Genomic DNA, 55,533 nt, shown 5'->3' on the forward strand with positions numbered 1-55,533 from the left:
ATCGAGCAGGCCGGCGGCCAGATGATCAGCGTCGCGCAGCTGTTCTGCGAACTGCAGCGCGACTGGGCGCGCAGCGCGACCGTCCCCGCGTTCATCAACCTGTTCATCGAAACCGGCGGCACCGCGGGCATCCAGTTCTCGTACGACAAGAGCTGATTGCCGCACGTCCGCACGCGCCGCGCTTGCGGCCCGAACCCGGCCCGCGTCGCAGCCGCCGGCGCGCGTTGCGCCACATGAACTACCCCGCCCGGGCCGGCCCGGGCGGGCACCCGCGATACCTAAACCACGTGGTAGCTTGCCGGCGGATACGCCGCCTCCAGCGCGGCCCTGAGATCCGCGTCGGACGCCGTGGCCGACGTGAAGACGGCCGTCGTGGTGCTCGCGGTGTAGGCCAGCGTCACGGCCCACGTCGGATGGTCCTCGTTGAGGTTGTCGCACGTGGCTTGCGCGCCGAACGCGCTCGGGCCGCTGTCCGGATTGAACCCGTAGACTGAAATGGTCGGCATGGCATGTCCTTGTCGGTTGGTTGGGGAACGCCGCCGGCACGCACCGGCGACCTGCCCAGCGTAGGCGCCGCGCACGCGGGCCGGAATGTGCCGATGGTCATGGCCGAAGGCCCGTGACGGGCCGTGCGATACCGGTTTTCCCCGCTCCGCCTCGCCCTCATGCACTCTCACGCACCCTCGATGCCGCACCGCGCGCCGCCATCGCCGCGACGCCGCCAGCCGTCTTCGCGGATACGTGATTCAATGTCATTCGAACCGGCGTCGCACGCTGCCGCCACGGCGCGCGTCGCGTCCCCCTCGACCGACCTTCACGAAAATCCCATGACGAACCCTGCAGACATCAAGGCGCTCGTTTTCGACGTGTTCGGAACGATCGTCGACTGGAGAAACGGCGTCGCGCGCGAAGCCGCCACGTTCCTGGCGCGCCACGCGCCGGATCGCGATCCGTTCGAATTCGCCGATACGTGGCGCCGCGAATATGCGCCGTCGATGGAGGAAATCCGCAGCGGGCGCAGGCGCTACGTGCGGCTCGACGTGCTGCACCGCGAGAACCTGGTGCGCACGCTCGACCGCTATGGTATCGACGGCGTGCCCGACTCGGAGATCGACGCGCTCAACCTCGCGTGGCACCGGCTCGATCCGTGGCCCGACTCCGTCTCGGCGCTGCAGCGGCTGAAGCGGCGCTACGTGATCGCGCCGCTGTCGAACGGCAACATCCGGCTGATGGTCGACGTCGCGAAGCACGGCGGCCTGCCGTGGGACGCGATTCTCGGCGCCGAAGTCGCGCACGCGTACAAGCCGTCGCCGAGGGTCTATACCGAAGCGGTCGAGATTCTCGGTCTCGAGCCGGCCGAGCTGTGCCTGGTTGCCGCGCACAACGGCGATCTGGCCGCCGCGCGGCGACTCGGGCTCGCCACCGCGTTCGTGCTGCGGCCGACCGAACACGGGCCGAACCAGACGACCGACCTGAAAGCCGACGACGCGTGGGACTTCGACGTCAAGGACCTGAACGAACTCGCGGATCGGCTCGGTTGTCCGGGTTGAGTGCCGGCTGCTAGACTCCGCACTCCGACCACATTCAGCCCCGGCCTATGTCGTCATCCCTGCGTCTGGTAGCAGGCAAGCTCACCGCGATGCGCTTTCTGGAGCGTCCCGATCGGGAGGACGCTGCGCGCCATCAGATGTCGCCCGTCGATCCCGAAGCCCGGAAGAAATCGCTCGGCTACCGGTTCACGCACTACGTGGTGCCGATTGCCGCGGCGCTCACCGGCAACGGTGCCGCCGCCAATGCGCTGGTGTTTCAGCAAGCCGACGAAGACCTCGCCCTGGCCAGCCTGAACGCCGCGGCCGACAAGGTCGAGCATCCGGCGACATGGTCGTATGCGAATATCCGCGGCAGCAAGACCTTTGCATCGGAAAACGCCTACGTCACCGTCGGGAAAAACGGCAGGATCCTGTTCGCGAAGCTCCCGGTCGAAATCGAAATCGGCGGTGACACGTACCGCGGCTTCCTCGGCGGACAGTGCTTCGACGTCGGCGACGACGTCGTTGCCGTGGTCGATCGCCGAGGCCGCCTGCTTGCGCTGTCGTCTCCGGACCGCCGCCACATGGTCATGGATCACACGTGCGGCGACACCGGGTTGGCCGGGCTGACGCATACGCTCTGGCTTGCGTGGAAATGGATGTTCATCGGCATGACCTGTTTCCTGATCCCGCTCATGCTGCTGGGCATCTGGACCAGCGACAGCGGATTTTCCGATCCGACGCTCGTCGTTCTCACGCTGCTCGGCGGACCGTTCGCATTGGGCGTCATGCTGGCACTGCTCATCGGCGTGCGCCTTGCATGGGCGGACTGGCTGCCCGCGTGGCGCGTGTCGCGCATCCTCACTGCATTGGGCCGACCGGACCTGTGCACGCGCGATTTCGGCGATGCGCTCGACGACGCCGAACGCACCGGGCGATTACGCGACACGGATGTCGGGCGAATCTATTACGCCTAGGCGGCCGGCTTCATCGCGGCGGCTTGCCCGCTCGACGCGCGTCTTGCGGTCGTCAGTGAGCGTCAGCTTGAATTCGTCCTCGAGTAGGCCAACCTAGTCGTGGCGCCAAACCGTTAACGCCACCATCCGGTTGCGCGACCGGCCATTTTCTTCGAGCATGGGAATCCGCTGGCCGATGGTGCCGAGATCGGTCATGCACTACCGCGTATTGCCGCAGGCTGGTGTGCCCTCGAGCGCGCAACAACTGACCGGCTTCGGCACGCCGAAGCGGAACAGCAACGGCCGCGCACCATCCATCCGTGCATGGAGAAAGTTCGACGTCGCATGCTCGGGCCAGAAGTCAAGCGTCTATTTCGAATGAATTGTCAAGGCATTTTCCTAGCGGCCGGCCGCATAGATCTGACCGGACGATAGCCTTTAGCATATCAACCCGAAACTGCTCGCAGCCTAGTCAACGGCGGTCCTCCGTCTATCGATCCGTCACTGCGAAAATCACTCTGATCTTATTGTGCGACGCGGCCACAGACAAATGCCGAAACATAGTTCGGGGTCGGCTTCCCGCCGACTCCGACGCCTCTTTGTGGCAGAAAATTGCCGTCCGGGAATGCGCGCGCAATCTTGATGAGCATCGCCCGCTCCTGAGGATACTCGACGTCGTATCGCATCAGATTTCGATGGACGTTGTACCCGTCATGCTCATTCCGATCGACTGAAAGTGGCTTGACCTGGATTCGCCCAACACCAAATTCATGGGCGCGCGAGCTCAACTCCCCTGCGAGTGATAATGCAAATCGATAGCGAGCCTCCTCTCCCTCGCCTTCGCACCATAGGATATCTAAGCTAACGCCATCATAGACGTTGCGCACGACCTTCTTTTTGCGAACTATCGTTTCTGAAATAGAAGCCACAACCGAGCGTTCTCCCGCCCGCAACGGGGTCTCGTGAAGCGCAGCGAATGCAGGCCCCACGTTCGTCTCCGCGTAACTAGTGCGATTCCCACTGTCATAAGAGCGCCATATCCGAGCTGCGACGCGAGCCATGATGTCTCCAATGTCCCCTCCCTTCGCAAGCTCGTCGCTCAAAGCTTGAGCGTAGCCACTGTTGTCGGGCGCCTGGTCACCTGCCGTCGTCGCATACTGAATCAGCGTATTCGGCCCGGTGTGGATCGATACTGCCTCGTTGTACGCAGCCTCCTCCGTCACCGGCGTATCGCGGCAGTTGTCCAGCACGACAACGAGCGCAACATTCTTATCGTCGGTCAGATTCTGCAGCATCAACGCAACGTCATTCGCATGATGCTCAAAGTAAATAAACTTGGCTTGAGCCGATAGCATGCGGAGGTTCTCCGAATCCATCTGAAACATGACAGGCACGGTAAACAGCCGCCCGTGAAACTGGAATCCGTGCCCAGAAAAATAGACGAACACGATGGAGCCCTTCGGCAAATTCGAAAGCTTCGATGAGAAGTCCCTTGTTGCGCTATCGTAACTCTTCTTCTCAAGATTACAGTAATCCAAAATCTCGAACCCGGCAACATCAAGCTGATGCTTGATGAGTGCCGTGTCATTGCATGGCGTCCTCAAATCTGAAACAAAACCTTGGGATGGCGTCGGATCGAATTTTCCGTTGAGATTGTAATCCCAGTCCCCCACGAGCAATGCGATACGCCGAGGCACGTGACTCTGGGCACTCACAACTCCAGAAATCACAAAAATCAAAAAGAACAAATAAATTCGATATGCATTTTTAGCAATCATGGCCACCCCGTGGATGCAATACACCCAATCTCATGTATTGTTGACCGAAAGCCCTCTTTCGAACAAATCAGCCTCAAGATCCCGGCGCGTCAGCAAACCCTGCATATTCTTCTTTTTATCCCAAAGTCGCTTCATTTTTCGAATCTGATCTGGGATTAGATCGTATTGCTCTGCTTCCATATACCCTCGAATAGCACGCATTTCCTTATATCGGTCTTTTTCAACTCTAAAACTAGCCCCACGGTTATAGACAAGCGAGACCATTGCACCAAGGCTATCGTTCGATAATTTTTCCGCATTCGGCAGCCGCGCCAGCGTTTCGCCAACATATCGAGGAATCAGATTACTCTTGAATTGCGACTGAGCTTGATCCCATGGAATTGAGACTGCCGAAAAATCACTGAGCGACCGCTGTGCCGTACCCCCCCTCAATCCACAGGCGCCTTTAAGCGATTCAATTTGATCAGCAGAGAGATAACTCTCCCAGTCACTCTTCAGCCATTCGTAGGTAACGTAGCCCAAGTCATAGCCAATTCCAACGGTAACGCCCGATTGGCCACCCGGCCACACCGGATTCTGATATTTTCGCTCATACGCAACCCGACCGGTCACTTCAAACAAGATAATTAGTTTTATCGCATCCTCTGAAATCGGCCTACCGGAAGGCTTAACGCGCGGGGCAATTGCTTTTGTTATATGATAATCATACAACTGAGCGAGCCCCTCTCGCTCCGAGCCAGCCCCCTGGAGCATCTCCGGGTGGGCCAATGCTCGATTAAACAGCGCCTCAAACGAATCAGCTGGCGCAGCATATGAAAAAGATTCCCCTAGCATTGCCGACGCACCAGCGATCAATGCAGCAGCATTAAAACGACGTCGCGATAGCATCCCCGCCCCCATGCAGATTATTCATATCGTTTAATGACTTACAACACCGATTTCCAGCAAGAACTTCACCATGAAGCACGAAAAATTAATTTAAACCATCGTACCCAGCACACTTTTGGCTGTTTTACATGAGTGCTTCATTAACCCCTACTCACGCACACACCCGATCATGACGAACCACTATGTGCCAGTCAAGGTCAATATTTCCCTCATGCGCATTGGCAATGCCATACGTCACATACTCTTAATAAAACCACTGTTCGAAAAAACACAGACACCTGCGATCCGACAAGCTGTCACTGTCGCAGCGATACCAAAGGCGAGCCCGCTTGCATAAAACTTCAGCTATTAATCCGAATCGCCGACGAATCGCAGTTCCCTCGACTCCCCCATCAACAACGCCCGGTTCGCGTCCGCCGCCGCGCGCAGGTAATCCCACAGCGCCGTCACGCGCCGCAGCTTGCGCAGATCCTCGCGACACGTCAGCCAGAAGCACCGCGTGACCACCACGTCGTCCGGCAGCACCGGCACCAGCGCCGGCTGCGTGGCCGCCATGAAGCACGGCAGGATCGCGAGCGCGCCGCCCTGCAGCGCCGCGAACACCTGCGCGATCACGCTCGTCGTGCGTAGCCCGGCCGTCGCGCCGGGCACCGCGCGCTCCAGGTACAGCAGTTCGCTGCTGAACGCGAGATCGTCGACGTAACTGATGAACGCATGCCGCGCGAGATCGTCGGTGCAGGCGATCGGCGGATGACTCGCCAGATAGTCGCGCGTCGCATAGAGCCGCAACTGGTAGTCGCACAGCTTCGTGACCACGTAAGGCCCGCGTTCGGGCCGCTCGAGCGTGATCGCGAGGTCGGCCTCGCGCTTCGGCAGGTTGACGAAATGCGGGACCGGCAGCAGGTCGACCGTCACATGCGGGTGCGCGACGCGAAACCGCGCGAGCTGCGGCGCGAGGAAAAAGCAGCCGAACCCTTCGGTCGACCCGATCCGCACGTGGCCCGACAGCGCCTCGCCGGTGTTCGCGACCTGGTCGCACGCGGACTGCACGGTCGTCTCCATCGCGTCCGCATACGCGACGAGCCGCTGCCCCTCGGCGGTCAGCGTGAAGCCGCCCGAGCGCGACTTGTCGAACAAAAGCGTACCCATCGCGGCCTCGAGTGCGCGAATGCGCCGCGCGACGGTCGTGTAGTCGACCCCGAGCCGCTTCGCGGCCCCGCTCGCGCGCTGCGTGCGGGCGACTTCGAGGAAGAAGCGCAGGTCGTCCCAGTTCAGGTTGCCGGAAACCGGCTCGGTGGCGTGTCGCATCGGCGGGGAAAAAAGCAGGTGTCTCGGGGCCCGGTGCCGATATGCATAAATGCACATCCAACCGGCTTTCTTGTCGGTACATCATGGATCCGCGCATAACTATACTCGACCGTGACCTGCGGACCATGAGCCGCGGGCAATAAATACGGAGACACCATGCAGACGCGATCCACCCTCGATGAGCATGCAGCCATCGCGACGCCGGCGCCCGCCCGCACCGCGCGGCACTACCTGCTGGCCGGCTGGGCCAGCATGGCCGGCACCACGATCGAGTGGTACGACTTCTTCCTCTACGGCACGGCCGCCGCGCTCGTGTTCAACCGCATCTTCTTCCCGTCGCTGGACCCCGTCGTCGGCACGCTCGCCGCGTTCGGCACGTTCGCGGTCGGCTTCATCGGCCGGCCGATGGGCGGCATCGTGTTCGGCCACTTCGGCGACCGCATCGGCCGCAAGTCGATGCTGATGATCACGCTGCTGCTGATGGGCGTGCCGAGCATGATCATCGGGCTGATCCCGTCGTACGACCGCATCGGCTACTGGGCCGCCGCGCTGCTGATCGCGATGCGCTTCCTGCAGGGGATGGCGGTCGGCGGCGAATGGGGCGGCGCGGTGCTGATGGCCGTCGAGCACGCGCCGAAGGGCCGCAAGGGGCTGTTCGGCAGCCTGCCGCAGACGGGCGTCGGGCTCGGGCTGATCCTGTCGTCGGTCGCGATGGCCGCGGTGGCCGCGCTGCCGGAAGCCGACATGCTGTCGTGGGGCTGGCGCGTGCCGTTCCTCGCGAGCATCGCGCTGGTCGGCCTCGGCTGGTTCATCCGCGCGAAGGTGCCCGAGTCGCCGGACTTCGAGAAGATGCAGCGCCAGGGCAAGGCCGAGAAGTCGCCGGTGACGGCCGCGCTGCGCCGCCATCCGCGCGAGGTGCTGACGATCGTCGGCGCACGCGCCGCGGAAAACACCTGGTTCTACATGGTCGTCACGTTCGCGCTCGCGTATGCGACGCAGCAGCTGCATCTGCCGAAGGCCGAGATGCTGCACGCGATCACGGCCGGCGCGGCGTTGTCGCTCGTCACGATGCCGCTGTGCGGGCATCTCAGCGACCGCATCGGCCAGCGCCGGATGTTCGCGATCGGCCTCGTGCTGATGTGCCTGTTCGCGGCGCCGTTCTTCCTGATGCTCGGCACGCAGCAGACGTCGACCGCATGGTGGGCGATCGTGCTCGGCCTCGGCATCGTGTTCCCGATCCTGTATGCGCCGGAGTCGCTGCTGTTCGCGCAGCAGTTCCCGGCGGAAATCCGCTACAGCGGCATCTCGCTGTCGGTGCAGCTCGCCGGCGTGATCGGCGGCGGCTTCGCGCCGATGATCGCGACGTCGCTGCTCAAGGCCGGCGGCGGCCAGCCGCACTACGTGATCGCGTACCTCGTCGGCTTCGGCGTGTTCGCGCTCGCGTGTACCGCGTTGATGCGTCCGGCGCGTGCGTAAGCATCGGCCCGCATCGATCCGCATCGCCTCGATTTCAGTTCGACCTGCCGTCCGCCGTGGCCGCACGCGCGACGGACGCAGCCCACGTTTTTTCTTCGCATCACCGTTTCCCGGAGAGTTCCATGAACGCCGCAGTTCCCCAGACCACCCTCGCCCTGCCCACCGCCAAGCTGCTGATCGACGGCGCGTTCGTCGAATCGCAAAGCGCCGAATGGGGCGACATCGTCAACCCCGCGACGCAGGAAGTGATCGGCCGCGTGCCGTACGCGACGCTCGACGAGGTCGATGCCGCGATCGCGTCCGCGCAACGCGCGTTCCAGACCTGGAAGACGACGCCGATCGGCGCGCGGCTGCGCATCATGCTGAAGTTCCAGGACCTCGTGCGCCGCAATCTCGAACGGATCGCGCACACGCTGACGGCCGAGCAGGGCAAGACGCTGCCCGACGCACAGGGCGACATCTTCCGCGGCCTCGAAGTGGTCGAGCATGCGTGCTCGATCGGCACGCTGCAGCAAGGCGAATTCGCGGAGAACGTCGCGGGCGGCGTCGACACCTACACGCTGCGCCAGCCGATCGGCGTGTGCGCGGGCATCACGCCGTTCAACTTCCCCGGCATGATCCCGCTGTGGATGTTCCCGATGGCGATCGTGTGCGGCAACACGTTCGTGCTGAAACCGTCCGAACAGGATCCGCTGTCGACGATGCAGCTCGTCGAACTCGCGATCGAGGCCGGCGTGCCGCAGGGCGTGCTGAACGTCGTGCACGGCGGCAAGACCGCGGTCGACCGTCTGTGCACGCACCCGGACATCAAGGCGATCTCGTTCGTCGGCTCGACGCGCGTCGGCACGCACGTGTACAACCTCGGCAGCCAGCACGGCAAGCGCGTGCAGTCGATGATGGGCGCGAAGAACCACGCGGTCGTGCTGCCCGATGCGCACCGCGAGCAGTCGATCAACGCGCTGGTCGGCGCAGGCTTCGGCGCGGCCGGCCAGCGCTGCATGGCGACGTCGGTCGTCGTGCTGGTCGGCCAGGCGCGCGACTGGCTGCCCGAGCTGGTCGAGAAGGCGAAGGCGCTGAAGGTCAACGCCGGCGCCGAAGCCGGCACGGACGTCGGTCCGGTCGTGTCGAAGGCGGCGAAGGCCCGCATCCTGTCGCTGATCGACGCGGGCGTGAAGGAAGGCGCGACGCTGCTGCTCGACGGCCGCGACGTGAAGGTGCCCGGCTACGAGCAGGGCAACTTCGTCGGCCCGACGATCTTCTCGAACGTGACGACCGACATGTCGATCTATCAGGAAGAAATCTTCGGGCCGGTGGTGGTCGTGCTCGAAGCCGACACGCTCGACGACGCGATCGCGCTGGTCAACCGCAACCCGATGGGCAACGGCGTCGGCCTGTTCACGCAGAGCGGCGCGGCCGCGCGCAAGTTCCAGAGCGAGATCGACATCGGCCAGGTCGGCATCAACATCCCGATCCCGGTGCCGGTCCCCTACTTCAGCTTCACCGGCTCGCGCGGCTCGAAGCTCGGCGATCTCGGCCCGTACGGCAAGCAGGTCGTGCAGTTCTACACGCAGACGAAGACGGTCACCGCGCGCTGGTTCGACGACGACGCGACGGCCGGCGGCGTGAACACGACGATCGCGCTGCGCTGATCAAGGAAGCCTGCACATGGAAATCGCATTCATCGGACTCGGCAACATGGGCGGCCCGATGGCCGCCAACCTGCTCAAGGCCGGCCACGCTCTGACGGTGTTCGACCTCGACGCGAACGCGGTCGACGCGGCGGTGCGCGCGGGCGCGACGGCGGCCGCGTCGCCGCGTGACGCGGCCGCCCGCGCGTCGCTGGTGATCACGATGCTGCCGGCCGCGCAGCACGTGCGCGCGGTCTACCTCGGCGACGACGGCGTGCTGGCCGGCGCGCGTGCCGGCGCGACGTTGGTCGACTGCAGCACGATCGATCCGGGCACCGTGCGCGCGGTGGCCGACGCCGCCGCGCAGCGCGACTTCCCGTTCGCCGACGCGCCGGTGTCGGGCGGCACCAGCGGCGCGCAGGCCGGCACGCTGACCTTCATGGTCGGCGCGCAAGGCGCGCTGTTCGAGCGCATCCGCCCGGTACTGCTCGACATGGGGAAGAACGTCGTGCATTGCGGCGGCACGGGCACCGGGCAGATCGCGAAGATCTGCAACAACCTGCTGCTCGGCATCTCGATGATGGGCGTGGCCGAAGCGATGGCGCTCGGCGCCGCGCTCGGCATCGATCCGGCCGTGCTGGCCGGCATCATCAACACGTCGACCGGCCGCTGCTGGAGTTCGGACAGCTACAACCCGTATCCGGGCGTGAACGACGCGGCACCCGCCGCACGCGGCTACTCGGGCGGTTTCGCCGCGAACCTGATGCTGAAGGATCTCGGGCTGGCGACCGAAGCCGCGCGCAGCGCACGGCAGCCGGTGTGGATGGGCGCGCTCGCGCAGCAGCTCTATCAGTCGATGAGCCAGCACGGGCTCGGCACGCTCGACTTCTCCGCGTGCGTGAAGCTGTACGAGGCGCAGCCCGCGTAACGCGGCCGGCGGACGTGCGACGGCCCGCGCTGCCCGTCAACGGCATCGCGGGTCGGTTCACATCCGGAGCAGCGCGGAGGTTACGGCCGCGCGGGCGGCGCGGCGCTTATCCGCGCGGGTTCGACGCGGTCTCGAAGGTCGGATGGCACTCGAACGCGAGTTCGGAGCGCGCGTCGACGCGGCGGCCGCCGGTCACCGACTCCTGCTTCAGGCTCGCGCGCATGCCGCGCTGCGTGCAGTAGTTGGTCGCTTCGTCGACAGCTTTCGCATGGGCGTCGGCCCACGTCGTCGACACGCCGAGCGTGCGCGTCGTCACGGTGAAGACGTTCGGATTCGACGTCGTGGTCACGTCGGAAGCGGTCGAACATGCGGCGAGCAAGCATGCAACGGCCGCGATGGTCAACCCTCGCAGGGATCGAAAAGATAGAGCAATGGACATGGGGGGCAAGCGCGCGTCGATTCGACGGCATTGAGCAACATAGTCGACAGTATGCCTGCCCGATCGCCGGAGATCATGCCCTTTTCAGTGAACACATTGTTTCGAATGGTTAAACGATGGGGTGCTGCCGGCAAGATTTGCGGCCCGCGTCACGCCCGTCGTTGCGCAGCGTGTCGCTTTTCCCGGCTTCTCGGCCGACGCACGGTTTCTGCCCGGCGACCGGCATCGGCCGGCGCGCCGGTCAGTGCGCACGCGCCTGCCGGATTCTCGCCGAAGCCTCCTCCAGGCTTCGCCACGCCGGTTGGCCGGGCGCATAGCGCGCGCGGATGTATGCGGCGAGCTCGGCCATCTGCCGGTCGTCGAACGCGTCGCGGAAGCCGGGCATGTAGCCGAGCCCGTCGGTGGCCGGATGGTCGATCCCGTCGTGCAGCACGCGCAGCAGGTTGTCGGGCGCAGCCTGGCTGACGCTCGTGTTGAGCCCCATCAGCGGACGCACGCCGAAATGCCCGACCCCGCCCGTCTCCGCGTGACAGACCGCGCACGCGGCATCGAACGCGCGCCGGCCGCTCTCGAGGCCGAGCGTCGCGACCGCTTCCGCACCGCGTGCATGGCGGGTCGCCGCGTCGACGGCCACCGCGGCATCGACGGGCGGCGACAGCGACGCCAGATAATGCGCGATCGCCCGGACGTCCGATTCGGGCAGCGCCGCGAGCCCCGCGACGACCGGCGCCATCGGCCCGGCCGCGACGCCGTGCTGCGCGGAGAAGCCCGTGCGCAGGTAGTCGAACAGCGCGCCTTCGGTCCACGGCACCGGCGACGCCGGCGACGCGACGAGCGGCGGCGCGACCCATCCCTCGGCCTCGCCGCCGGCCAGATATGCGCGGCCGCCCCGTTCCGCGCCGAGCGCGTTGCGCGGCGTATGGCACGCGCCGCAGTGCCCGGCGCCGTCGACCAGATACTTGCCGCGATTCCACGACGCGGAGCGCGCCGGATCCGGCACGAACGGCCGCGCGTCGTGAAACAGCCAGTTCCATCCGGCGACGAGGCGCCGCTGGTCGAGCGGGAACGGCAGCTTCGTCTTCGGCGGCGCATGCTTCACCGGCGGCTGCGACATCAGGTATGCATACAGCGCGAGCAGGTCGGGCTCGCTCAGCTTCGCGAACGCGGTGTACGGAAACGCCGGATACAAATGCGAGCCGTCGCGCCCGATGCCTTCGCGCATCGCGCGCGCGAACGCCGGATACGACCATGCGCCGATGCCGGTTTCCGGATCGGGCGTGATGTTGGTCGTGTAGATCGTGCCGAACGGCGTGTCGAGCGCGAGACCGCCCGCATTGGCCGCGCCGCCCGGCGCGGTATGGCAGACCGCGCAATCGCCGGCGAGCGCGATCAGGCGGCCGCGTTCGAGCGTCGCCGCGCTCCACATCGCGCCGTCCGCGCCGCCTGGTGCGACCGGCGCAATCGGGGCGATCGGCGCCGGGCCCGGCAGGATCGCGCAGGCCAGCCCGATCAGCCCGCCGACGACCCCGCCCGCGCCGCCACCGGCCAGCCAGCGGCGCCAGCGCGATGACGATAACGATGACGCGCGGCGCGGCGCGCCGGAACGGCGCTCGCCGACATCGGCCGGCTCAGGGCGGGCCAGCGCGTCGCGAATGCGTGCGGCGTCGAACGGCGGCGCGCGAAAACGCACGCCCGTCGCGTCATGCAGCGCGTTCGCGATCGCGGCCGCCGCCGGCGCCACCGCCTGTTCGATCCGTTGCGCGTCGTATGCCGACAGCGACCGGGCGCGACCGACTCCCGGCTCTGCGTCGTCGAACGCGACGAGTTCATGCGCGATCGCATCCGGCGCGACATCGCCGCCGGTCTCGTCATGCGCCGGCCGTGCGGACAGCCGCGCGCCCATCACGCGCGAAATCGCCGCCTCGATCTGCCACGCGGGCAAGCCCGCCATCGACGCCTGCCCGGGCTCGCCCGCGCCCTGCCCGGCGACGACGCGGCGCACCGCGACGTCGCCCGTCGCGCGATCGACGTCGAGATCGACGACCCAGGCGGACCAGTGCGGATCGTTGTCGCGGCCCGCGTCCGCGTGCGGGTTTTCGCCTGCGGACGGCGCCTCGAGCACGCCCGCACCATCGAATGCAAAGCCGCGCCCACTGAGGCGGTCCTGCGCCGCTGTATGGGCACGGCCCGTGGCCGGTTCGCCCCACGCCGCGCGTTCGCTGACCATCCGGATGATCTCGCGCGGCCCGGCATCGCGCGACGCATCGAGATGCTGCAGGCGCAATGCGACCGGATCGCGCCGCAGCGCACCGGCCAGTTCGTCGACGAACGACTCGCGCGCGAATGCGTGCGCGTGGCCGGGAATCGCGCGGTGGATGTCGGCCATCTCGATCGACGTCTGCGCATGTCGATAGACGAACGGCGACGACCGAGCCGATGCCCCGCCCTGCGCCGCCGCGCGCCGCGCATCCGGTGTCGTGCCGGCCTTCGCGCGATAGCGCCACGTCGTCATCCGCCCATCGGCAGCGGTCCGCGTTTCGAGCTCGAACGACGCGTGCGCACGCGCATCGCCGATCGGCCATTCGTAGTGTGCGCGGTGCATGCGCGCCGCGTCGTCCGCACGCCGCGCCGAACCGGCCGCCGCTTCATCGCGCCGCACATCGCTCGCATCGGCTTCGGGCTGCGCGGGCACGCTCAGGTCATGCTTCATCGCCGTCGTCCCGCAGATAGCGCGCGGCCCGATGCACCGCGCGGATGATCTCCAGATGCGTGCCGCAGCGACAAAGATTGAAGCGCAGCGCGTCGCGGATCGCCGCATCGTCCGGTGACGGATTACGGTCGAGCAGCGCCTTCGTGCTCATGATCATTCCGTTCAGGCAATAGCCGCACTGCGCGGCCTGCTCGTCGATGAACGCGCGCTGGATCGGATGCGGCGCGTCGCGCGAGCCGAGCCCTTCGAGCGTCGTCACGTCGCGCCCATGCGCGGCGGCCGCCGGCACGACGCACGCGCGCGTCGCCTGAGCGTCGACCAGCACCGTACACGCGCCGCACTGCCCGAATCCGCAGCCGTACTTCGGGCCGTTGAGCGCGCAGTCGTTGCGCAGGACCAGCAGCAGCGGCGCGTCGGGCGCGGCAGCGTCGAACGTGTGCGGCGTGCCGTTCACGCGAAACGCGAGCGGCCGCGACGGGGAAGCGGGATGGGACATGAAGGGATCCGGAATGCGGGGCGCGGGCCGGCAGGCCGTGTTGGGGCCGGCAGCGGGCACGGCCGCCGGCTCGCGACGGGCCGGCGTCGCGCGCAGCGCTCACGTATAACACGCCGAAATGCGTACCGCCGCATCGATCACCGATACGGCGGCGCGGCATCCGGCGCGGACACCGCATGCGCGTCAGGCGACGGCCGCCACGTTGCCGCGCGACGGCGACGGCGACACCAGCGGCACGTCGAACACGTCGTAGCCGAACACCCACGACGGATCCTCGTTGGTGCGCAGCCACGTGTTGTTGTGCGACACGAGCTGCACCTTCGACGCGCGTGCCGCGCGGTTCGCCTCGTACAACGCGAACGCACCCGCGTAATCGCCGATGCCGACTTCGTCGAGGCAGCGCGCGAGCATCGCCGCATCCTCGATCGCCATCGCCGCGCCCTGCGCCATGTGCGGCTTCATCGGATGGCATGCGTCGCCGAGCAGCACGAGACGGCCGCGGCTCCACAACGGCAGCGGGTCGCGCTCGAGCAGCGGCCACTTCGTGATCGACGGCGACACGTCGATCAGGTGCTGGATGTCGGCGTGGAAGCCGGCGAACGCCTCGCGCATTTCATCGCGGCTGCTGTCGACCATCGACACGCCTTCCGGCCACTCGGCCTGCGGCACGCCGGTCACGTAGTAGTACTCGTCGCGCTTCTCGGTCACGTAGTAGACCATCATGTGGCGATCCTCCGACCACCATTTCACGCACATGTCGTACGGCTTGTTGCCGAGCAGCGAGGCCGGGAACACCGCGCGATGCGCGACGTAGCCCGTATAGCGCGGCGGCTCCGCGCCGAGCAGATGCTCGCGGATCCGCGAGTTCACGCCGTCCGCGCCGATCACGATGTCGGCCGTCTCGACGCTGCCGTCGGCAAACGTCAGGCGCACCGCGTCACCCGTGTCCTCCACCGCCGCGAGCCGCTTGCCGAAGCGGATCGTGCCGGGCGTCACCGCCTGCGTCATCAGCGCGTGGAAATCGCCGCGATGCACGGTCAGGTAGCTCGCGCCGTAGGTCCTGCGCGCGTAGTCGCCGAGCGGAATCCGCGACAGCACGTCGGCCGTCTGCCAGTCGCGGCTGTACCAGCAATCCGGATGCGAACCCATCGTCTCCAGCGCGTCCTCGCAGCCGATGCGCCGCATGATCTTCATCACGTTCGGGCCGAGATGGATGCCCGCGCCGAGGCGCGAGAACGCCGGCGCCTGCTCGTACAGCGCGACGTCGTAGCCGCCGCGCTGCAGCAGCGCCGCGGCGGCCGTGCCGCCGAGACCGGCGCCGATGATTGCGATACGGGGTTTGCTCATGCGGATCTCCTGATCGTGAGCCCGGCGCCGGACGCGGCACGAGAACGGGCGGATTGAATGGCGTTTATGTAGCGTACACACTCAATTTATTCAAGACAAGGGGATTATTTCTGGTGGCCGCCCCATCCGGGAAAACACCAATAAAACCTCATATACATCCGAAAATAAACGATCCACGCCTGAAAGGAATCATTTTGACCCATTGTCATTTTCAAATGTACACACTAGACTTTCCCCGAAACCAGGCGATCCCGCGCCAGCGTGCCGCCCCACCCTTACCGACACGGAGCCTCCCGTCATGAGCAAGACCTACCGCATCGGCCAGATCGTGCCGAGTTCCAACACGACGATGGAAACCGAGATTCCCGCGATGCTGCGGTTGCGCGAGGCGATCCGGCCCGAGCGCTTCACGTATCACTCGAGCCGGATGCGGATGAAGAAGGTCGTCAAGGAAGAACTCGCGGCGATGGACGCCGAGTCCGACCGCTGCGCGGTGGAACTGAGCGATGCGCGCGTCGACGTGCTCGGCTACGCGTGCCTCGTCGCGATCATGGCGATGGGCCACGGCTATCACCGCGTGTCGCAGGCCCGCCTCACGAAGCACACGGCCGACAACGGCGCGCAGGCGCCGGTGCTGACGAGCGCGGGCGCGCTCGTCGATGCGCTGAAGGTGATCGGCGCGAAGCGCATCGTGGTGGTCGCGCCGTACATGCTGCCGCTGACCGAGCTCGTGGTCGACTACATCCGCAACGAAGGCTACGACGTGATCGCGTATCGCGCGCTCGAGATCCCCGACAACCTCGACGTCGGCCGCCACGACCCGGCGCGCCTGCCCGACATCGTGAAGACGCTGCCGTACCAGGACGCCGATGCGATCGTGCTGTCCGCGTGCGTGCAGATGCCGTCGCTGCCGGCCGTCGCGAAGGTCGAGGCGATGACGGGCAAGCCCGTGATCACGGCCGCGATCGCGACGACCTACGCGATGCTGCGCGAACTCGATCTCGAACCGATCGTGCCCGGCGCCGGCGCGCTGCTGTCCGGCGCGTATTGAGCGCCCCGCTACTTCGGAGCATCGCCATGTCCTCGACTTTCCTGTACGGCGCGAACGTCCGCGCCAACGGCATCCGCCAGCACTACCTGCGCTACGGCGGCGCCACGGGCGCGCGCGCGTCGCGCCCCGCGATCGTGCTGATTCCCGGCATCACGAGCCCCGCGATCACCTGGGGCTTCGTCGGCGAGGTGTTCGGCGCGGCGTTCGACACCTATGTGCTCGACGTGCGCGGCCGCGGGCTGTCCGACGCGTCGCCGTCGCTCGACTACGGCCTCGATGCGCAAGCCGATGACGTCGCGGCGTTCGTCGCCGCGCTCGGCCTGCCGCGCACGAGCCTGGTCGGCCATTCGATGGGCGCGCGGATCGCCGCGCGCGCGGCGCGGCGCGGCGTCCGCGGGCTCGAATCGGTCGTGCTCGTCGATCCGCCGGTGTCGGGCCCGAACCGGCGCGACTATCCGGGCAAGCTGCCGTGGTACATCGACTCGATGGCGCTCGCGCGCGCCGGCACCGATGCCGAAGGGATGCGCGCGTTCTGCCCGACCTGGACCGATGCCGAGCTGCAACTGCGCGCCGAGTGGCTGCATACCTGCGACGAGCGCGCGGTGCGCACGTCGTACGAAGGCTTCCACACCGACGACTTCCACGCGGATGCCGCGCAACTGGCCGTGCCGTCGCTGCTGATCACGGCCGAGCGCGGCGACGTGGTGCGCGACGACGACGTCGCCGAACTGCAGCGTGCGACGCCGTCGATGCGGCACGTGCGCGTGCCCGATGCCGGCCACATGATCCCGTGGGACAACGCGGCGGGCTTCTACGCGGCGTTCGGCAACTTCCTCGGCGCGCCGCTCGCGGCCTGATTTCTCCCCCCTTCCCTTCACGCCATTACCGGAGCCGACGATGCCAGTCAGCGACTATCAACTGATCGACGCGTGGAAGCAGGTGCTCACGCTGTCGCGCCTCGAACCGGGCCAGACCGTCACGATCCTGACGAGCGCGGCCACTCATCCGCAGACGCTGTCGTGCGCGCTGATCGCGACGCAATCGATGGGCGCGATCGTCAACCGGCTCGACCTGCCGCCGGTGAACGGCGAGAAGGCGTTCAGCCGCGACCCGCTCGCGTATCTCGGCACGACGCCGCTGACCGGCAACCGCGCCGCGATCGCCGCATTGCGCGAGAGCGACCTCGTGCTCGACCTGATGACGCTGCTGTTCTCGCCCGAGCAGCACGACATCCTGAAATCCGGCACGAAGATCCTGCTCGCGGTCGAGCCGCCCGAAGTGCTGGTGCGGATGGTGCCGACAATGGCCGACCGCACGCGCGTGCTCGGCGCCGCGAAGAAGATCGCCGCCGCGCGCGAGATGCGCGTGACCTCGGCGGCCGGCACGGCGCTCGTGTGCCCGCTCGGCGATTTCCCGCCGACCGCCGAATACGGCTTCGTCGACGCGCCGGGCCGCTGGGATCACTGGCCGAGCGGCTTCGCGCTGACCTTCCCGAACGACCGCACCGCGCGCGGCACGATCGTGATCGATCGCGGCGACATCCTGCTGCCGCAGAAACATTACGTGAGCGAGCCGATCGCGCTGACCGTCGAAGGCGGCTATGCGACGCGCATCGAAGGCGGCGTCGATGCCGACCTGCTGCGCGACTACATGGAAACCTTCGCGGACCCGGAAGGCTATGCGATCTCGCACATCGGCTGGGGGCTGCAGCCGCGCGCGCGCTGGTCGACGCTCGGCCTGTACGACCGCGAGGCGACGATCGGGATGGATGCGCGTGCGTTCGAAGGCAACTTCCTGTTCTCGCTCGGCCCGAACAACGAAGGCGGCGGCACCCGCACGACCACCTGCCACATCGACATCCCGCTGCGCCGCTGCACGGTCGAGCTCGACGGCGAAACCGTCGTGCGCGAAGGCCGCGTGGCCGATCAACCTGCCTGACCGACGAGTGCCCGACACCATGACCGATCTTTCCCGCCACGCCGAAGCAAACGTCTACCGCCAGCAGGGTTTCGGCACGCCGCTGCCGCCGCACGGCAACATCGGACTGCTGATCGTCGACTTCGTGGTCGGCTTCGCCGATCCCGCGACGTTCGGCGGCGGCAACATCGCGCCGGCGATCGCGCGCACGACGCGGGCGCTCGCGCTCGCGCGCGCACGCGGCTGGCCGGTCGCGCACAGCCGCATCGTGTACGCGGACGACGGCAGCGACGACAACGTGTTCTCGCTGAAGGTGCCCGGCATGGCGACGCTGACTGAGCACCATCCGAACAGCGCGATCGTGCCCGAACTCACGCCCGCCGCCGGCGAACTCGTCGTGCGCAAGACCGTGCCGTCGGCGTTCTTCGGCACGCAGCTCGCGCCGTGGCTCGCGCAGCGCGCGGTGCAGACGCTGCTCGTCGCGGGCGCGGTGACGAGCGGCTGCGTGCGCGCGAGCGTGGTCGACGCGATGTCGCACGGGTTCCGCCCGCTCGTGCTCGCCGATTGCGTCGGCGATCGCGCGATCGCGCCGCACGACGCGAACCTGTTCGACATGCAGCAGAAATACGCGGCCGTGATGCCGCTCGACGATGCGATCGCGGCGATCGATGCCGTGCACGCGCGCTGAGCCGCCGCGCCGATCGCGGGCGGTGCGGCACGGGTGGTACGAACGGCAGCCGTGCCCGCGCCGGCGCGCGATTGACGCTGCGCTTTTGGCGGCCTAGATTGACCGCGTGCGCCATCGCGCACGCCCGGGCCGTCGCCCCGTGCGCGGCACGCGGCAGCCGCGCCGCAGCCGCCGCGACCGGCCGCCGGTCGCGCCCTCCCCGACAGGACACCTGAACCGTGAACCGCTCCGAACTGCTTGCGCGCGACGGCTGCCTGACCGTGATCCGGCCGCCCGCGCCGCCGCCCAAGCCGGCGCCCGGCCAGCCGGGCAGCCTGTCGTCGTACGTGCCGGCGCAGCCCGAGGTATTCGTCGCGATCCTCGACGATGGACGCATCCTCGCGTTCAACGGCCACGTCGACCTCGGCACCGGCATCCGCACGTCGCTCGCGCAGATCGTGGCGGAGGAGCTCGACGTGCCGGCCGCGCGCGTGACGATGGTGCTCGGCGACACGGCCGCGACGCCGAACCAGGGTCCGACCATCGCGAGCGCGACGATCCAGATTTCCGCGACGCCGCTGCGCTGCGCGGCCGCGCAGGCACGCCACGCGCTGCTGGCGCTGGCCGCCGAGCGCTTCGGTGTCGACCCCGCGCAACTGAGCATCGACGACGGCACGATCGCCGCACCGGCCGGCGGGCACACAGCAACGTTCGCCGCGCTCGTCGCGGCGCGCCGCATCGCGCTCACGCTCGACCTGAACGCCCGCACGAAGGATCCCGCCTGCTACCGGATCGTCGGCCGGTCGTCGCCGCGCGTCGACCTGCCTGCGAAAGCCACCGGCCAGCTCACGTTCGTGCACGACATGCGGGTGCCGGGCATGCTGCACGGCCGCGTCGTGCGGCCGCCGTATGCGGGCCACGACAGTGGCGCGTTCGTCGGCACGTCGCTGGTCGACGTCGATCGCGCGTCGGTCGCCGACGTGCCCGGGCTCGTGGCGGTCGTCGCGCTCGGCGACTTCGTCGGCGTCGTCGCCGAGCGCGAGGAACACGCGATCCGCGCGGCACGCCAGCTGCGCGTCGCGTGGCGCCCGCACCCTGCGCTGCCGCCGCTCGACACGCCCGCGGCCGCGATCGCCGCCGCGCCCGCGCAACGCCGGTTGCTGCTCGACGAAGGCGACGTCGACGCGGCACGCGCGCAACCCGGCACGATCACGCTGTCGCGCACCTATGCGTGGCCGTTCCAGATGCACGGCTCGATCGGCCCGTCGTGCGCGCTCGCCGACTATCGCGCACCCGGCGACGGCCGGATCACCGTATGGTCCGGCACCCAGAACCCCGTATCGCTGCGCTACGACCTCGCGACGCTCGTGGCGCGCGACGAAGCCGATATCGACATCGTGCGGATGGAAGCGGCCGGCTGCTACGGCCGCAACGGCGCGGACGACGTCTGCGGCGACGCGCTGCTGCTGTCGCGCGCGGTCGGCCGCCCGGTGCGCGTGCAGCTGTCGCGCGCGGACGAGCATCTGTGGGAACCGAAGGGCGCCGGGCAGCTGATGCAGGTGACGGGCACCGTGACGCGCGACGGCCGCCTGCTCGGCTACGACTTCACGACGCGCTATCCGTCGAACGACGCGCCGCTGCTCGCGACGCTCCTGACCGGCGCGATCGCGCCCGAACCGCGCGTGTTCGAAATGGGCGACCGCACCGCCGTGTCGCCGTATGAAAGCCCGAACCGCCGCTTCGTCTGCGAGGATCTCGCGCCGCTCGTGCGCGCCTCGTGGCTGCGCGGCGTGTCGGCATTGCCGAACTCGTTCGCGCACGACGCGTTCGTCGACGAATGCGCGACGCTGGCCGGCATCGATCCGCTCGCGTTCCGGCTGCGCCATCTCAAGGACACGCGCGCGACCGAACTGCTGCAGGCCGTCGCCGATCGCGCGGGCTGGACGCCGCGGCGCGTGGATCGCGGAAATGAAGCGGCAGCAGCGCGCGTCGTCCGCGGACGCGGCGTCGCCTACGCACGCTACGTCCACAGCCGCTTCCCCGGTTTCGGCGCGGCCTGGTCCGCATGGATCGTCGACCTGAGCGTCGATCGCGTGTCGGGCGAGATCCGCGTCGAACGCGTGACGGTCGGCCAGGACACCGGCACGATGATCAACCCCGACGGCGTGCGCCACCAGATCCACGGCAACGTGATCCAGGTATTGAGCCGCACGCTGAAGGAGCGCGTGCGGTTTGCCGACGGCAAGGTCGCGTCGCGCGAATGGGCGAGCTATCCGATCCTGACGTTCGACGAAGTGCCGGACGTCGACGTGGTGCTGATGCCGCGGCAAGGCGAGCCGCCGCTCGGCGCGGGCGAATCGGCGTCGGTGCCGGGGCCCGCCGCCGTCGCGAATGCGCTGTTCGATGCGACCGGCGTGCGCTTCTACGCGCCGCCGTTCACGCCCGAGACGGTGCGCGCCGCGCTGCGCGAGGCCGGCCGGCTTCCGGCTACCGAAGCGAGTGTCGCAGCAAGCGCCGCATGAGGCCGGTTTGCGTCGAGGGCCGGACGGCGCCGCGCGTCACGCGTCGCCGTCGGCCTCCATCATCTTGCGCAGCAGGTACTGCAATGCGACGCGTTCGCCCGGATTGAGCGGCCCGTACGTGCGCTCGGTCACCTGCCGCGCGAACGGCACCGTGCGGTCGATCAGCGCGAGGCCCGCCGCGGTCGCGCGCACGATCAGCTTGCGGCCGTCGTTCGGGTCGGGCAGCACCTCGATCAGCGCGCGCGTCTTCAAGCGCTCGACGACGCCGCGAATGGTCGCCTGGTCGATCGCGGTCGCCTTCACGATGTCGTTCAGCGAACACGCCTGCTTTTCCTTGACCGCGCACAGCGCGACGAACTGCGCGGCGGTCAGGTCCGAATCGGGGATCGCTTCCTGGAAGATCGCGACGTGCCGCTGATAGGCACGGCGCAGCAGGTGCCCGACCTGGTCGTGAAAGTCGTAGGAATCCTTGGAAGACGCCATGAAGATGAAGGCTCGCGCGGCATGAATGGGAAAGGCAAGCAGTGTACACCCTCAAATCGGTGCATCCGGTCACGCGGCCGCTGCTTCGTTGCGGTGCGTCAGGGTTCGTGGCGCCCGACCCGCGTCGCGCCCGACAAGCGCCCGACCATGTCGGCCTGCTCGCGGACATCGACGCTGCAACGCCCGCGGCTCGCGCGATCCGGCGGCCTGCCGGACGCGCGCGCTCCGAACGCCGAAGCACTGGCGTGCACACACTCCACTTTTGAGCGTATACGCACGAATTTCGTGCATGCCTCCGGATGGCAAAAACCATGTTGATATGTGCACATTTCCAGATTAATCCCCGAAAAATTCCGGGTTTATCTGGTTTAACGATCGATCCAGGCGCGTTCACTTTCATGCCTGCGCGATTCCGTATTTTCTAGTGTGTACGCTATGTAATTGGCGTGCTATACAGACTCCAGCGCGCGGCGAACCTTCGCTCGCGTCGAACGGCCACCCACTTCATCCGTCACATTCGAACAGGGGCAATCCCATGTCTACCGCACACCCGAGCGCCGCCGTCTCCGCCGACGACACGCTGCACGGCGCGCTCTACCGCAAGGTCACGCTGCGCCTGATCACGCTGTTCTGCCTGTGCTATTTCGCGGCCTATCTCGACCGCATCAACATCGGGCTCGCGAAGCTGCAGATGCTCGACGCGCTGAAGTTCAGCGACACCGTGTACGGGCTTGGCGCCGGCCTGTTCTTCGGCGGCTACATCCTGTTCGAAGTCCCGAGCAATCTGGTGCTGCAGCGCGTCGGCGCGAAGCTGTGGATCGCACGGATCATGATCACGTGGGGCCTGCTGTCGGGCGCGACGATGTTCGTGCATACGCCGATGCAGTTCTACGTCGTGCGCTTCCTGCTCGGCGCCGCCGAAGCCGGCTTCCTGCCCGGCGTGCTGCTGTACCTGACCCAGTGGTATCCCGATGCGCGCCGCGCACGGATCGTCGCGCTGTTCATGGTCGGGCTGCCGCTGTCGAGCATGATCGGCAGCCCGATTTCCGGCTGGATCATGCGTGCGTTCGACGGCGTGCACGGGCTCGGCGGCTGGCAGTGGCTGTTCCTGCTCGAGGCATTGCCGTCGGTGCTGCTCGGCTTCGCGGTGCTGCGCTGGCTGCCCAACAGCATCGAGAGCGCGCGCTGGCTGAACGCGGACGAGCAGCGCACGCTGCGCGCGAACCTCGACGCCGATCCGTCCGGCAACAAGAGCCACGCGCTCGGCCGCGCGTTCTCCGATCCGAAGGTGTGGGCACTCGGCCTCATCGATCTGTGCGTGCTGCTCGGGCTGTATGCGGTGAGCTTCTGGCTGCCGACGATCCTGCGCGACACCGGCGTGAAGGACGCGTATCACATCGGCTGGCTGATGGTGATCCCGAATGCCGCGGCCGTGCTCGCGACGCTGTATTGCGGCGCGAGCTCCGACCGTGCGCGCGAGCGACGCTGGCATATCGTCGTGCCGTTCCTGGTGTCGGCCGTCGCGCTCGCATTTGCCGCCGCGTCGTCGCACGGCACGCTCGCGACCGTGCTGCTGTTCTCGCTGATCAACGCGGGCGCGGCCGCCGCGATGCCGGTCGTCTGGGCGCTGCCGTCCACGTTCCTGAAGGGCTCGGCCGCCGCCGGCGGGATCGCGTTCGCGTGCTCGATCGCGAACCTCGGCGGCTTCGGCAGCACCTACTTCATCGGCTGGCTGCGCGATACGTTCCATTCGCAAAGCGCGGGGCTGTACGGCTTCGCCGCATGCATGCTGGTCGGATGCGCGCTCGCGCTCGCGTATCCTGCAAAGCTCGTGAACCGCTGATGCGCTCCATGCGCGCGGCGACCCGAGGTCGTCGCGCGCGATTCGCACAATTCGCACGACTCTCCGCGTATCGATGCGTGCCCAACGATATGCGCGCATGCCCCCTCTCGCCCTTCCGCATTCGTCGCAGCGCCCCCGGCTGACGGCTTGAACAGCTTTCCTGTGCGCCGCACTTGCGCACAGGTCGCCTCGCGACGTGCCGCACTGCCTTTTTACAAACACGTCACCTCGCGCGCGCGTTCGCGCACGGCATGCCACTGCCTCCCCGCGCAGCTTCGCGCCACACCGGCGCGTACGCGTGTCCCGCCGTGCAGGCACGTCGTTTGCGAGATCAACGCGCCCGCCCCTCGGGCGGACGGCAATCCTTCCTTCAACCCGGCGCTGCACACCGCGCGAGTCCTCGCGCGGCGATCCCGCATCGCAAGCAGGGTTCCCCCTGAACGAGAGGACGACATGAAATCCATACGAACGATAGTGGCCCTGTGCTCGGTCATTTCCGTACTCACGGCGTGCGGCGGAGACAGCAACGACGTCGGCACCGTGCTCGGCATCTCGAAGCCGCAGGCGCGCTTCATCAACGCGGTGCCGGCCGGCCCGAATCTCGACTACTACCTGAACGCGAAGCTCGATGCGTCGGGTGTCGCGTACAAGGGCGTGACCCGTTATCACGACATCGATTCGGGCACGCAGACCGCGAGTTACGACGTATCGGGAACGACCACGACCGTCGCGTCGCAGTCGTTCGGCGCGGCGAACGGTCACCACTACACGACCATCGCATTGCCGAGCACCTCGTCGGCGATTTCGCTGATCGACGATCCGTTCGACAAGAAGCTGCTGTCCGACAAGGCGCGCGTGCGCAGCTTCAACGCGTCGCCGAACACGCAGAACGTCGACGTGTACGTCGTGCCGCCGGGCACCGACATCAACACGCAAAGCCCGACGCTGGCGGGCGCCGCGTATCAGAACGCCGTGCCGGCATCCACACAGGATTCCATCTACCTGAATGGCGGAACCTACCAGGTGATCGTCACGACGGCCGGCAGCAAGGCGCCGATCCTGAAAACCGCGCCGGTCGCGATCAACAACAACGCCGACTGGCTGCTGGTGACGATTCCGGCGGGCGGCATCGGCGACGTGACGCCGAACGACATTCGCGTGCTCGTCGCGCAGGGCAACGATGCGGACACGTCCGCACAGGAACTCGGCCCGCAATAACGGATAGCGGCTTCGGCGGACCGCCGGCCGGCGGTCCGCCCGGTAGCGCTCGCTACGTCGTCAGTCAGTCCGCTCGAGACGAATCACATGCTCGACCCGCGTACCGTCGCCGTGCTCGACATCGACATCGCCGACATGCCGGACGCGCCAGCCCGGCCGCGTCGCAATCTGCGGCACGTTGCCGCCCGGCCGGCTCTCGATGCCGCCGAGCCCTTCGTCGGGCGTCTCGACCGCGTCGTCGAGCGACGCATTCGAATAGATCACGTTGTCGTGCCACTCGGTCGCGCCGCTGCGCGCCTCCATGCCCTTGCCGTCGACGTCGACCGTGTTGTCGGTCATCGCCATGTTCGCGTTGTCGAGCGTCACGATCCTGCCGCTGGCGCGACGCACCGGATCGCCGCTGTCGACCGCATGCGCGCCGACGTCGATCGGCGGCAGGCCGGTCGGCGTCTTCGCCGCGACGGCCTCGGGCGTCAGCGCCCGCTTCGCGACCTCGGCGGCCTGGGTCGCCGCATCGGGCATGTCGCCAGCCGCCGGCGTCTGCACCGGGCTCTTCGCGATCTGTTCGCGCTGCTGTTTCGGGGTTGGGTTCGATTCCGCGTTGTGCATCGCACCTCCTGTTCCGGACGGCGTGCGCCGGCGGGATGCAGCCGGCGCCGGTCCGGGAATCGCTACAACGGTCGTTGCAAATCTTTCACGCGCACGGCGCCGCCCACGCGTGCCCTGCGACACGCGTGCCGCGCCGACAGCCGTCCCGGCGGCACGCGGGCGACGGACCCGCGCATGCCGCCCGCGCCGACGGTCAGCCGCCGCTTGCGCCCGCGGGCGCGGACGCCGCGCCCGGCATGCTCGCCGGACCGCCGGTCATGCCGCTGCCGGCCGTGCCGCTGCCCGGCATGCCCGACGGCGCGGTGGACGGCGCCGGCGCCATGCTGCTGGTGGAGCCGGTTGAGCTCCCGCCGGTAGTGGTGTCGCTCTCGCTCTTCTTCTGGCAACCCGCACCCGCCGCCAGGCCGGCAATCAGGATGCCGGCGAAGACGACCCGCGATACGTGACGAATGGAATATCGCTGCATGACACCTCCGCTGATGTCGACTGGATGGAGACCTGTGGCGAGCAATGCGCGTGCCGTCCATCTCGTCCATTGCCACCGCCGGCGACCCGGCCCCATTCATTTTTCAAATGCCCCCCAGCCGAATATTTAATTTCCCATCGCCGCGACGGCCACCCATACTCGCGAACAAATCCGAGACATAACGTCCACGGCGGCCGGGCCTGCGCTGCGTGCACACGCTGCCGGTTCGCGCCCCGCACATGGAAGGAGACGAGCGTGCAACTGGAAGCCACCCACCGTGCGGGCATCGTGCTCGGCGCGCACGACGCATTGCAGCGAACCGATACGGCCACGCGCGACCCCGCGCTGAGCCCCCGGCTGCACAACCCCGACCTCGCGCCGACCAAGGCGGAGGGCCGCACCTGGGGCCGCTACAGCATCTTCGCGCTGTGGACCAACGACGTGCACAACATCGCGAACTACTCGTTCGCGATCGGGCTGTTCGCGCTCGGCCTGTCGGGCTGGCAGATGCTCGCGTCGCTCGCGATCGGCGCGGTGCTGGTGTACGGCTTCATGAACCTCACCGGCTACATGGGCCAGAAGACCGGCGTGCCGTTCCCGGTGATCAGCCGGATGAGCTTCGGCATCTACGGCGCGCTGTTGCCCGCGATGATCCGCGCGGTGATCGCGATCGCATGGTTCGGCATCCAGACCTATCTCGCGTCGGTCGTGCTGCGCGTGCTGCTCACCGCGATCTGGTCGGGCCTCGTCGCGTTCGACCAGAACGCGATCTGCGGGCTGTCGACGCTCGGCTGGGTGACGTTCGTCGCGATCTGGCTGGTGCAGATCGGCATCCTCACCTACGGGATGGAGATGGTCCGCAAGTACGAAGGGCTCGCCGGCCCGATCATCCTCGTCACGACGCTGTCGCTCGCCGCATGGATGTTCAGCCGTACCGGCGGCCATCTCGCGATGTCGATCGGCAAGCCGATGACCGGCCTGAAGATGTGGACCGAGGTATTCGCGGGCGGCGCGCTGTGGCTTGCAATCTACGGCACGCTGGTGCTCAACTTCTGCGATTTCGCGCGCGCGTCGCCGAGCGCGAAGACGGTGCGGGTCGGCAACTTCTGGGGCCTGCCGGTGAACATCCTGGTGTTCGCGACGATCAGCTTCGTGCTCGCGGGCGCGCAATTCAAGCTGAACGGCCAGATCATCCACAGCCCGACGGAAATCATCGCGACGGTGCCGAACAAGCTGTTCCTCGTGCTCGGTTGCCTCGCATTCCTGATCGTGACGGTCGCGGTCAACATCATGGCGAACTTCGTCGCGCCGGCCTTCGTGCTGACGAGCCTCGCGCCGCACCGCCTGACGTTCCGCCGCGCGGGCCTGATCAGCGCGACGGTCGCGGTGCTGATCCTGCCGTGGAACCTGTACAACAGCCCGATCGTGATCGTCTACTTCCTGTCCGGCCTCGGCGCGCTGCTCGGCCCGCTGTACGGGATCATCACGGTCGACTACTGGCTCGTGCGCAAGCAGCGCGTGAACGTGCCGGACCTTTATACCGAAGCGCCGACCGGCGCCTATTTCTACACGCGCGGCGTGAACCGCAAGGCGCTCGCGGCGCTCGTGCCGTCCGCGCTGATCTCGATCACGCTCGCCGTCGTGCCGGCCTTCAGCGCGATGACGCCGTTCTCCTGGCTGCTCGGCGCGGCCATCGCGGGCAGCGTGTACTGGCTGACGGCCGATCGCAAACGGCAATACGACGAGCGCTCGGGCGAACCCATCGCGGTCGCCTGCGCCCGACACTGAACGCAGCAAACGGAGTGCACCGATGAGAATCCTGGTAGTCAACGTCAACACGACCGCGTCGATCACCGACGCCATCGCCGCGCAGGCGCGGGCCGCCGCGTCGCCGGGCACGGAGATCGTCGGGTTGACGCCGCGCTTCGGCGCGGAATCGGTCGAGGGCAACTTCGAGAGCTACCTCGCGGCGATCGCCGTGATGGACCGCGTGTTGAGCTACGACGAGCCGTACGACGCGGTGATCCAGGCCGGCTACGGCGAACACGGCCGCGAAGGGCTGCAGGAACTGCTGACGGTCCCGGTCGTCGACATCACCGAAGCGGCCGCGAGCATCGCGATGCTGCTCGGCCACCGCTACTCGGTCGTCACGACGCTCGACCGCACGGTGCCGCTGATCGAGGATCGCCTGAAGCTCGCCGGGCTCGACGCGCGCTGCGCGTCGGTGCGCGCGAGCGGTCTCGCGGTGCTCGAGCTCGAGGAGAACCCTGCCCGCGCGATCGAGTCGATCGTCGACCAGGCCGCGCGCGCGGTGAAGGACGATCACGCGGAAGTGATCTGCCTCGGCTGCGGCGGGATGGCCGGCCTCGACCGGCAGATCGAGGAATGCACGGGCGTGCCCGTCGTCGACGGCGTGTCGGCCGCGGTCGCGCTCGCGGAATCGCTGGTGCGCCTGAAGCTGAAGACGTCGAAGGTCCGCACCTATGCGCCGCCGCGCCCAAAGCGGATCGTCGGCTGGCCGGGCACCTTCGTCAAATGACGGGCCGCGGGAACGCGTAGCGACATGCGGGACGCACCGGCGCCGAACGGCCTGTCCCTCGATGCGTCCGACGCAAGGGCTGCGCTCGACGGCCTGGACGCGCGGCTGATGCGCATCCTGCTCGTGCTGCTCACCGAGCGCACCGTGTCGCGCGCGGCCGTGCGGCTGAACATGTCGCAGCCGGCGACGAGCGCCGCGCTCAAGCGGCTGCGCACGCTGCTCGGCGATCCGCTGCTGGTGCGCAGCCGCTACGGCATGGTGCCGACCGAGTTCGGCGCGCGGCTGATCGAGCCGCTGCGCAACGCGCTGCGCGTGATCGACTTCATCCGCATCCAGCAGCCGACCTTCGACGCGCGCACGTCGGTGCGCACCTACCGGATCGGCTGCCCCGACTACCTGAACGTGCTGTTCGTGCCGAAGCTCGTCGCGTTGTTCCGCGAACGCGCGCCGAACGCGCAGCTCGTGTTCCATCCGCTCGGCGACGGCTACGACGACGAACGCGCGCTCGCCGACGGCGAGCTCGACGTCGTGATCGACAACCGCCCTGCCCGCCTGTCGCGGTTCCGGCAGGACGACCTGTTCGACGATCGCGTCGTGTGCCTGATGCGCGCCACGCATCCGCTCGCACGGCGCGGCGCGATGACAGCCGCCGAATTCGCGCGCGCCGCGCAGCTGTGCCCGACACCGTCGTGGCTCGAAGCGTCCGGCGCGATCGACCGGCAGCTCGAACGCGTCGGCCTGCAGCGGCGGATCGTCGTCACGCTGCCGCACTTCGAACTCGCCGCGCATGCGCTCGTGCGCTCCGACCTGATCCTCACCACCACGTACCGGCTCGCGCGCCACTACGCGAAGCTGCTGCCGCTCGGCGCGGTGGCACTCCCGGCCGAGCCGCCCGAGATCGTGTACCGGATGACGTGGAACGAGTCGGGCGCCTGCGTCGACGGCGTGCGCTGGCTGCGCGGGCTGATCGCGGAGGCGACGCGCGGCTGGCTCGACGCGGAGGCCGCGCAGCCGGCCGTCGCGGCGGTTGCCGCGAATGCGGATGCGGATGCGCGGGCGAATGTGCCGATCGCCGACGCCCCGCCGGAACCGACCCGACGCACGCGCCGCCGGCAGGCGACGCACTGCGGTGCATCGCAACGGCCGCGTGTCGCGCGCGCGGCGCGCGTTCATCGCGTCACGACGAAGTCGCGCTGAATCGATCGCCGACGACAACCTGAACGCGCAAGCCCGGCGGCTCCGTATCGTCGCGTGCAACGAGCGAGGCATGAACCCCCGCCGCACGCATCACGCGTCGCGCATTGGTTGCGCAAGCAACTTGTATGCGATGACGGCGACGGCAAGCGCGAGCACGCCGCTGACCGTCAGCGCCGCGGCGAATCCGCTCGCGAAGGCCGCGGGTGCCGCATCGGCAAGCGTGCGCGCGGCCGACGGCGGCACGTGCGCGAGCGCCTGCGCAAGATCGCCGGCCAGCAGGCTCGACATGAACGGCGCGTCGACGAACGCGCGCATGCCCGATGCGGCGGACAGCAGCCGGTCGAGGTGCGCGTGCGTGCTCGCGGCCAGCACCGCGCCGAGCACGCCGACGGCCGTCACGATCGCCGAGAAACGCGTGGTCGTGCTGATGCCCGACGCCATTCCGGTACGGCCCGGCGGCACGCACGCCATGATCGCCTTCTGCGTGTCGCCGTTCATGATGCCGGCGCCGCAGCCGGTCACGAACATGCCGAGCGCGACGAGCCGGTAGTCGCCGCCGGCCGTCAGCGCCGCGGTCGCGAGATTGCCCGCGCCGATCAGTGCGAGCCCGCCCGCCAGCACGCCGCCGGACGATACGCGCGCGGCGAGCAGGCCGCCGAGCGAGGGCCCGGCGATCATCGCGAACGCGAACGGCAGCATCCCGAGCCCCGCGTCGATCGCGGACATCCCGAACGCGTTCTGCAGGTACAGCGGCAGGAACGTCATCATCACCTGCGCGCACGCCGCATAACCGAACATCGCGAGCACGGCACCGACGAAACGCGGCTGGCGGAACAGCGCCAGATCGATCATGGGCCGCGCCTGCCAGCGCTCCGCGCCGATGAACGCGGCCAGCAGCGCGGCGGCCAGCGCGAACCGGCCGAGCGTCGCGGCCGACAGCCAGCCATGCGACGGCGCGCCGATCAGCGCCGCGATCGCGCAGGCGAGCGCCGCGCCGAACAGCAGGCTGCCGGCGGCATCCACCCGTTTCGCGTGCGGATCGCGCGACTCGTCGATCGCGACGCGCGCGCCGGCCGCGAGCAGCGCGCACACCGGCAGGTTCAGCAGGAACACCCAGCGCCAGCCGATCCACTGCGTGATCGCGCCGCCGACCAGCGGCGCGACGGCCGTCGCGATCCCCATGCACATCCCCCAGATCGCCCACGCACGCGCCCGTTCGCGTCCGTCCGGAAAGCGGTTCGCGATCACCGCGAGCGCGGCCGTCAGCAACAACGCGGCCCCGCCGCCCTTTGCCGCGCGCGCGGCGATCAGCCAGCCGGCCGACGGCGCGATCCCGCACCCGAGCGACGCGAGCGAAAAGAGCGCGAGCCCCGCGCCGAGCATGCGTTTGCGTCCGAAGCGGTCCGCCAGCCCGCCGGCCGGCAGCAGGCATGCGGCGAACGCGGTCATGTAGGCGCTCACGACCCATTCGATGTCGGCGAAACTCGCATGGAAGCCGCGCGCGATGCTCGGCAGCGACACGGCGACGACGTTCGTGTCGAGCACGATCAGCGAGCACGTCGCCGACGCGACCGCGAGCGTCGCGGCGGCCGGCAGGCGGGTGCCCGTGCGCTCGGCGGCAGGCGCGCCTGCGCGCGGGGCGGGAGAAGACTGGGACATCGACGGCTCCGGAACAAGAGGAACGAGCCGTATGCTAGGCTTGCCCGGTATTACCCGTCATTGACATACCGATGCAGTTTCATTAACGAAAATTGCAATCATGAATCCGCTCGAATTCCGTCACGTGCGCGCGTTCCTGAGCGTCGCGCAGCACCTGCATTTCGCGCGCGCGGCCGACGCGCTCGACATGGCGCCGCCCGCGCTCACGCGGCAGATCCAGGAGGCCGAGCGGCTGCTCGGCGTGCGGCTGTTCCAGCGCTCGCGCCGCGAGGTTTCGCTGACGGCGGCAGGCATTGCGTTTCTCGCCGAGGCGCGCGCGGCGGTCGAGCATCTGCAGCGCGGCCGCGAACTCGCGACGCTCGCCGAGCGCGGCGAACTCGGCCGGATCGAGATCGGCTACGTGTCGTCGGCCGTCTATTCGGGCACGCTGCAGCGCACGGTCGGCGCGTTCCGCGCCGCGCATCCGCGCATCGAGCTGAACCTGCGCGAGGTACCGATGGACGACGTCGCGAAACAGCTCGACGCGGGCCGGCTCGACCTCGCGTACGTGCGGCCGCCGTTGCCGCTGCCGGGCGGGCTGCGGATCGTCACGCTGCAGCGCGACGTATTCGTCGCGGCGGTGCCGGCCGATTCGCGTTATGCGGCGATGACCGCCGTGCGTGCCGCCGATCTCGCCGACGCGCGCTTCGCCGTGCCGGAACAGGAGCGCGGCACGCTCGAAGTCGCACGCCGCGGCCGCTTCGCGCCGGTGATCGCCGCGCGGCCGGGCGGGTTGCTCGCGGTGCTCGCGTGCGTATCGGTAAACGGCTGGGTCGCCGTGATCCCGGACGCGCTCGCCGACTGCGTGTCGTTGCCGGGCGTCGTGTACCGGCCGATCGCCGGCAAGCCGATCATGTCCGAACTCGCGCTCGCGTACCGGCGCTTCGAGAAGGCGCCCGCGGTACGCGCGTTCCTGCGCGCCGTTCCTGCCGCGGGCTAGCGCCTGTCCCGCCGACAACGGACGCGCGAATAAGCATTTCGCGATTCGATGTTTGCCGGCGCGAAACCGATTCCGTAATCTGCCCGGCAGCCGCGCGGCCTCTCGCGCGGATCACCGAGGACCTGCCGCCGATGACTTCGCCCCCCGCCCCGGCCCGCCGCCGCGCACTGCTGCGCGTGGCCGCCCTGGCCGCCGCACCGCTTGCCGGCGCCGCCGCACGGCCCGTCCGCGCGGCCGGCCCCGACCTGTCCAACGTGACGCTGGTGCTCGGCGACCAGGCCGGCGGCCTGCGCGCGCTGGCCGAAGCCGCGCGCGTGCTCGACGGCGTGCCGTACCGGTTTCGCTGGGCGAATTTCCAGGGCGCCGCGCCGCTGTTCGAAGCACAGCGCGCGGGTGCGATCGACCTCGCGCCGGCCGGCGACCTGCCGGTGTTGACGGCCGCGCTCGGCGATCCGGCGCTGCGGATCGTGGCCACGCGCGTCGGCTCGCCGACATCGCTCGGCATCGTCGTGCAGCCCGATTCGCCGGTGCGCACCGTCGCCGACCTGAAGGGGCGCACCGTCGTCGTGTCGTCGGCGCGCGGCAGCATCTCGCAATACCAGCTCTACGGCGCGCTGCGCGAACACGGCCTCGCGCCTGGCGACGTCGACGTGCGCTTCGTGCTGCCGGTCGACGCGTTCGCCGCGTTCGAGGCCAGGCAGATCGGTATCTGGGCGACCTTCGATCCGTATTACGGCAACGTGGTCCGGCGCGGTGCGCGCATCGTGCGCGACGGCAGCGGGATCAATTCCGGGCTCGCGTTCCTCACGTCGCCGGTCGACACGCTCGACGATCGCGCGAAGCGCGCGGCGCTGTCGGACGTGCTCGCGCGGCTCACCCGAGCCGGCCAGTGGGCGCTCGCGCATCCCGCCGATTACGCGACCGTCTATGCGTCGCTCACGCGCCTGCCGCGCGAGGCGGCCGCCGACATCGCGCGCCGGGCGGCGCTCGCGCAGCGCGGTGTCACCGACGCGGACATCGACGTGCTGCAGCGCGTCGCCGATCGCGCGGCCGCGGACGCGATCCTGCCGAAGCGCGTCGACGTCGCGTCGATCGCGGTGCGCAACCTGTCGGCCGCGTAACCGGCTGCACGTCGTCGCCTGTGCGGGCGTTCAACGCGCCTTCGCCATGTCGAGATCCGGCACGTCATCGCCGAACGTCGACGCAACCAGCGTGCGCATCGCGGCGACCAGCAGCGTCGGGCCCGACTGGTTGAACGTGCAGCGCTCGCCGGCCGCCGGCACTGCCCGATGCAGCACCGCGCGCCACGCACCGTGCCCGCCGTCGCGCTCGAACGCGCCGAACGGCAAACGCTCGACGAGCGGCCCGCCGTCTACCCACGACGACGACGGCGCGTACGGCACCGGCGTGCCGCCCGGTTCGCGCAGGACCGTGCATCCCGCGGCGTCGACGCGCGGCGCGCCGAGTGCTTCCGCCATCGCCACCCAGAAATCGAGCGGCGCACCGACCAGATCGTGAACCTGCATCGCGCCCTCCCGCGGCCGTGAAAACGCCATCCTAGCGCTGCCGCGCGCGATGCGCCGGCCACGCCGCGACCGGTGCGTTGCCCGGCAAGCGCGCCCGTCGTGCGAAACCGCCGATACGTGTTACGAATCGGCGATTCCTGCGTACAATGAACGCAACTCGTATCGTCCGGGCGGCGGTGGACACGCACCCCGGAACCGCATTCACGCCGAACCGGGCCGGGCCTGTTCGGCGGACGACAACCGGAACCATACGGTGCAGCGCAGGCCGGATCTCTCGGGAGACCGCAGCATGTCCACGCACGCCAGGAAACCGCTGATATCGCTCGTCGTGCCGTTTCATGACGAAGAGGAAACGATCGACGCGTTCTTTGCCGAAACGCTGCCCGTTCTCGAGTCGGTCGCCGGGGTCCGCTTCGAGATCGTCTGCATCAACGACGGCAGCCGCGATCGCACGCTCGACCGGCTGCTCGCGATCGCCGCCAGCGACGCGCGCGTACACGTCGTGGATCTCACACGCCGCTTCGGCAAGGAAGCCGCGCTCACCGCGGGCCTCGACGAGGCCGCCGGCGCCGCGGTGATCCTGATCGACGCCGACCTGCAGGACCCTCCCGCCCTGATTCCCGCGATGATCGAACACTGGCGCGCCGGTGCCGAAGTCGTCGCCGCGAAACGCACCGACCGCATGTGCGACCCATACCTGCAGCGCGCGGCGGCGGCGCTCTACTATCGCGTACACAACGCGCTGTCCGAAGTCGAAATGCCGGAAAACGTCGGCGATTTCCGCCTGATGGATCGCGAGGTCGTCGAAGCGCTGCGCGCGCTGCCGGAGCGGCGGCGGTTCATGAAGGGGCTGTTCGCGTGGGTCGGCTTTCGCACCGCTATCGTCGAATACACGCGTGCGCCGCGCAGCGGCGGCCGCTCGAAGTTCTCCGGATGGCGACGCTGGAACTTCGCGCTCGAGGGCATCACGAGCTTCAGCACCGTGCCGCTGCGCGTGTGGACCTACGTCGGTCTCACGTTCGCGATGCTGTCCCTCGCGTATGGCGCCTTCATCGTGGTGCGCACGCTGCTGTACGGCAATCCGGTGCACGGCTACCCGTCGCTGATTTCCGTCGTGCTGTTCGTCGGCGGCATCCAGCTGATCGGTATCGGCGTGATCGGCGAATACCTCGGGCGGATCTATCACGAGTCCAAGCAGCGCCCCGTCTATCTCGTGAGGCGGCGCTACCGTGCCGAGCGCGATGCCGCCGCCCAGCCGGCATCGAAGCTGCTGCAGTTTCCGCTGAAGCGCGCGCCCGCGGCCCGCCGCAGGGCAGCGATGCCGGCGGTCGCCGGCGCCGCCGCCCGCAAAGCGTCGTTCAAGTAGAACCGGACCGCCGCAATTGGACATTCCCCGCGAATCGATGCGCTCGGCGGAGCGGCCCGTGCGCGCGTGGCTCACGCTGCGGCGCGTCGTCGTGTACAGCGTGCTGATGCTCGTGCTCGACGCACTGTTCGTCACGATCTGGACGACCGTCGTTCGTCACGGGGCCGGGAGCATCGGGGCACGCCCCGGTGCCGACTTCTCGGTGTTCTGGTCGGCCTCGTACGTGATGCTGCACGGCTCGCCGGCGCAGGCGTACGACTTCTCCGCCTTCTCGCGGCTGACGACCGGCCTGTTCACGCATCTTCGCCGCGACGTCTTCGCCCCGTGGCTGTACCCGCCCACCTATCTGCTGCTCGTGACCCCGCTGGCGCTACTGCCCTTCGCGCTCGGTTACCCGGTGTTCGTCGCGATCGGCGTCGTCGTGCTCGGCCTCGTCGCGTGGCGCGTTTCGCGTCTCGGCATGATTCCGGGCGCATCGCGCGTCGGCCCGCTCGCGCTGGCCGCCGCGCCTTGCGTGTTCGTCACAGCGACGCTCGGACAAAACGCGTTCCTGACCGCATCGTGCGCGGCGCTGGCCGTCCACTGGGCCGAACGGCGGCCGATCTGGGCGGGCCTCTGCATCGGCCTGCTGTCGGTCAAGCCGCAGATGGCGCTGCTGTTCCCGTTCGTGCTGGTCGCCGTGCGCGCATGGCGCACGATCGCATGGGCCGCGCTCGCCACGGGCACGTTCGTCGCGCTGAGCGTCCTGATTTGCGGCATCGAGTCGCTGCGCCTGTTCGTCGCGAGCACCGGACTCGCGCGATCGATCGTCCTCGAACACGGTGTCGTGTTCTGGCTCGCGTCGCCGACGCCGTTCGCGGCGTTCCGGCTTGCGGGCGTGCCGCTCGGCGCCGCCTATGCCGCGCAAGCGTGTATTGCGGCAATCGCGATCGCCGCCGCGTGCATCGCATGGACGCAATCGCGCGATACCCGCGTGCGCGCCGCCGTGCTGGCGGTCGCGACGCTCGTGGCGAACCCGTACGTGTGGCACTACGAACTTGCGTGGCTCGCCATCGCGATCGCCTGCATGCTGTCGATCGGCTGGCGTGACGGCTGGCTGCGCGGCGAACAGGCCGCGATCGCGCTGATGTGGGCGCTGCCGGTCGCCGAATACCTGAACCCGTGGCTGCTGCTGCCGCAGATCGGCCCGGCCGTGACGCTCTTCGCGCTGCTCGTGCTGCTGCGCCGCGCGCGGCACGATGCTCACAACGCGAGCCGCGGCGGCACGTACACGCCGTAGTACGGCCCGACGCCCGTCGCGACGCCGGTCATCTTCACGCCGGCGACGAAGTGCCCCTGGATGTACTTGTACGTGCCGCCGAGCGACACGTCGATACGGAACGCCGCGAACGCGACGATCGGCACGTAGGTGCTGCTCGCCGTCTGCGTGACGACCGGCAGCACGACCGTCGTGCCGACCGGCACCGACGTGTAGAGCGTCGCCTTCACGCCGGTCGCGAGATAGATGCTGTCGCCGATATTGAGCGTCGTCGGGTTGCCGGTCACCATCAGGCCGCCCATCGTCGTCGTGTCGCTCGCGGTCGACTGGAACGACGTCCACTGGCCGCCCATGCACAGCGTGCCGTAGGTCTGGCCGTTCGTGATCGAGAATTCGTACGGCAGGTTGGTCAGCGGATTGATCAGCGGCTGGTTGGTCAGCGTGTTCCAGTACTGGTTGTACACGCACTGGTCGATCGCGACCGGAAAGAGCCCGCCCGCCGCCACCCCGCCCGGCGCGGCGAGCACCGCGATCGCGGTCGCGCTGCCGGACGCGCCCGGAATGCCGAGCAGCCCGCCGAGCAGCAGCGGAATCGAGCCGCCGTTCACGCCCGGCGCGCGCGACACGGTCACCTGAACCGCCGGCACGTCGTATTGGCCGGGCGTGATGGTCGTCGGCTGCATCGATGCGGGGTTGCGCGTCACGTTCCAGTACCCGGTCGTCACCGTGCCGGTCGCGAGCGGCGCGCCTGCCGCCGCATTCTGCGCGATCACGCCGTTCGCCGCCGGCGCGGCCTGCGACCAGTTCAGCGCGCCGCCCGTGGGCGACATCATCGCGTCGGCCGCCGCGAGCGCGGCCGCGTCGGCGGCGTTCTGCAACTGGTTGCGCACCGTGGCCACCCACGCGATGTCGATTGCCAGCGCGCCGAACGACAGCAGCGGAATCAGGAACAGCAGGAAGAACAGCGCGACGGAGCCGCGCTCGCGCGTCGCGCCGATGCATGGCGTGCCGGCTGCGTCATTCATAGAGCATCACCGAGCTGGCCGAGATCGTCACCGGGCCGGTGAGCGCGCTGAATGCCGACCCCAGCACCAGCCCCGAATACGTGTAGGTCACCGTGACCGTCAGCGCGGTGCCGGCCGTCGTGCCGTTCGCCTGCGTCACGGTGATGGTCGGCGTCGTCGCGGTGCCGCCGGTGATGAGGCTGTTCTGCGTGTAGGTCGACGCGACGTTGGCGATCTGTGTCGGGGTCAGCATCGGCACGCGCAGCACGACGCCCGCGCGCGCGGCCTCGCGGCTCGCGTTCGTGATGACGGCCTTGTCGCACAGCAGCAGGCTCGTGTCGATGATGCCGATCAGCACCATCAGCAGGAACGGCAGCATCAGCACGAACTCGAGGGATACGACGCCGCGCGCGTGACGGACGCCCATCGCCTGGCGTGTCATCTTGCCGCCCCCGCGGCGGGCGGCAGCGCGTGCGGGTCGAGCGCGGCCCCCGTCGACGGTCGTGCGGCGGCGGGCGCCGGGCGCGCCGCAAGCTGCGCGCGCACGGCCTCGTAGACGCGCAGATTGTCGGCCACCGCCGATGCGGGCAGATCCGCCGACAACAGCTTCTTCGCCGAATCGGTGTTGCCGAGCACGCCATACGCGAACGCGAGGTTCTGGCGCGCCTGCCACGGCGCATCGGGCAGCCCGGCCACGTCGAGCAGCACGTTCACGCCTTCGCGCGGCCGGTTGCTCAGCACGAGCGACAGCCCGAGGTCGACGCGCAAGCCCTGCGCATCCGGATGCACGCGCAGCGCATCGCGGTATACGGCCTGCGCGTCTTCATGGCGGCCCTGCAGGTCGAGGACCGTACCGAGCCCTTCCGCCGCGAGCGGCAGGTTCGGCTGCGCGGCCAGCAGCTCGCGGTAGCGCTGGGCGGCCTCGTCGAGCCGGCGCTGCCGCAACGCGACGCGCGCGAGCCCGACCTGCGGCCCGGGTTCCGCGGGTGCCTGCTGTCGTGCCTGCTCGTAGAGAATCCGCGCGCGCTCCAGATCGCCCGCGCGGTAGCTGACGTCGCCAAGCCCGAGGCGCGCCGGGAGCGAATCGGGATGCCGGGCGAGCACCTTCTCGTACAGCGTCGACGCGAGATCGACGTTGCCGCCGGCGAGCGCGCTGTCGGCAATGCGCAGTTCGGCCTGCGGGTCGTCGCTCGTGTGCGACAGCGCCGGCCGCGTCTGGATGCCGGGCGCGCAGCCGCCGGCCAGCACCGGCAACACCGCCGCGAATGCGAACGCACGGATCACGGATCGTGTCATTTGAATACCTCGAGCAGGCGAATCGCCGCCGGGCCCGCCGCGATCAGGCCGACCGTCGGCAGGATGAACAGCATCATCGGCAGCGTGATCTTCGGCGCGAGCTTCGCGGCCTGCTCCTCGAGCGCGACGATCTGCTCGGTGCGCTCGCTGCGCGACAGCGTTCGCAGCGCCTGCGTGATCGGCGTGCCGAAGCGCTGCGATTGCGTGAGCGTCGTGGCAAGCGAGCGCGCCGACGCAAAGTCGACGCGCGTCGCGAAATGCGTGAGCGCTTCGGATACATTGCCGCTCAGCGTCAGCTCGTCCGCGCATACCGTCAGCTCGTCGGCGAGCGGCGGGCAGATGCGCTCGAGTTCGCGCGCGACGCGCCGCACGCCGGATACGAGGCTGTTGCCGGCCATCGTGCAGATCACCAGCAGGTCGAGGGCGTCCGGAAAGCACGCGGCGATGATCCGCCGGCGCCGCCGGATCATTGCGCCGAGCACGTATTCCGGCACGATCACGCCGATCACGAACGCGGCGACCATCGCCAGCGCCCGGATCACGACGTATTCGCCGAAGCGCGGAATGTACGGGCTGAACACGATCGCGACGCCCGCGAGCAGCACGCCGCAGCTCAGCTTGATGCCGATCATCGACGACACCGCACGCCGCTCGCGAAAGCCCGCGCGCGTCAGCTGCAGCCCGAGCTTCACACGCTGCATCGGGTCGAGCACGGGCAACCGCTCGCCGAGTTGCGCGAGCCGCCGCGTCAGGTCCTGACGTACCTCGCCCGGCTGCAGCCGCCCCGCCACCAGCGACAGCGGACGTTGCCCGGCCGCCTGCTGCACGCGCTCCGCGATCCGCCGGCGCGTGCCGCCGCCGGGCGTCGCGAGCGCCGCGGCGACGCACGCGAGCAGCAGCAACAGTTCGAGGCCGCGGGCGGCCAGCATCGACATCGTCATCGCGCGGTATCCAGTTTCGAGATCTTGTGAATCGTCAGCAGTCCGATCGTCAGCAGCACCGCGGCGATCGTCAGCATCACGCGTCCGGCATGCGTGTCGAACAGCAGCATCACGTACGCGCGGTTCACGAGGAACAGCGCGCCGATCATCACGAACGGCACCGCCGAAATGATCTTCGTCGTGATCCGCCCCTCGGCGGTCAACGCGCGTGTCTTCAGGCGGATGTCGCGGCGCGTGCGGATGATGCTCGACAGCTCGTCGAGCGTCTCGCCGAGGCTGCCGCCGGTCTCGCGCTGCAGCAGCAGGTAGACGGTGAAGAACGAGAAATCCGCGATCATCAGCCGGTCTGCCGCGTGCGTCAGCACGTCCTTAAGATCCGCGCCGACGCGCAGGCTGTCGCCCATCGAGCGAAAGGTCGAGCGCACCGGCTCCGCCGCGCTGTCGCCCACCGTGCTGATCGCCTGCGTGACCGGAATGCCCGCGCGCACCGCCCGCACGATCAGGTCGATCGCGTCCGGGAACGCTTCGAGAAAACGCAGCCGGAACCGCTCGACCAGCGCGCGATAGCTGGCGCGCATCGCCACCAGCGGCAGCCCGACGTAGATCAGCGGATGGAGTGCGTGCGGCAACGCGACGAGTTGCACCACCACGATCGCGGCAATCGCGCCGGCGATCGTGCCGGCGACGACGATCCGCATCCCGCGTTCGCCGCCAACCGCCCGCACGCGCGTCACGTAGCGCTGCAGCCACGCGCGCGCGCGGCTTTGCCGCCGCGGCAGGTTGAACAGCGCGATGCCGGGTGCCGCGGCCGCACCGGCTTCCCGACCCGCCAGCGACGGCGCAAGGTGCCGCATCCGCTCGCGAATGCGCTGCTCCGGCGTGTGGCGCGCACGGTCCAGCCACGCGGACAGCGCGAGGCCCGCCGCGAGGATCACGACGAATGCGCCGAGCGCGAGCAGGTCCGCGGTGCTCATTGCCGGAAGACCTCGGTGAGCGCGTCCTCGACGCCGTAGTACGCGGCGCGCGGCGCGAACGCCGGCCGCAGCGACGACGCCTCGAACACGCCTTTCACCACGTCCCGCGTCGTGTCGCCTTCCTGGCGGAACGCGAACAGGTCCTGCGTGATCACCACCTCGCCTTCCATTCCGACGATCTCGGTGATCCGGGTCACGCGGCGCACGCCGTCGCGCATCCGCTCGACCTGCACGAACAGGTGCACGGCGCTCGCGATCTGGCGGCGGATCGACAGCAGCTGCAGGTTCGCGTTCGCCATCATCACCATGCTTTCGAGCCGGCTGATCGCGTCGCGCGGCGAGTTCGCATGGATCGTCGTCATCGAGCCGTCGTGCCCGGTATTCATCGCCTGCAGCACGTCGAACGCTTCCGCGCCGCGGATTTCGCCGAGGATGATGCGGTCGGGCCGCATCCGCAGCGCGTTGCGCACGAGGTCGCGCTGCGAGATCCCGCCGAGCCCTTCCGTATTCTCCGGCCGCGTCTCGAGACTGACGACGTGCGGCTGCAGCAGTTGCAGCTCGGCCGCATCCTCGATCGTCACGATCCGTTCGTGCTCCTCGATGTGTTGCGACAGCGCGTTGAGCAGCGTCGTCTTGCCCGAACCGGTGCCGCCGGAGATCACGATGTTCAGCCGGCACGCGCACGCGATCTTCAGCACCTGCAGCATCCCGTGCGAGATGTTGCCCTGATGCGCCATCCGCGCGAGCGTGATGTCGCGCTTCGCGAACTTGCGGATCGAGATCGACGCGCCGCGCATCGCGATCGGCGGCAGGACCACGTTCACGCGGCTACCGTCGGCAAGCCGCGCGTCGACCATCGGGCTGCTCTCGTCGACGCGGCGCCCGACCGCCGCCGCGATCCGCTGCGCGACGCTCGTCACGTGCGCGTTGTCGCGAAACTTCAGCGGCGTGAGTTCGAGCCGGCCCGCGCGCTCGACGTACACTTGGTCGGGGCCGTTCACGAGGATGTCGGAGACGGTGTCGTCGGCGAGCAGCGGCTCGATCGGCCCGACGCCGAACATGTCGTTCAGGATCGCGTCGACGATCAGCACCTGCTCGCCCGCCGTGATCTTCAGGCGCTCGCGCTCGACCGTGTGCGCGGCCACCTGCTCGATGCCCGCGCGCACTTCGTCGCGCGTCTTCATCAGCGCCGCCGACATGTTCATCGACGAGAACACCGCGGTGCGAATCGCGTCGAACTTGCCGGAACGAATCAGCGCCTCGTGGGTATCGGCCACCGCAAGCCCGCGCGCGGATGCGGGCGCCTGGCTCGCTGCCGGGCCCGGCACCGGTGCGCCTTCGGGCGGCGCGGCGGGAGAAGCCGCCGGCCCGGGCTCAGGCGTCGGCCGTTTGCGGGTACCGAACGTCACGATCCTTTCCTCCATTTCACGAAGCGCGCGTACCACGGCTGCGCGACGGCCGTCGATTCGCCGGTGATGCCGTTCGCGAGCAGCCGGATCTCGTCCAGGAAGCCGCGGCGTTTCGTGCCTTCGATCGGCTCGCCGAGGTTCTCGGCGACCGCGAGCGTCTGCGGCTCGTGCGGCAGCTCGCGCAGCCGCACGCCGCCGAATGCGTCCTCGAAGTCGGCCGGCGCGACGCGCCCCTTGACCGGCTCGAGCGGGTTGTTCAGCATCATCGACAGCAGCCGCTCGCCGGGCAGCTCCCTCACGAAGCGCGCAAGCCGGGCGGCTTCGTACGCGGCATGCACCGAGCGGTCGGCGACGATATAGACGAGATCGGACACCGTCAGCGCATCCTCGAACAGTTTGCCGGCGCGGTTGCCCACGTCGAACAGCACGTAATGGAAGCGGTCCTTCAGCATCTCGACGAGCGACGCGATCGCATCGTCGCGCAGCGGCGCGTCGTCGCCGTACGCCAGTTCGGCCGACAGCACGTGCAGGCGGTCGCCCTTCGTGACGAACATGCGGTCGAACAACGCGTCGTCGGGACGCTGTTCCATGTTCAGCAGTTCGATCAGTCCGTTGTTGCTCGACAGCCCGAGCCGCGAGTTCGCGCCGCCGCCGTGCAGGTTCAGGTCGACGTATGCCACGCGGCGGCGCTTCTCGCCCGCCAGGCAGCGCGCGAGACTCACCGCGACCGTCGTCGTGCCGACGCCGCCGCGCGCGCCGACGAAGCTGACGATCTTGCCGGTACGCACCTGCACGACCGATTCCGTCGCGGTCAACGCGCGCCGCATCAACTCGACGGTCAGCGGCTTCACGATGTAGTCCTGCACACCGATGCCGAGCAGGTTGCGGAACAGCCCGACGTCGTTCTGCGTGCCGATCGCGACCACCCTCACGGACGGATCGCACACGTCGGCGAGCCGCATCAGGTCGGACACCGGCAGCACCGAATCCGACACGTCGACGATCAGCTGGCGCGGCGAGCGCTCGTGCTGCTGCAGCAGCCGGATCGCGTCGTCGCAATTGCCCGGCTGCACGTGGGCGCGCGTGATCGACAGGTCCTGGGCGACGCGGCGGATCACGTCTTCGCTGCCGGCATCGGACACGACCGCGATGAGATCCGCCGCACCGGCTGCGGCGGCGCGCTTGGCATTCTGGCGATCGAGGACGTTCATGGGCGGCATCGCGATGGGCATCGGGAGCGGGTCAGTGGCCGGGCGAGCCGGTCGTCGTCAGCGTCTTGTCCGGAGCCGGCTGCTTCACGCGATCCTCGACGTAGCGGCGCACCGCGTCGGCGGCGACTTGCGCATCGGCGCCGCCGTACGGCACGGGCGCGACCAGGTCTTCCGGCCGCGCGAGCATCGTCGCGAGATTCGTGTAGGTCGCGCAGCCGAACGGCACGCCGGGCCGCCCGAACCCCGCATCGACGAGATGCGACGGCTGCATCAGCTTCGCGCAGTCGGGCGGCACCGCGTGCACGCCGTCGAAGCCGATCGCGCGCGCATCGGGCAGGTTGAGCGGCGGCGGCGCCGAGAAGCAGCCCGCAAGCACCAGTGGCGGCAAGGCGGCGACGATGGTTCGAACTCGCATGCGCGCTCCTCCGGTCAGTACACGAAGCCCGCGGCGCCGACGAGGCGCGGCGTATCGCCCGTCAGCAGGTCGAGCCCGAGATTGCGCTGGATCGCGAACTCGAGATCGCTGCTCGGCCGCGCGACGGTGTCGAGCGCCTGCTCGAGCTGGCCGGGGCCGGTCGGCTGCACGATGTACGGCGTCACGATCACGACGACCTCGGTCTTGTTGTCCTGGAAGTTCTTCGACGAAAACAGCCGGCCGATGATCGGCAGCCGGCCGAGCCCCGGCACCTGCGCCACGGTATCCGCCGTCTGGCTCTGCAGCAACCCGCCGATCGCGAAGCTCTGCCCGCTCGACAGCTCGACCGTCGTCTCGACGCGCCGCACCGAGAGCCCCGGCACCCTGACGCTGCCGGTCGTCACGCTGTTGTTCGAATCGACCTCGCTCACCTCCGGGCGCACCTTCAGGCTGATCCGGTTGTCGGCGAGCACGGTCGGCGTGAAGTCGAGCGACACGCCGAACGGCTTGAACTCGACCGTGATCGCGCCGGTGTTGCCGGCCTGCGCGACCGGAATCGGAATTTCGCCGCCCGCGAGAAAGCTCGCGGTCTGCCCGGACATCGCGGTGAGGTTCGGCTCCGCGAGCATCGTGATCAGGCCTTCCTGATCGAGCGCGTCGAGCACGACGTCGATCGACCAGCGCCCCGCGCGGAAGCCGCCGAGCACCGAATACGCACCGGTCGGCGACAGGTTGAACACCTTGGTCGTCGGATCGAACAGCGTGCGGCCGCTGAGCAAGCCGCCGAAGAAGTTGCCGGCCGAGCCGAGCGAGCTCCAGTTGATGCCGAGCTGCTGCGTGACGTTGCGGCTCACCTCGGTCACGCGCACGCGCAGGTTCACCTGGATCGGGCGCGACAGCGTGAGCCGGTTGACGATCTTTTCCTTGTCGTTGACGTAAGGCGCGAGCGACTGCATCACGGCGTCCGCGTCGGCCGCGCTCGGCACCTTGCCCGACACCATCAGCGAGCCCGGCGCGCCGGACACCGACAGCTTCAATTGCGGAAAGCGGCTGTCGAGCACCGCCTGCAGCGACGCGGTGTCGACCTGCACGATCACCGTGCGGCGCAGGATCGGCCGATGGTTCGCGCCGAGCGCGATCAGCGTGGTGGTGCCGGCCTTCTTGCCGAACACGAACACGGTGCGCGGCGACGGCACCTGGATGTCCGCGATGCTCGGGTCCGCGACGAACATCGCGGTCGCGGGTTCGGCCAGCGACAGCATCTCGCCCTTGCCGGTCGCGATCGACAACGCCGCGCCGGCCTCCGCCGCGCTCGCGCGCTGCGCGAGCGCGACGCCCGGCGCGACGATGCAGGCCAGGCACCAGAAAGCCATCCAACGAACCATGCGCACCATGCGTGTTCCCGTCAAATGCCGGCCGCCGGGCGGCCGGCCCGAATCGTCACTGCTCACTGCGGCGCCGCGATCCGTGGCACCTGCGCCGTCGCATCCGCGGCGACATTGCCGCCCGGGGGTGCCGCGGGCGCCGCCGGTGCAACCAGCGTGCCCATCCAACCGGACGGCAGCGGCGGCAAGCCCGGCGTGCCGGTGCCGGTGCCGCGCGACCCGTCGTCGACCGACGAGCCGCGATAGATCACGACCGTATTGCCCTGCGGCGCCGGCCGCGTGTCGGCGTCCGTTCTCGCCGGCTGCGCACGGCGCGCCGCGCGCGACACGTCGCCGGCCCACACCGGCGGCGTATCGGGCTCCGCTTCGTCGCCGCCCGCTGCCTGCCGGCGATCGCTCGTCGCGAAGCTGCGCAGCGACAGCGACAGCGAGCCGAGGCGCGTCGCGACCAGCACGACCTGCGCGGTGCGCGGCGCGACCTCGAGCGTGACCGTGCGCGCGCGGGCCGGCACGTCCGGCGCACTCGCAGGCGTCTTCGCACGCTGGAATTCCGAGCCGACCGCGAGCACGCGCGCGCGCCGCACGACCGTCTCCGCTTCGAACGTGCCGGGCGACGTCGCGGAACCGCCGATCTCCTGCGTGAGCACCACGTCGACGAAGTCGCCCGGCTGGATCAGCCCCGCGTTGCCCGACACGTCGTCGACCGGCACCGAGATCGCGCGCATGCCGGGCTGCAGCGCGGCCGCGAGAAAATCCGGCGCGGCGCCCGGAATCACGTTGTCCGCACGGATCGGCGCGCCGGCGTCGACGCGATTGCGCAGCAGCGCGCCTTTCAGGTCCGCGCCCGGTTGCGACTCGACGAACGCACCGGCCGGCACCTGCGTGCGCGGCATGCGCTTCCACGCGAGATCGTTGTCGCGCAGCAGCAGCCCTTCGGGCAGGTCCGCCGCCGCGACGCGCACGCGCACCTCGGCCGCTTCGCCGGGCACCGGCGGCGTCGACGCGGCGACATACAGTTGGCGCAGGATGAACGCGCCGATCGCGGCAGCGATGATCAGCACGGTCATTCTCAGGGGTTTGGGCATGGCGGCGTGCGTCCCCGGTCTAGGCAAGCGAAACCGCGTGAGGGAACGGCGCCCAGACGGCCAGCGCCCCGCCGAGCGCGAGCGCGATCCCGTACGGCACACCGCGCGTCGCGATCGTACGCGCCGGCGCGGCGCGACGCTGCCATGCGACGGCCGCGAGCGCGGCGACGCCGCACGCGGCGCCGCTCGCACCGACGATCGTCAACACCGGGAACGCGAGCGCCGGGCCGGCCCACAGGAATACCGCCGCCGCGAGCTTCACGTCGCCGCCGGCGATCCAGCCCGCGTGACGCAGGCCGGCGAACAGCAGCAGCATCGCCGCGGCGGTCGCCACGTGACCGGCGACGTGCGCGAGCCCTTCGCGCGCGAGTGCCGCCGCAACGAAATACAGCATCGCGAACGCCAGCACCGCGCGATTGGAGAGGTGCCGCGCGCGCACATCCTGCGTCGCGAGCGACACCAGCACGAGCGTCGCCGCCGACTGTACGAGAAAGAGCATCGGAGAGCCGTCCGTCGGCGCGCCCCGGCTGGATACGTCGTACCGCTGCGGATCCGTGTGTTCGTCGGCGGCGCGCGGGTTCAGGAGATCAGATCAGCGCAGTGACCTTGTTGATCAGCGCGGTGAACACGGCCGGCAAGCCGCCGGATGTACTGCTGAGGATCACCCCGACCGCCGCCAGTGCGACCACGACGATGCCGGCCAGAACCGCGTACTCGAGCGAGCTGACGCCGCGTTCATCGCGCAGCAAGGTCTTGACGTATTGCAGCATGACAACCTCCGTGTGACGGGGTCGGTGATCGACCGTTGAGTGAAAAGAAGCGGCGCTGCTTCGGTGGCACGCACGGCGTTTTCGCCCATTCACGACTCATGCGGCAGCCCTGTCGTCGGGCCATGCGCATCCCCCGGAATCCATTCGATCGCTGCAACGCGCGGTGGTCGGCAATGGAATCCGCCGCTACTCCGCGCGCTTGTTGCATAGCTGCATTGGCACAATGCAATTCACACTGATTCGTCTAGGGTATAGACAATTTTTTTGGCGATTTCAAATTATTTAGCGTCAGAGTGTATTTATGGGCGGTGCACTTCAGCGATGAAATTCGCGCATGCTATTTGCCGCTTTTCAGCATGATGCAACAAGCCCGGCGTGGCGTGCAGTAAGAATGTTAATACCGGGATGCATCGTTGCCGACGCCGTTGCAATTCGATGATTTTTATTCAGTTTTCCGATATGCCGCGTGATTTTCCTGTTCGAACCTGAAACGGACTCGCGCGTGCGTTTCCCGGCATCTTTTTCGTGCGCGCCGACATGATCCGGAAAATTTTGCGCACCCGATCGCATTGCCCGATCCGGATTGGCGCCGCTGTCACCGACGCTCGATTCGCCGCCGATCGGCGTGCGCGATCCGCACGCCGCGCTCGCCCGCCTCGCCATTTCCAATCGGCGCCATGCATGATTTGCCAACCCGAAACGCGGCGATAAGCATAGTTCAAATCGTTGCTTGTCCCGCGCCCGAGGCGTCCTCCAGAATGGTTCGACACCCGCCGGCCCGATTTCGAGTCCTCACCATCCAACGCACCATGATCGACCGATTCCCGTCTCCACTGCGCCTGCTGCGATCGCTGCTGATCGCGTCCCTCGTTGCGTTGCCCGCTGCCGCCGCGCACGCCGACAAGCCCGCCACGATCCGCATCGGCGTCGCCCAGCAGGGCACCGGCGATCCGCCAACCTTCGGCGGGTCGAGCGCGGCCACCGCGCAGTTGCAGCAACTCGTCGAAAAGGAATTCGCGGCCGACGGCATCAAGGTGCAGTGGCTGTTCTTCAAGGGCGCGGGCCCGGCCGTCAACGAGGCGATCGCCAACAAGGCGCTCGACTTCGCCTACCAGGGCGACCTGCCGGCCGTGCTCGCGCGCTCGAACGGCATCAGGACGCGCCTGCTGCTCGCCGCGAGCGTGCGCTCGGGCGTCAAGATCGCGGTGCCGCCCGACTCCGGTATCCGCTCGATCACCGACCTGAAGGACCGCCGCGTGTCGATCTTCCGCGGCACGAACCTGCAGCTCGTCGCCGACAACGCGCTCGCGAAGAACGGCCTCGGCGAACGCGACCTGCGCGTGATCAACCTCGACTCCGCGAGTTCGCTCGCCGCGCTCGCGTCGAAGGGCATCGACGCGTCGGTGGGCGACTATCAGTTGTACAAACTGCGCGACGCGGGCCTCGCGAAAATCATCTACGAATCGCAGAACGACGGCCCGCAATACACGCGGCAGACCCACCTGCTCGTGCTCGACGACTTCGAGCACGCGCATCCGGACATCGTGCAACGCGTCGTCAACGCGCTGGTCAAGGGTGCGCAATGGTCGTCCGACGAAGCGAACCGCGATGCGCTGTTCAGGCTGTGGGAAAAAAGCGGCGTGCCGTATGCGTCGTGGCAGGCCGACTACGCGAACCAGCGCCTGAAGGACCGCCTGTCGCCGCTGATCGATCCGTTCCTCGTCGCGCGCTACAAGGCCGTCGCCCAGGACGCGCTGAAGCTGAAACTGATCCGCCAGCCGGTCGACGTCGACGGCTGGTTCGAGCCGAAGTATCTCGACAACGCGTTGCGCGCGCAGCACCTCGAGCACTACTGGCCGCGCTACGACGCGGCCGGCAAGCCCCTCTCCTGACCCGGACCCGCCCCGATGAGCGACACCGCGATCCCGATTCCGTCGTCCGACCCGCACGCGCGCGCCGTGCCGTCCCGCGCGGCGGCCGCGAAGCGCGTGGCGTGGCTGCTCGCGCCGTGGGCGCTGCCCGCGCTGCTGTTCGTGTTGTGGACCGTCGGTAGCGCGCACGGCTGGATCGCACCGCAGATCCTGCCGCCGCCCGCACACGTCGCCGACTCGCTCGCCGAGCTCGCGGCCAGCGGCGATCTCGCGCGCCACACGCTGATCAGCCTGCAGCGCGTGCTGGTCGGCTTCGCGGCCGGCACGCTGCTCGGTTTCGCGACCGGCGCGGCGCTCGGCCTGTCGCGCACGCTCGAAGCCTACGTGCTGCCCGGCTTCAATGCGCTCGTGCAGATTCCCGTGCTCGGCTGGCTGCCGTTCCTGCTGCTGCTCGTCGGCGTCGGCGAGCCGCTGAAGTACCTGCTGATCGCGCATGCGGCGCTCGTCCCCGTGACGATGAGCACGCTGCAGGGGTTCCGCCAGGCGCCGCCCGCGCTCGATGAAGCCGCACGCGTGTTCGGCTATACGCGCCGCCAGCGCATCGTCCACGTCGTGCTGCCGGCCGCGATTCCGACGCTCGCGACCGGCGTGCGGCTCGCATTCACGAAATCGTGGCTCGCGCTCGTCGTCGTCGAACTCGTCGCGTCGTCGGAAGGGCTCGGCTACCTGATCGTGTACGGGCGCCAGCTGTTCCAGCTCGATCTCGTGACGGCGGCGGTGATCGTGGTCGGCGCGGTCGGCCTCGCGATCAACCGGCTGCTCGACGCGCTCGAAGCACGGCTGCGCCGCGGCGTGCCGTCCGCATTCCGCGGTTGAACCCGATTCAAGGATTCTCCTCCCATGCCGCTTGACGCCACGTCCGCATCGGACGCCCCACCGCCCGCCGTCAGGATCGCCCGTCGCTTTCCCGTGCCCGATTGGCGCGGTTTCGTCCTGCCGCTCGCCACGCTCGCGCTCTGGTGGGCCGTGTCGTCCGCGCACCTCGTCAAGAGCGGGCTGCTGGTCGGCCCGGCCGACGTGCTGCACACCGCGTGGACTCAAACGACCAGCGGCGCGCTCGCGCGTGCGTTGTCGGCATCGCTCGCGCGCGAAGCGTGCGGCTTCGCGATCGGCGCGACCGGCGGCCTGCTGCTCGGCACCGCGCTCGGGCTGTCGCGCGTCGCCGCGCGCATGGTCGGCCCGAGCTTCGACACGTTCAAGCAGATCTCGCTGTTCGCGTGGATTCCGCTGATTTCCGTCTGGTTCGGCCTCGGCGACGTCGCCAAGGTGGTGTTCCTGTCGCTCGCCGCGCTGCTGCCGGTCGCCGCGCATACGTGCGACGGCATTCATGCGGTGCCGCGCACGTACGTCGACGTGGCCCGCGCGCTGCGTTATTCGCGGCTTCAGCTGGTGCGCCACGTGATCCTGCCCGCCGCGCTGCCGTCGATCTTCACCGGGCTGTATCTCGGCCTCATCTACTCGTGGCTCGCGACGCTCGGCGCCGAGTACCTGCTCGTCGCGGGCGCCGGGATCGGCAACACGCTGATCGACGGCAGCGAGCAGTTCCGGATGGATCTCGTGCTGTTCGGGATCATCGTCGTCGGCGTGACCGGCTGGGCGCTGAACGCGGTCGCGCGTGCGATCGAGCGCAAGGTGCTGGCACGGCGCGGCGAGCTGCGCCGCTGATCGCCCTCTTCCTTCCCGTTGCTTCCCTTTCCGCCATGACGACTCTCGCTTCCGATTCGCTCGATATCCTCCACGTGAGCAAACGCTATGCGCAACGCGGCGCGTCGCTCGCCGTGCTCGACGACGTGTCGCTGCACGTGCGTGCCGGCGAGTTCGTCACGATCGTCGGCGCGAGCGGCTGCGGCAAGTCGACTTTGCTGCGCCTGATCGCCGGGCTCGATACCGACTACGCGGGCGAAATCCGCGCCGGCGACGAAACGGTGCGCGACACGTCGCTGCAGCGCGGGATCGTGTTCCAGGATCACCGGCTGTTCCCGTGGCTGACGGTTGCGCAGAACATCGAGGCCGCACTGCGCAATGCGCCGCTCGACGCGCCGGCCAGGCGGCGCGCGGTAGCCGAGCACATCGCGCTCGTCGGGCTGAACGGCTTCGAGCACGCGTACCCGAACCAGCTGTCGGGCGGCATGGCGCAACGCGTCGCGATCGCGCGCGGCCTCGTGAATCGCCCGCGCGTGCTGCTGCTCGACGAACCGTTCGGCGCACTCGATGCACAGACGCGCGCGCGGATGCAGAACGAACTGCTGCGCATCTGGGAACAGGAACGCATCACGATGGTGCTGGTCACGCACGACGTCGACGAAGCCGTGTATCTCGGCGATCGCGTCGTCACGATGGCGCCGCGTCCGGGGCGCATCGAGCGCATCCTCGACGTCGCGTTGCCGCGCCCGCGCCGGCGCGACTCGCCGGAATTCGCGCGGCTGCGCGACGCGGTGCTCGCCGATTTCGACGATCTCGAACCGCCCGGCAACGGCGGCAGCGGCAGCCGGGCAAACCGTGACGAGGCGCTCGATGCGCACCGGATCGGCGCATGGCGGCTCGCGTGGTGATGCGCTCACGCGCTCACGCGGCCGGCCCGATGCCGCGCCCGAAACGCTCAGCACGCCGACACATATCGATCATCACGGCGCGCACTAAGGTTGTGACGATTCATCGGTTCCGGTTCCGCGCGGTCCCTGCTTGAATGGAGACTCGATCGACCCGACCCAGGAGACTCCCGATGTCCGAAGTCCAGCACGCCGCTCACCCGTCATCGCATGCTTCGCACGCCGCCGCGCCGCGCACGGCCGCCGTCCCGCTTCAGCTTCGCCAGGTCGCCGGCCGGATCGGCGCCGAAATCGCCGGTGTCCGGCTGTCGGGCACGCTCGACGACGCGACGTTCGACGCGATCCAGGCCGCGCTGCTGCGCCACAAGGTGCTGTTCTTCCGCAACCAGGGCCATCTCGACGACACCGCGCAGGAAGCCTTCGCGCGCCGCTTCGGCGAGACGGTCGCCCACCCGACCGTGCCCTCCGTCGACGGCAGCGCGCACCTGCTCGAACTCGATTCCGCGCACGGCGCGCGCGCCAATTCGTGGCACACCGACGTGACGTTCGTCGACGCATACCCGAAGGTGTCGATCCTGCGCGCGGTCGTGATTCCGCCGTTCGGCGGCGACACCGTGTGGGCCAACACGGCGGCCGCATACACGCATCTTCCCGAGTCGCTGCGCGCGCTCGCCGACACGCTGTGGGCGGTGCACACGAACGCGTACGACTACGCGTCGACGCACGTGCATGCCGACGACACGCAACTGAAGCGCTACCGCGAAGTGTTCACGTCGACCGTCTACGAAACCGAACATCCGGTCGTGCGCGTGCATCCGGAGACCGGCGAGCGCACGCTCGTGCTCGGACACTTCGTGCAGAAGATCAAGGGGCTGTCGTCGCAGGATTCCGCCCATCTGCTGCAGGTGCTGCACGAACACGTGACGCGCCTCGAGAACACCGTGCGCTGGAACTGGCAGCAAGGCGACGTCGCGATCTGGGACAACCGCGCGACGCAGCACTACGCGATCAACGACTACGGCGATGCACGCCGCGTCGTGCGTCGCGCGACCGTTCACGGCGACGTGCCGGTCGGCATCGACGGCCGCCGCAGCGTCGTGCTGAAGGGGCCCGGCGCGACGCTGCAATGACGTTCCCCGCACGGTGGCGGCTTCGGTCGCCACCGTGCCGGCGCCACCCTGCATTCCCGCCTTCCCGACCGGAGGATCCGACCATGACCTTCCCGCCACCGGGCCGACGCTTGCATGCGCAACGATGTCGCCGTCCGTCCGCCCCGTTCACTTCCGCCAGGAGCGTCGCATGAGCGCCCTACCCGTACCCGGCGCCGAGCCGGTCGACGTGATCCCGCTGTCCGCCCACATCGGCGCGGAGATCCGCGGCATCGACCTCACCCAGCCGCTGACCACGCCGCAGATCGCCGCGATTCGCGCCGCGCTGCTGAAATGGCGCGTGATCTTCTTCCGTGAGCAGTTCCTCACGCACGAGCAGCACGTCGCGTTCTCCGCGCAGTTCGGCGAGCCGACCGTCGGCCACCCGGTGTTCGGCCACGTCGACGGTCATCCGGCCGTCTATTCGATCGCGAAGCATCGCAAGGCGACGCGCTTCGAAGGCGAGCCGGTACGCCGGCCGTGGACGGGCTGGCACACCGACGTGACGGCCGCCGTCAATCCGCCGTGGGCGTCGATCCTGCGCGGCGTGACGATTCCGCCGTACGGCGGCGACACGCACTGGACCAACCTCGTGCGCGCCTATGAAACGCTGTCCGCACCGCTGCGCGGCTTCGTCGACGGCTTGCGCGGCATCCATCGCTTCACGCCGCCGCCCGGTGCACGCGCGACCGGCGCATTCGACGAAGCCGTCGAGCGCCGCCCGCTCGTGACCGAGCATCCGCTGGTGCGCGTGCATCCGGAGACCGGCGAACGCGCGCTGTACGTGAGCCCGAGTTTCCTGAAGTCGATCGTCGGGCTCACGCCGCGCGAGAGCCAGGCCCTGCTCGAACTGCTGTGGGAACACGTGACGCGGCCGGAATTCACGATCCGCTTCAAGTGGGAGCCGCGCAGCATCGCGTTCTGGGACAACCGCGCGACCGCGCATCTCGCGCCGGTCGACATCTTCGATCTCGACTTCGATCGCCAGCTCTACCGCACGACGCTCATCGGCGACGTGCCGGTCGGCCCCGACGGCCGGGCGTCCGTCGCGCTCGAAGGCTCGCCGGTCGAGGCAGCGGCCGCGGTCGCGCTGAACTGAACGCCGTGTCGACAGCCGGCGCATCCGCGCCGGCTTCCTGCCTCAATCCAGCCACACGCCGTCGAACCGGTGCCCGCCGAGCGGCGAGAACGTCAGCCCGTGCACGCGCTTCGAGATCGGCAGCGACACGATCGACGTCGCGATCGGCGTGAACGGCACCTGATCCTTGAAGACGACCTGTGCCTGCTCGTAGAGCGACGTGCGTTTCGCGACGTCCGAGTTCGTGCGCGCCGCGCTGACGAGCCGCTCGAAATCCGCGTTGCACCACTTCGCGAGATTGCTGCCGTGCACCGCCTCGCAGCCGAGCAGCGTGCCGAGCCAGTTGTCGGGGTCGCCGTTGTCGCCCGACCAGCCGTACAGGATCGCGTCGTGCTGCCCGTCGCGTTTCGCGCGGCGATTGTATTCGCCCCACTCGTAGCTGACGATCTTCGCGCGCACGCCGATCTTCGCCCAGTCCTGCTGGATCAGCTGCGCCATCAGCTGTGCGTTCGGGTTGTACGGGCGCTGCACCGGCATCGCCCACAGCGTGAGGTCGAAGCCGTTCGGGAATCCCGCCTGCGCGAGCAGCGCCTTCGCGGCGGCCGGATCGCGCGGCGCATCCTTCAGGCGCGGGTTGTACGACCATTGCGCGGGCGGCATCGGGTTCGTCGCGATCGTCGCGTCGCCGTTGAACACGGTCTTGATGATCGCCGTCTTGTCGATCGCAATGTCGAGCGCGCGCCGCACGTCGACGCGATCGAGCGGCGGATGCTGCGTGTTGTACGCGACGAAGCCGACGTTGAAGCCCGTCCCCGAAAACAGCGTCAGCTTCGGATCCCGCCGCACCGTTTCGAGATCGGCCGGCCGCGGGAACACCGACACCTGGCACTCGCCGGCCGTGAGCTTCTGCAGGCGCGCGGCCGGATCGGGCGTGATCGCGAACACGAGATGCGCGAGCTTCACGTCGTCCGGCTTCCAGTAGTCGGGATTCGCGTCGTAGCGGATCACGGCGTCCTTCTGGTACGCGCGCAGCTGGAACGGTCCCGTGCCGACCGGGAGCTGGTTGATGTCGGCTTCGCGATGGCGCGCCGTCAACTGCGACGCATATTCGGCCGACAGGATCGACGCGAACGCCATCGCGAGATTGCGCACGAACACGACGTCGGGCTGCTTCAGCACGAAGCGCACCGTATCGTCGTCGAGCTTTTCGATGCGCTCGATGTTGCGGTCGAACCCGAGATCGCTGAAGTACGGGAAACTGACCGGGTAGGCCTTGCGGAACGGATCGTCGGGATCGAGCATCCGGCGGAACGTGAACACGACGTCGTCCGCCTGGAACGGACGCGTCGGCGTGAACCACGCGGTCGTCTGGAACTTCACGCCGCGCCGCAGGTGGAACGTGTAGACGCGCTGGTCGGACGACACGTCCCAGCTCGTCGCGAGCGACGGCACGAGATCGAGCGTGCCGCGCTTGAACTGCACGAGCCCGTTGTAGACCGTGTACGTGCTCGCGTCGAAATCGGTGCTGGTCGTGTGCTGGCCCGGATCGAAGCC

General features: G+C 68.6%; 53 protein-coding genes and 1 pseudogene (1 of these 54 only partly in view). 28 read left to right on the forward strand and 26 right to left on the reverse strand.

The window, feature by feature from the left end; translation table 11 throughout:
* Positions 1–156, forward strand: a pseudogene (locus DIE02_RS07180) (hydrolase); the annotation flags it as partial.
* 122 nt (positions 157–278) lie between these two features.
* On the opposite strand, the gene DIE02_RS07185 reads toward DIE02_RS07180, so the two are convergent.
* Positions 279–506 (reverse strand): hypothetical protein, encoded by a 228-nt coding sequence (locus DIE02_RS07185; RefSeq protein WP_124488428.1) that lies wholly within the window; start codon positions 504–506, stop codon positions 279–281.
* Positions 507–827: 321 nt separating this feature from the next.
* Here DIE02_RS07185 and DIE02_RS07190 point away from each other — a divergent pair, with 321 nt between their 5' ends.
* The 3 genes from DIE02_RS07190 (at position 828) to DIE02_RS35440 (ending at position 2,867) form a co-directional block, all read left to right on the forward strand.
* Positions 828–1,550, forward strand: coding sequence for a haloacid dehalogenase type II (locus DIE02_RS07190; protein WP_124488427.1), 723 nt, complete (start codon positions 828–830; stop codon positions 1,548–1,550).
* Positions 1,551–1,597: 47 nt separating this feature from the next.
* Positions 1,598–2,506 carry a hypothetical protein gene (locus tag DIE02_RS07195; protein ID WP_124488426.1) on the forward strand — a complete coding sequence of 303 codons (909 nt, stop codon included), beginning with the start codon at positions 1,598–1,600 and terminating at the stop codon, positions 2,504–2,506.
* A gap of 193 nt (positions 2,507–2,699) precedes the next feature.
* A complete protein-coding gene (locus DIE02_RS35440; protein ID WP_185702603.1) occupies positions 2,700–2,867 on the forward strand; it encodes a hypothetical protein in 168 nt (55 codons plus the stop codon).
* 142 nt (positions 2,868–3,009) lie between these two features.
* On the opposite strand, the gene DIE02_RS07200 is transcribed toward DIE02_RS35440, so the two are convergent.
* From DIE02_RS07200 to DIE02_RS07210, 3 genes are all read right to left on the reverse strand, one after another.
* Entirely contained in the window at positions 3,010–4,263 is a 1,254-nt protein-coding gene (locus DIE02_RS07200; protein WP_124488425.1) for a caspase family protein, read from the reverse strand.
* A gap of 30 nt (positions 4,264–4,293) precedes the next feature.
* Complete coding sequence (locus tag DIE02_RS07205) at positions 4,294–5,151, reverse strand: hypothetical protein (protein ID WP_124488424.1); 858 nt, start codon at positions 5,149–5,151, stop codon at positions 4,294–4,296.
* A gap of 348 nt (positions 5,152–5,499) precedes the next feature.
* Entirely contained in the window at positions 5,500–6,459 is a 960-nt protein-coding gene (locus tag DIE02_RS07210; RefSeq protein WP_124488423.1) for a LysR family transcriptional regulator, read from the reverse strand.
* A gap of 156 nt (positions 6,460–6,615) precedes the next feature.
* Between DIE02_RS07210 and DIE02_RS07215 the strand changes: the two genes are divergently transcribed.
* The 3 genes from DIE02_RS07215 to mmsB all read left to right on the forward strand — a co-directional run bounded on the left by DIE02_RS07215 (position 6,616) and on the right by mmsB (position 10,491).
* Positions 6,616–7,935: an MFS transporter gene (locus DIE02_RS07215; RefSeq protein WP_044843900.1), complete on the forward strand. Its 1,320-nt coding sequence runs from the start codon at positions 6,616–6,618 to the stop codon at positions 7,933–7,935.
* Positions 7,936–8,057: 122 nt separating this feature from the next.
* Positions 8,058–9,584, forward strand: a complete 1,527-nt coding sequence (locus DIE02_RS07220) for a CoA-acylating methylmalonate-semialdehyde dehydrogenase (RefSeq protein WP_124488422.1) — start codon at positions 8,058–8,060, stop codon at positions 9,582–9,584.
* A 16-nt stretch (positions 9,585–9,600) separates the two neighbouring features.
* Complete coding sequence (mmsB, locus tag DIE02_RS07225; RefSeq protein WP_124488421.1) at positions 9,601–10,491, forward strand: 3-hydroxyisobutyrate dehydrogenase; 891 nt, start codon at positions 9,601–9,603, stop codon at positions 10,489–10,491.
* A gap of 106 nt (positions 10,492–10,597) precedes the next feature.
* On the opposite strand, the gene DIE02_RS07230 is transcribed toward mmsB, so the two are convergent.
* The 4 genes from DIE02_RS07230 to DIE02_RS07245 form a co-directional block, all read right to left on the reverse strand.
* Positions 10,598–10,930 (reverse strand): hypothetical protein, encoded by a 333-nt coding sequence (locus tag DIE02_RS07230; RefSeq protein WP_044843897.1) that lies wholly within the window; start codon positions 10,928–10,930, stop codon positions 10,598–10,600.
* Positions 10,931–11,171: 241 nt separating this feature from the next.
* A complete protein-coding gene (locus DIE02_RS07235) occupies positions 11,172–13,640 on the reverse strand; it encodes a cytochrome c (RefSeq protein WP_124488420.1) in 2,469 nt (822 codons plus the stop codon).
* Positions 13,630–14,136, reverse strand: a complete 507-nt coding sequence (locus tag DIE02_RS07240) for a (2Fe-2S)-binding protein (RefSeq protein ID WP_044843895.1) — start codon at positions 14,134–14,136, stop codon at positions 13,630–13,632. Before DIE02_RS07240 ends, DIE02_RS07235 begins: the two co-directional genes overlap by 11 nt.
* 183 nt (positions 14,137–14,319) lie before the next feature.
* Positions 14,320–15,483, reverse strand: coding sequence for an FAD-dependent monooxygenase (locus DIE02_RS07245; RefSeq protein WP_044843894.1), 1,164 nt, complete (start codon positions 15,481–15,483; stop codon positions 14,320–14,322).
* Between the two features lie 298 nt (positions 15,484–15,781).
* On the opposite strand from DIE02_RS07245, the gene DIE02_RS07250 reads away from it, so the two are divergent.
* The 5 genes from DIE02_RS07250 (at position 15,782) to DIE02_RS07270 (ending at position 21,640) form a co-directional block, all read left to right on the forward strand.
* The gene (locus DIE02_RS07250) at positions 15,782–16,534 is read left to right on the forward strand and encodes an Asp/Glu racemase (protein WP_044843893.1); all 753 of its coding nucleotides are present in this window, start codon (positions 15,782–15,784) and stop codon (positions 16,532–16,534) included.
* A 26-nt stretch (positions 16,535–16,560) separates the two neighbouring features.
* Positions 16,561–17,391 carry an alpha/beta fold hydrolase gene (locus DIE02_RS07255; RefSeq protein WP_124488419.1) on the forward strand — a complete coding sequence of 277 codons (831 nt, stop codon included), beginning with the start codon at positions 16,561–16,563 and terminating at the stop codon, positions 17,389–17,391.
* A 40-nt stretch (positions 17,392–17,431) separates the two neighbouring features.
* Positions 17,432–18,472 (forward strand): 2,5-dihydroxypyridine 5,6-dioxygenase, encoded by a 1,041-nt coding sequence (locus tag DIE02_RS07260; protein ID WP_124488418.1) that lies wholly within the window; start codon positions 17,432–17,434, stop codon positions 18,470–18,472.
* A gap of 19 nt (positions 18,473–18,491) precedes the next feature.
* Positions 18,492–19,139, forward strand: a complete 648-nt coding sequence (locus tag DIE02_RS07265; RefSeq protein WP_044843890.1) for an isochorismatase family protein — start codon at positions 18,492–18,494, stop codon at positions 19,137–19,139.
* Positions 19,140–19,357: 218 nt separating this feature from the next.
* Positions 19,358–21,640 carry a molybdopterin cofactor-binding domain-containing protein gene (locus DIE02_RS07270; protein WP_124488417.1) on the forward strand — a complete coding sequence of 761 codons (2,283 nt, stop codon included), beginning with the start codon at positions 19,358–19,360 and terminating at the stop codon, positions 21,638–21,640.
* A gap of 36 nt (positions 21,641–21,676) precedes the next feature.
* On the opposite strand, the gene DIE02_RS07275 is transcribed toward DIE02_RS07270, so the two are convergent.
* Positions 21,677–22,123 carry a MarR family winged helix-turn-helix transcriptional regulator gene (locus DIE02_RS07275; RefSeq protein ID WP_124488416.1) on the reverse strand — a complete coding sequence of 149 codons (447 nt, stop codon included), beginning with the start codon at positions 22,121–22,123 and terminating at the stop codon, positions 21,677–21,679.
* A 535-nt stretch (positions 22,124–22,658) separates the two neighbouring features.
* Between DIE02_RS07275 and DIE02_RS07280 the strand changes: the two genes are divergently transcribed.
* Together DIE02_RS07280 and DIE02_RS07285 are read left to right on the forward strand one after the other, a co-directional pair.
* Positions 22,659–23,966, forward strand: coding sequence for an MFS transporter (locus DIE02_RS07280; protein WP_124488415.1), 1,308 nt, complete (start codon positions 22,659–22,661; stop codon positions 23,964–23,966).
* A 453-nt stretch (positions 23,967–24,419) separates the two neighbouring features.
* The gene (locus DIE02_RS07285) at positions 24,420–25,184 is read left to right on the forward strand and encodes a DUF4397 domain-containing protein (RefSeq protein ID WP_124488414.1); all 765 of its coding nucleotides are present in this window, start codon (positions 24,420–24,422) and stop codon (positions 25,182–25,184) included.
* Between the two features lie 60 nt (positions 25,185–25,244).
* On the opposite strand, the gene DIE02_RS07290 is transcribed toward DIE02_RS07285, so the two are convergent.
* Entirely contained in the window at positions 25,245–25,793 is a 549-nt protein-coding gene (locus DIE02_RS07290) for a DUF3005 domain-containing protein (RefSeq protein ID WP_124488413.1), read from the reverse strand.
* Between the two features lie 236 nt (positions 25,794–26,029).
* On the opposite strand from DIE02_RS07290, the gene DIE02_RS35780 reads away from it, so the two are divergent.
* The 4 genes from DIE02_RS35780 (at position 26,030) to DIE02_RS07315 (ending at position 29,995) form a co-directional block, all read left to right on the forward strand.
* Entirely contained in the window at positions 26,030–26,239 is a 210-nt protein-coding gene (locus DIE02_RS35780; protein WP_221623413.1) for a hypothetical protein, read from the forward strand.
* A 275-nt stretch (positions 26,240–26,514) separates the two neighbouring features.
* Complete coding sequence (locus tag DIE02_RS07305; RefSeq protein ID WP_124528860.1) at positions 26,515–28,047, forward strand: NCS1 family nucleobase:cation symporter-1; 1,533 nt, start codon at positions 26,515–26,517, stop codon at positions 28,045–28,047.
* Between the two features lie 22 nt (positions 28,048–28,069).
* Complete coding sequence (locus DIE02_RS07310) at positions 28,070–28,798, forward strand: aspartate/glutamate racemase family protein (RefSeq protein WP_124488410.1); 729 nt, start codon at positions 28,070–28,072, stop codon at positions 28,796–28,798.
* A gap of 24 nt (positions 28,799–28,822) precedes the next feature.
* Positions 28,823–29,995, forward strand: a complete 1,173-nt coding sequence (locus DIE02_RS07315; RefSeq protein WP_124488409.1) for a LysR family transcriptional regulator — start codon at positions 28,823–28,825, stop codon at positions 29,993–29,995.
* A gap of 90 nt (positions 29,996–30,085) precedes the next feature.
* On the opposite strand, the gene DIE02_RS07320 is transcribed toward DIE02_RS07315, so the two are convergent.
* Complete coding sequence (locus DIE02_RS07320) at positions 30,086–31,654, reverse strand: MFS transporter (RefSeq protein ID WP_124488408.1); 1,569 nt, start codon at positions 31,652–31,654, stop codon at positions 30,086–30,088.
* 100 nt (positions 31,655–31,754) lie between these two features.
* Here DIE02_RS07320 and DIE02_RS07325 point away from each other — a divergent pair, with 100 nt between their 5' ends.
* The gene (locus DIE02_RS07325; protein WP_124488407.1) at positions 31,755–32,633 is read left to right on the forward strand and encodes a LysR family transcriptional regulator; all 879 of its coding nucleotides are present in this window, start codon (positions 31,755–31,757) and stop codon (positions 32,631–32,633) included.
* Between the two features lie 131 nt (positions 32,634–32,764).
* Positions 32,765–33,754 (forward strand): ABC transporter substrate-binding protein, encoded by a 990-nt coding sequence (locus DIE02_RS07330; protein ID WP_124488406.1) that lies wholly within the window; start codon positions 32,765–32,767, stop codon positions 33,752–33,754.
* A 30-nt stretch (positions 33,755–33,784) separates the two neighbouring features.
* On the opposite strand, the gene DIE02_RS07335 is transcribed toward DIE02_RS07330, so the two are convergent.
* Positions 33,785–34,159 carry a phage protein NinX family protein gene (locus tag DIE02_RS07335; protein ID WP_044843879.1) on the reverse strand — a complete coding sequence of 125 codons (375 nt, stop codon included), beginning with the start codon at positions 34,157–34,159 and terminating at the stop codon, positions 33,785–33,787.
* A 289-nt stretch (positions 34,160–34,448) separates the two neighbouring features.
* Between DIE02_RS07335 and DIE02_RS07340 the strand changes: the two genes are divergently transcribed.
* Positions 34,449–35,525: a glycosyltransferase family 2 protein gene (locus tag DIE02_RS07340; RefSeq protein WP_124488405.1), complete on the forward strand. Its 1,077-nt coding sequence runs from the start codon at positions 34,449–34,451 to the stop codon at positions 35,523–35,525.
* A gap of 16 nt (positions 35,526–35,541) precedes the next feature.
* On the forward strand, positions 35,542–36,804 hold the full coding sequence (locus DIE02_RS07345; protein WP_260427254.1) for a glycosyltransferase family 87 protein: 1,263 nt from the start codon (positions 35,542–35,544) through the stop codon (positions 36,802–36,804).
* Here the strand turns inward: DIE02_RS07345 and DIE02_RS07350 are convergent.
* The 13 genes from DIE02_RS07350 to DIE02_RS07410 form a co-directional block, all read right to left on the reverse strand.
* Positions 36,768–37,808, reverse strand: a complete 1,041-nt coding sequence (locus DIE02_RS07350) for a TadG family pilus assembly protein (protein ID WP_124488404.1) — start codon at positions 37,806–37,808, stop codon at positions 36,768–36,770. The two genes, DIE02_RS07345 and DIE02_RS07350, sit on opposite strands and share 37 nt — an antisense overlap.
* Positions 37,801–38,229 (reverse strand): TadE/TadG family type IV pilus assembly protein, encoded by a 429-nt coding sequence (locus tag DIE02_RS07355; protein ID WP_044843875.1) that lies wholly within the window; start codon positions 38,227–38,229, stop codon positions 37,801–37,803. The genes DIE02_RS07350 and DIE02_RS07355 overlap by 8 nt, the downstream gene beginning before the upstream one ends.
* The gene (locus tag DIE02_RS07360; protein WP_124488403.1) at positions 38,226–39,083 is read right to left on the reverse strand and encodes a lipopolysaccharide assembly protein LapB; all 858 of its coding nucleotides are present in this window, start codon (positions 39,081–39,083) and stop codon (positions 38,226–38,228) included. Before DIE02_RS07360 ends, DIE02_RS07355 begins: the two co-directional genes overlap by 4 nt.
* Positions 39,080–40,024, reverse strand: a complete 945-nt coding sequence (locus tag DIE02_RS07365; RefSeq protein WP_124488402.1) for a type II secretion system F family protein — start codon at positions 40,022–40,024, stop codon at positions 39,080–39,082. Before DIE02_RS07365 ends, DIE02_RS07360 begins: the two co-directional genes overlap by 4 nt.
* Positions 40,021–40,998 carry a type II secretion system F family protein gene (locus DIE02_RS07370; RefSeq protein WP_124488401.1) on the reverse strand — a complete coding sequence of 326 codons (978 nt, stop codon included), beginning with the start codon at positions 40,996–40,998 and terminating at the stop codon, positions 40,021–40,023. The genes DIE02_RS07365 and DIE02_RS07370 overlap by 4 nt, the downstream gene beginning before the upstream one ends.
* Positions 40,995–42,407: a CpaF family protein gene (locus tag DIE02_RS07375; protein WP_124488400.1), complete on the reverse strand. Its 1,413-nt coding sequence runs from the start codon at positions 42,405–42,407 to the stop codon at positions 40,995–40,997. The genes DIE02_RS07370 and DIE02_RS07375 overlap by 4 nt, the downstream gene beginning before the upstream one ends.
* Entirely contained in the window at positions 42,404–43,627 is a 1,224-nt protein-coding gene (locus tag DIE02_RS07380) for an AAA family ATPase (RefSeq protein WP_124488399.1), read from the reverse strand. Before DIE02_RS07380 ends, DIE02_RS07375 begins: the two co-directional genes overlap by 4 nt.
* Positions 43,628–43,649: 22 nt before the next feature.
* Entirely contained in the window at positions 43,650–44,033 is a 384-nt protein-coding gene (locus tag DIE02_RS07385) for a CpaD family pilus assembly lipoprotein (RefSeq protein ID WP_044843870.1), read from the reverse strand.
* Positions 44,034–44,047: 14 nt separating this feature from the next.
* Complete coding sequence (locus tag DIE02_RS07390; protein ID WP_124488398.1) at positions 44,048–45,427, reverse strand: type II and III secretion system protein family protein; 1,380 nt, start codon at positions 45,425–45,427, stop codon at positions 44,048–44,050.
* Positions 45,428–45,480: 53 nt separating this feature from the next.
* Positions 45,481–46,503, reverse strand: coding sequence for a Flp pilus assembly protein CpaB (gene cpaB, locus DIE02_RS07395; RefSeq protein WP_124488397.1), 1,023 nt, complete (start codon positions 46,501–46,503; stop codon positions 45,481–45,483).
* Between the two features lie 19 nt (positions 46,504–46,522).
* Positions 46,523–47,002: a prepilin peptidase gene (locus DIE02_RS07400; RefSeq protein WP_124488396.1), complete on the reverse strand. Its 480-nt coding sequence runs from the start codon at positions 47,000–47,002 to the stop codon at positions 46,523–46,525.
* 88 nt (positions 47,003–47,090) lie between these two features.
* Positions 47,091–47,273 (reverse strand): Flp family type IVb pilin, encoded by a 183-nt coding sequence (locus DIE02_RS07405; protein ID WP_044843866.1) that lies wholly within the window; start codon positions 47,271–47,273, stop codon positions 47,091–47,093.
* A gap of 351 nt (positions 47,274–47,624) precedes the next feature.
* Positions 47,625–47,966: a hypothetical protein gene (locus DIE02_RS07410; RefSeq protein ID WP_124488395.1), complete on the reverse strand. Its 342-nt coding sequence runs from the start codon at positions 47,964–47,966 to the stop codon at positions 47,625–47,627.
* Between the two features lie 116 nt (positions 47,967–48,082).
* On the opposite strand from DIE02_RS07410, the gene DIE02_RS07415 reads away from it, so the two are divergent.
* From DIE02_RS07415 to DIE02_RS07440, 6 genes are all read left to right on the forward strand, one after another.
* Positions 48,083–49,165: an ABC transporter substrate-binding protein gene (locus tag DIE02_RS07415; protein ID WP_124488394.1), complete on the forward strand. Its 1,083-nt coding sequence runs from the start codon at positions 48,083–48,085 to the stop codon at positions 49,163–49,165.
* A gap of 15 nt (positions 49,166–49,180) precedes the next feature.
* Positions 49,181–50,020: an ABC transporter permease gene (locus DIE02_RS07420; RefSeq protein ID WP_124488393.1), complete on the forward strand. Its 840-nt coding sequence runs from the start codon at positions 49,181–49,183 to the stop codon at positions 50,018–50,020.
* A gap of 24 nt (positions 50,021–50,044) precedes the next feature.
* Entirely contained in the window at positions 50,045–50,869 is an 825-nt protein-coding gene (locus tag DIE02_RS07425) for an ABC transporter permease (RefSeq protein WP_124488392.1), read from the forward strand.
* Positions 50,870–50,904: 35 nt separating this feature from the next.
* Positions 50,905–51,756: an ABC transporter ATP-binding protein gene (locus DIE02_RS07430; protein WP_124488391.1), complete on the forward strand. Its 852-nt coding sequence runs from the start codon at positions 50,905–50,907 to the stop codon at positions 51,754–51,756.
* A 170-nt stretch (positions 51,757–51,926) separates the two neighbouring features.
* Positions 51,927–52,883, forward strand: coding sequence for a TauD/TfdA family dioxygenase (locus tag DIE02_RS07435; protein ID WP_044843861.1), 957 nt, complete (start codon positions 51,927–51,929; stop codon positions 52,881–52,883).
* Between the two features lie 169 nt (positions 52,884–53,052).
* The gene (locus DIE02_RS07440; protein WP_124488390.1) at positions 53,053–54,000 is read left to right on the forward strand and encodes a TauD/TfdA family dioxygenase; all 948 of its coding nucleotides are present in this window, start codon (positions 53,053–53,055) and stop codon (positions 53,998–54,000) included.
* Positions 54,001–54,042: 42 nt separating this feature from the next.
* On the opposite strand, the gene DIE02_RS07445 is transcribed toward DIE02_RS07440, so the two are convergent.
* A protein-coding gene (locus DIE02_RS07445) for an ABC transporter substrate-binding protein (protein ID WP_124488389.1) crosses the window boundary here: on the reverse strand, positions 54,043–55,533 show its 3' portion. Its footprint extends 171 nt past the window's final position; the window shows 1,491 of its 1,662 coding nt (coding positions 172–1,662); its start codon lies off the right edge, out of view; the stop codon is at positions 54,043–54,045.

The sequence above is a fragment of the Burkholderia sp. Bp8991 genome (assembly GCF_003853795.1).
Lineage (GTDB): Bacteria > Pseudomonadota > Gammaproteobacteria > Burkholderiales > Burkholderiaceae > Burkholderia.

What these genes read in the sequence shown, in the direction of transcription:
- DIE02_RS07235 (WP_124488420.1), bottom strand. Translation starts at nt 13,640, where the DNA reads ATGAAGCATGACCTGAGCGTGCCCGCGCAGCCCGAAGCCGATGCGAGC.
- DIE02_RS07365 (WP_124488402.1), bottom strand. Translation starts at nt 40,024, where the DNA reads ATGACGATGTCGATGCTGGCCGCCCGCGGCCTCGAACTGTTGCTGCTG.
- DIE02_RS07190 (WP_124488427.1), top strand. Translation starts at nt 828, where the DNA reads ATGACGAACCCTGCAGACATCAAGGCGCTCGTTTTCGACGTGTTCGGA.
- DIE02_RS07210 (WP_124488423.1), bottom strand. Translation starts at nt 6,459, where the DNA reads ATGCGACACGCCACCGAGCCGGTTTCCGGCAACCTGAACTGGGACGAC.
- DIE02_RS07380 (WP_124488399.1), bottom strand. Translation starts at nt 43,627, where the DNA reads ATGCCGCCCATGAACGTCCTCGATCGCCAGAATGCCAAGCGCGCCGCC.
- DIE02_RS07440 (WP_124488390.1), top strand. Translation starts at nt 53,053, where the DNA reads ATGAGCGCCCTACCCGTACCCGGCGCCGAGCCGGTCGACGTGATCCCG.
- DIE02_RS07230 (WP_044843897.1), bottom strand. Translation starts at nt 10,930, where the DNA reads ATGTCCATTGCTCTATCTTTTCGATCCCTGCGAGGGTTGACCATCGCG.
- DIE02_RS07260 (WP_124488418.1), top strand. Translation starts at nt 17,432, where the DNA reads ATGCCAGTCAGCGACTATCAACTGATCGACGCGTGGAAGCAGGTGCTC.
- DIE02_RS07400 (WP_124488396.1), bottom strand. Translation starts at nt 47,002, where the DNA reads ATGCTCTTTCTCGTACAGTCGGCGGCGACGCTCGTGCTGGTGTCGCTC.
- DIE02_RS07420 (WP_124488393.1), top strand. Translation starts at nt 49,181, where the DNA reads ATGAGCGACACCGCGATCCCGATTCCGTCGTCCGACCCGCACGCGCGC.
- DIE02_RS07280 (WP_124488415.1), top strand. Translation starts at nt 22,659, where the DNA reads ATGTCTACCGCACACCCGAGCGCCGCCGTCTCCGCCGACGACACGCTG.
- DIE02_RS07245 (WP_044843894.1), bottom strand. Translation starts at nt 15,483, where the DNA reads ATGAGCAAACCCCGTATCGCAATCATCGGCGCCGGTCTCGGCGGCACG.
- DIE02_RS07360 (WP_124488403.1), bottom strand. Translation starts at nt 39,083, where the DNA reads ATGACACGATCCGTGATCCGTGCGTTCGCATTCGCGGCGGTGTTGCCG.
- cpaB (WP_124488397.1), bottom strand. Translation starts at nt 46,503, where the DNA reads ATGCCCAAACCCCTGAGAATGACCGTGCTGATCATCGCTGCCGCGATC.
- DIE02_RS07415 (WP_124488394.1), top strand. Translation starts at nt 48,083, where the DNA reads ATGATCGACCGATTCCCGTCTCCACTGCGCCTGCTGCGATCGCTGCTG.
- DIE02_RS07310 (WP_124488410.1), top strand. Translation starts at nt 28,070, where the DNA reads ATGAGAATCCTGGTAGTCAACGTCAACACGACCGCGTCGATCACCGAC.
- DIE02_RS07385 (WP_044843870.1), bottom strand. Translation starts at nt 44,033, where the DNA reads ATGCGAGTTCGAACCATCGTCGCCGCCTTGCCGCCACTGGTGCTTGCG.
- mmsB (WP_124488421.1), top strand. Translation starts at nt 9,601, where the DNA reads ATGGAAATCGCATTCATCGGACTCGGCAACATGGGCGGCCCGATGGCC.
- DIE02_RS07200 (WP_124488425.1), bottom strand. Translation starts at nt 4,263, where the DNA reads ATGATTGCTAAAAATGCATATCGAATTTATTTGTTCTTTTTGATTTTT.
- DIE02_RS07290 (WP_124488413.1), bottom strand. Translation starts at nt 25,793, where the DNA reads ATGCACAACGCGGAATCGAACCCAACCCCGAAACAGCAGCGCGAACAG.
- DIE02_RS35440 (WP_185702603.1), top strand. Translation starts at nt 2,700, where the DNA reads ATGCACTACCGCGTATTGCCGCAGGCTGGTGTGCCCTCGAGCGCGCAA.
- DIE02_RS07255 (WP_124488419.1), top strand. Translation starts at nt 16,561, where the DNA reads ATGTCCTCGACTTTCCTGTACGGCGCGAACGTCCGCGCCAACGGCATC.
- DIE02_RS07320 (WP_124488408.1), bottom strand. Translation starts at nt 31,654, where the DNA reads ATGTCCCAGTCTTCTCCCGCCCCGCGCGCAGGCGCGCCTGCCGCCGAG.
- DIE02_RS07370 (WP_124488401.1), bottom strand. Translation starts at nt 40,998, where the DNA reads ATGAGCACCGCGGACCTGCTCGCGCTCGGCGCATTCGTCGTGATCCTC.
- DIE02_RS07285 (WP_124488414.1), top strand. Translation starts at nt 24,420, where the DNA reads ATGAAATCCATACGAACGATAGTGGCCCTGTGCTCGGTCATTTCCGTA.
- DIE02_RS07430 (WP_124488391.1), top strand. Translation starts at nt 50,905, where the DNA reads ATGACGACTCTCGCTTCCGATTCGCTCGATATCCTCCACGTGAGCAAA.
- DIE02_RS07325 (WP_124488407.1), top strand. Translation starts at nt 31,755, where the DNA reads ATGAATCCGCTCGAATTCCGTCACGTGCGCGCGTTCCTGAGCGTCGCG.
- DIE02_RS07405 (WP_044843866.1), bottom strand. Translation starts at nt 47,273, where the DNA reads ATGCTGCAATACGTCAAGACCTTGCTGCGCGATGAACGCGGCGTCAGC.
- DIE02_RS07340 (WP_124488405.1), top strand. Translation starts at nt 34,449, where the DNA reads ATGTCCACGCACGCCAGGAAACCGCTGATATCGCTCGTCGTGCCGTTT.
- DIE02_RS07355 (WP_044843875.1), bottom strand. Translation starts at nt 38,229, where the DNA reads ATGACACGCCAGGCGATGGGCGTCCGTCACGCGCGCGGCGTCGTATCC.
- DIE02_RS07275 (WP_124488416.1), bottom strand. Translation starts at nt 22,123, where the DNA reads ATGGCGTCTTCCAAGGATTCCTACGACTTTCACGACCAGGTCGGGCAC.
- DIE02_RS07215 (WP_044843900.1), top strand. Translation starts at nt 6,616, where the DNA reads ATGCAGACGCGATCCACCCTCGATGAGCATGCAGCCATCGCGACGCCG.
- DIE02_RS07435 (WP_044843861.1), top strand. Translation starts at nt 51,927, where the DNA reads ATGTCCGAAGTCCAGCACGCCGCTCACCCGTCATCGCATGCTTCGCAC.
- DIE02_RS07185 (WP_124488428.1), bottom strand. Translation starts at nt 506, where the DNA reads ATGCCGACCATTTCAGTCTACGGGTTCAATCCGGACAGCGGCCCGAGC.
- DIE02_RS07315 (WP_124488409.1), top strand. Translation starts at nt 28,823, where the DNA reads ATGCGGGACGCACCGGCGCCGAACGGCCTGTCCCTCGATGCGTCCGAC.
- DIE02_RS07350 (WP_124488404.1), bottom strand. Translation starts at nt 37,808, where the DNA reads ATGAATGACGCAGCCGGCACGCCATGCATCGGCGCGACGCGCGAGCGC.
- DIE02_RS07425 (WP_124488392.1), top strand. Translation starts at nt 50,045, where the DNA reads ATGCCGCTTGACGCCACGTCCGCATCGGACGCCCCACCGCCCGCCGTC.
- DIE02_RS07390 (WP_124488398.1), bottom strand. Translation starts at nt 45,427, where the DNA reads ATGGTGCGCATGGTTCGTTGGATGGCTTTCTGGTGCCTGGCCTGCATC.
- DIE02_RS07220 (WP_124488422.1), top strand. Translation starts at nt 8,058, where the DNA reads ATGAACGCCGCAGTTCCCCAGACCACCCTCGCCCTGCCCACCGCCAAG.
- DIE02_RS07195 (WP_124488426.1), top strand. Translation starts at nt 1,598, where the DNA reads ATGTCGTCATCCCTGCGTCTGGTAGCAGGCAAGCTCACCGCGATGCGC.
- DIE02_RS07240 (WP_044843895.1), bottom strand. Translation starts at nt 14,136, where the DNA reads ATGTCCCATCCCGCTTCCCCGTCGCGGCCGCTCGCGTTTCGCGTGAAC.
- DIE02_RS07330 (WP_124488406.1), top strand. Translation starts at nt 32,765, where the DNA reads ATGACTTCGCCCCCCGCCCCGGCCCGCCGCCGCGCACTGCTGCGCGTG.
- DIE02_RS07335 (WP_044843879.1), bottom strand. Translation starts at nt 34,159, where the DNA reads ATGCAGGTTCACGATCTGGTCGGTGCGCCGCTCGATTTCTGGGTGGCG.
- DIE02_RS07205 (WP_124488424.1), bottom strand. Translation starts at nt 5,151, where the DNA reads ATGCTATCGCGACGTCGTTTTAATGCTGCTGCATTGATCGCTGGTGCG.
- DIE02_RS07250 (WP_044843893.1), top strand. Translation starts at nt 15,782, where the DNA reads ATGAGCAAGACCTACCGCATCGGCCAGATCGTGCCGAGTTCCAACACG.
- DIE02_RS07265 (WP_044843890.1), top strand. Translation starts at nt 18,492, where the DNA reads ATGACCGATCTTTCCCGCCACGCCGAAGCAAACGTCTACCGCCAGCAG.
- DIE02_RS35780 (WP_221623413.1), top strand. Translation starts at nt 26,030, where the DNA reads ATGCTCGCCGGACCGCCGGTCATGCCGCTGCCGGCCGTGCCGCTGCCC.